At 72.5% G+C, this 56,746-nt stretch carries 49 protein-coding genes, 1 pseudogene and 1 riboswitch (1 of these 51 cut by a window edge); of the genes and pseudogenes, 15 read left to right on the top strand and 35 right to left on the bottom strand.

The window, feature by feature from the left end; genetic code table 11:
• The 8 genes from ADK86_RS16205 to ADK86_RS16170 all read right to left on the bottom strand — a co-directional run.
• Positions 1-1,415: the 5' portion of an ABC transporter permease gene (locus ADK86_RS16205; RefSeq protein WP_053697213.1), read on the bottom strand. 577 nt of this gene lie to the left of the window's left edge; only the first 1,415 of its 1,992 coding nucleotides appear in the window; it begins with the start codon at positions 1,413-1,415; its stop codon lies off the left edge, out of view.
• Positions 1,412-1,672 carry a hypothetical protein gene (locus ADK86_RS16200; protein ID WP_053697212.1) on the bottom strand — a complete coding sequence of 87 codons (261 nt, stop codon included), beginning with the start codon at positions 1,670-1,672 and terminating at the stop codon, positions 1,412-1,414. The genes ADK86_RS16205 and ADK86_RS16200 overlap by 4 nt, the downstream gene beginning before the upstream one ends.
• Entirely contained in the window at positions 1,672-2,793 is a 1,122-nt protein-coding gene (locus tag ADK86_RS16195; protein ID WP_053697211.1) for a quaternary amine ABC transporter ATP-binding protein, read from the bottom strand. The genes ADK86_RS16200 and ADK86_RS16195 overlap by 1 nt, the downstream gene beginning before the upstream one ends.
• Positions 2,790-4,334 (bottom strand): GMC family oxidoreductase, encoded by a 1,545-nt coding sequence (locus ADK86_RS16190; RefSeq protein WP_053697210.1) that lies wholly within the window; start codon positions 4,332-4,334, stop codon positions 2,790-2,792. Before ADK86_RS16190 ends, ADK86_RS16195 begins: the two co-directional genes overlap by 4 nt.
• 58 nt (positions 4,335-4,392) lie before the next feature.
• Positions 4,393-5,901, bottom strand: coding sequence for an aldehyde dehydrogenase family protein (locus ADK86_RS16185; protein ID WP_053697209.1), 1,509 nt, complete (start codon positions 5,899-5,901; stop codon positions 4,393-4,395).
• Between the two features lie 210 nt (positions 5,902-6,111).
• Entirely contained in the window at positions 6,112-6,951 is an 840-nt protein-coding gene (locus ADK86_RS16180; protein ID WP_078952075.1) for a CPBP family intramembrane glutamic endopeptidase, read from the bottom strand.
• A complete protein-coding gene (locus ADK86_RS16175; RefSeq protein WP_053697207.1) occupies positions 6,905-7,843 on the bottom strand; it encodes a helix-turn-helix domain-containing protein in 939 nt (312 codons plus the stop codon). The genes ADK86_RS16180 and ADK86_RS16175 overlap by 47 nt, the downstream gene beginning before the upstream one ends.
• A 10-nt stretch (positions 7,844-7,853) precedes the next feature.
• On the bottom strand, positions 7,854-8,822 hold the full coding sequence (locus ADK86_RS16170; protein WP_053697237.1) for an AraC family transcriptional regulator: 969 nt from the start codon (positions 8,820-8,822) through the stop codon (positions 7,854-7,856).
• A gap of 144 nt (positions 8,823-8,966) precedes the next feature.
• Between ADK86_RS16170 and ADK86_RS16165 the strand changes: the two genes are divergently transcribed.
• A complete protein-coding gene (locus ADK86_RS16165; protein ID WP_053697206.1) occupies positions 8,967-9,467 on the top strand; it encodes a DUF1772 domain-containing protein in 501 nt (166 codons plus the stop codon).
• On the opposite strand, the gene ADK86_RS16160 is transcribed toward ADK86_RS16165, so the two are convergent.
• Together ADK86_RS16160 and ADK86_RS16155 are read right to left on the bottom strand one after the other, a co-directional pair.
• Entirely contained in the window at positions 9,434-9,976 is a 543-nt protein-coding gene (locus ADK86_RS16160; RefSeq protein WP_063789012.1) for a hypothetical protein, read from the bottom strand. The two genes, ADK86_RS16165 and ADK86_RS16160, sit on opposite strands and share 34 nt — an antisense overlap.
• Positions 9,973-10,218 (bottom strand): helix-turn-helix transcriptional regulator, encoded by a 246-nt coding sequence (locus tag ADK86_RS16155; protein ID WP_003983188.1) that lies wholly within the window; start codon positions 10,216-10,218, stop codon positions 9,973-9,975. Before ADK86_RS16155 ends, ADK86_RS16160 begins: the two co-directional genes overlap by 4 nt.
• 111 nt (positions 10,219-10,329) lie before the next feature.
• Here ADK86_RS16155 and ADK86_RS16150 point away from each other — a divergent pair, with 111 nt between their 5' ends.
• Positions 10,330-10,839: a hypothetical protein gene (locus ADK86_RS16150; RefSeq protein WP_234345887.1), complete on the top strand. Its 510-nt coding sequence runs from the start codon at positions 10,330-10,332 to the stop codon at positions 10,837-10,839.
• A gap of 54 nt (positions 10,840-10,893) precedes the next feature.
• Here ADK86_RS16150 and ADK86_RS16145 read toward each other — a convergent pair whose 3' ends face one another.
• From ADK86_RS16145 to ADK86_RS16115, 7 genes are all read right to left on the bottom strand, one after another.
• Entirely contained in the window at positions 10,894-11,835 is a 942-nt protein-coding gene (locus tag ADK86_RS16145) for a hypothetical protein (protein ID WP_063789011.1), read from the bottom strand.
• A gap of 2 nt (positions 11,836-11,837) precedes the next feature.
• Positions 11,838-12,215, bottom strand: a complete 378-nt coding sequence (locus ADK86_RS16140) for a hypothetical protein (RefSeq protein ID WP_030586374.1) — start codon at positions 12,213-12,215, stop codon at positions 11,838-11,840.
• Between the two features lie 123 nt (positions 12,216-12,338).
• Positions 12,339-14,297 carry a hypothetical protein gene (locus ADK86_RS16135; protein WP_199834414.1) on the bottom strand — a complete coding sequence of 653 codons (1,959 nt, stop codon included), beginning with the start codon at positions 14,295-14,297 and terminating at the stop codon, positions 12,339-12,341.
• A gap of 263 nt (positions 14,298-14,560) precedes the next feature.
• Positions 14,561-15,550: a malate dehydrogenase gene (locus ADK86_RS16130; RefSeq protein ID WP_030586368.1), complete on the bottom strand. Its 990-nt coding sequence runs from the start codon at positions 15,548-15,550 to the stop codon at positions 14,561-14,563.
• 459 nt (positions 15,551-16,009) lie between these two features.
• Entirely contained in the window at positions 16,010-17,467 is a 1,458-nt protein-coding gene (locus tag ADK86_RS16125) for an XRE family transcriptional regulator (RefSeq protein ID WP_078952074.1), read from the bottom strand.
• A gap of 251 nt (positions 17,468-17,718) precedes the next feature.
• Positions 17,719-18,600 carry a helix-turn-helix domain-containing protein gene (locus ADK86_RS16120; protein ID WP_053697204.1) on the bottom strand — a complete coding sequence of 294 codons (882 nt, stop codon included), beginning with the start codon at positions 18,598-18,600 and terminating at the stop codon, positions 17,719-17,721.
• Positions 18,597-19,418: a peptidoglycan-binding protein gene (locus tag ADK86_RS16115; protein ID WP_063789008.1), complete on the bottom strand. Its 822-nt coding sequence runs from the start codon at positions 19,416-19,418 to the stop codon at positions 18,597-18,599. Before ADK86_RS16115 ends, ADK86_RS16120 begins: the two co-directional genes overlap by 4 nt.
• 311 nt (positions 19,419-19,729) lie before the next feature.
• Between ADK86_RS16115 and ADK86_RS42305 the strand changes: the two genes are divergently transcribed.
• Complete coding sequence (locus tag ADK86_RS42305; protein WP_053697202.1) at positions 19,730-20,140, top strand: peptidoglycan-binding domain-containing protein; 411 nt, start codon at positions 19,730-19,732, stop codon at positions 20,138-20,140.
• Between the two features lie 126 nt (positions 20,141-20,266).
• On the opposite strand, the gene ADK86_RS16105 is transcribed toward ADK86_RS42305, so the two are convergent.
• The 3 genes from ADK86_RS16105 to ADK86_RS16095 all read right to left on the bottom strand — a co-directional run bounded on the left by ADK86_RS16105 (position 20,267) and on the right by ADK86_RS16095 (position 23,092).
• A complete protein-coding gene (locus ADK86_RS16105; protein ID WP_053697201.1) occupies positions 20,267-21,487 on the bottom strand; it encodes an NADP-dependent isocitrate dehydrogenase in 1,221 nt (406 codons plus the stop codon).
• 254 nt (positions 21,488-21,741) lie between these two features.
• Positions 21,742-22,170 (bottom strand): DUF3017 domain-containing protein, encoded by a 429-nt coding sequence (locus ADK86_RS16100; protein ID WP_053697200.1) that lies wholly within the window; start codon positions 22,168-22,170, stop codon positions 21,742-21,744.
• 67 nt (positions 22,171-22,237) lie between these two features.
• Positions 22,238-23,092, bottom strand: coding sequence for a bifunctional methylenetetrahydrofolate dehydrogenase/methenyltetrahydrofolate cyclohydrolase (locus ADK86_RS16095; protein ID WP_053697199.1), 855 nt, complete (start codon positions 23,090-23,092; stop codon positions 22,238-22,240).
• A 292-nt stretch (positions 23,093-23,384) separates the two neighbouring features.
• Here ADK86_RS16095 and ADK86_RS16090 point away from each other — a divergent pair, with 292 nt between their 5' ends.
• Together ADK86_RS16090 and ADK86_RS16085 are read left to right on the top strand one after the other, a co-directional pair.
• On the top strand, positions 23,385-24,179 hold the full coding sequence (locus tag ADK86_RS16090; RefSeq protein WP_053697198.1) for an RDD family protein: 795 nt from the start codon (positions 23,385-23,387) through the stop codon (positions 24,177-24,179).
• A gap of 154 nt (positions 24,180-24,333) precedes the next feature.
• On the top strand, positions 24,334-24,903 hold the full coding sequence (locus tag ADK86_RS16085; RefSeq protein ID WP_053697197.1) for a hypothetical protein: 570 nt from the start codon (positions 24,334-24,336) through the stop codon (positions 24,901-24,903).
• A gap of 73 nt (positions 24,904-24,976) precedes the next feature.
• Here ADK86_RS16085 and purH read toward each other — a convergent pair whose 3' ends face one another.
• Complete coding sequence (gene purH / locus ADK86_RS16080) at positions 24,977-26,536, bottom strand: bifunctional phosphoribosylaminoimidazolecarboxamide formyltransferase/IMP cyclohydrolase (protein ID WP_053697196.1); 1,560 nt, start codon at positions 26,534-26,536, stop codon at positions 24,977-24,979.
• The gene (gene purN, locus ADK86_RS16075) at positions 26,533-27,186 is read right to left on the bottom strand and encodes a phosphoribosylglycinamide formyltransferase (protein ID WP_053697195.1); all 654 of its coding nucleotides are present in this window, start codon (positions 27,184-27,186) and stop codon (positions 26,533-26,535) included. Before purN ends, purH begins: the two co-directional genes overlap by 4 nt.
• Before the next feature lie 264 nt (positions 27,187-27,450).
• On the opposite strand from purN, the gene ADK86_RS16070 reads away from it, so the two are divergent.
• Complete coding sequence (locus tag ADK86_RS16070) at positions 27,451-28,512, top strand: hypothetical protein (protein ID WP_234345886.1); 1,062 nt, start codon at positions 27,451-27,453, stop codon at positions 28,510-28,512.
• Positions 28,513-28,557: 45 nt separating this feature from the next.
• Here the strand turns inward: ADK86_RS16070 and ADK86_RS16065 are convergent, their stop codons facing one another.
• Positions 28,558-30,411 (bottom strand): DUF6350 family protein, encoded by a 1,854-nt coding sequence (locus tag ADK86_RS16065; protein WP_159393865.1) that lies wholly within the window; start codon positions 30,409-30,411, stop codon positions 28,558-28,560.
• A gap of 143 nt (positions 30,412-30,554) precedes the next feature.
• Between ADK86_RS16065 and ADK86_RS45660 the strand changes: the two genes are divergently transcribed.
• Positions 30,555-31,541, top strand: coding sequence for a sigma factor-like helix-turn-helix DNA-binding protein (locus ADK86_RS45660; RefSeq protein WP_107088489.1), 987 nt, complete (start codon positions 30,555-30,557; stop codon positions 31,539-31,541).
• 101 nt (positions 31,542-31,642) lie between these two features.
• Here the strand turns inward: ADK86_RS45660 and sucD are convergent, their stop codons facing one another.
• The 7 genes from sucD to ADK86_RS16025 form a co-directional block, all read right to left on the bottom strand.
• Entirely contained in the window at positions 31,643-32,527 is an 885-nt protein-coding gene (gene sucD / locus ADK86_RS16055) for a succinate--CoA ligase subunit alpha (RefSeq protein WP_030586326.1), read from the bottom strand.
• Positions 32,528-32,550: 23 nt separating this feature from the next.
• The gene (sucC, locus tag ADK86_RS16050; RefSeq protein WP_053697191.1) at positions 32,551-33,732 is read right to left on the bottom strand and encodes an ADP-forming succinate--CoA ligase subunit beta; all 1,182 of its coding nucleotides are present in this window, start codon (positions 33,730-33,732) and stop codon (positions 32,551-32,553) included.
• Positions 33,733-34,119: 387 nt separating this feature from the next.
• The gene (locus ADK86_RS16045; RefSeq protein WP_053697190.1) at positions 34,120-34,887 is read right to left on the bottom strand and encodes a hypothetical protein; all 768 of its coding nucleotides are present in this window, start codon (positions 34,885-34,887) and stop codon (positions 34,120-34,122) included.
• 129 nt (positions 34,888-35,016) lie between these two features.
• The gene (locus tag ADK86_RS42300) at positions 35,017-35,937 is read right to left on the bottom strand and encodes a hypothetical protein (protein WP_159393864.1); all 921 of its coding nucleotides are present in this window, start codon (positions 35,935-35,937) and stop codon (positions 35,017-35,019) included.
• 190 nt (positions 35,938-36,127) lie between these two features.
• Positions 36,128-37,297 (bottom strand): VWA domain-containing protein, encoded by a 1,170-nt coding sequence (locus ADK86_RS16035; RefSeq protein WP_053697188.1) that lies wholly within the window; start codon positions 37,295-37,297, stop codon positions 36,128-36,130.
• The gene (locus ADK86_RS16030) at positions 37,294-39,852 is read right to left on the bottom strand and encodes a DUF5682 family protein (RefSeq protein ID WP_053697187.1); all 2,559 of its coding nucleotides are present in this window, start codon (positions 39,850-39,852) and stop codon (positions 37,294-37,296) included. The genes ADK86_RS16035 and ADK86_RS16030 overlap by 4 nt, the downstream gene beginning before the upstream one ends.
• Positions 39,849-40,982 (bottom strand): ATP-binding protein, encoded by a 1,134-nt coding sequence (locus ADK86_RS16025; RefSeq protein WP_030628982.1) that lies wholly within the window; start codon positions 40,980-40,982, stop codon positions 39,849-39,851. The genes ADK86_RS16030 and ADK86_RS16025 overlap by 4 nt, the downstream gene beginning before the upstream one ends.
• Positions 40,983-41,136: 154 nt before the next feature.
• Here ADK86_RS16025 and ADK86_RS16020 point away from each other — a divergent pair, with 154 nt between their 5' ends.
• Both ADK86_RS16020 and ADK86_RS16015 read left to right on the top strand, forming a co-directional pair.
• Complete coding sequence (locus tag ADK86_RS16020; RefSeq protein WP_053697186.1) at positions 41,137-42,519, top strand: SWIM zinc finger family protein; 1,383 nt, start codon at positions 41,137-41,139, stop codon at positions 42,517-42,519.
• 82 nt (positions 42,520-42,601) lie between these two features.
• On the top strand, positions 42,602-44,341 hold the full coding sequence (locus ADK86_RS16015) for a DUF5691 domain-containing protein (RefSeq protein WP_053697185.1): 1,740 nt from the start codon (positions 42,602-42,604) through the stop codon (positions 44,339-44,341).
• Between the two features lie 65 nt (positions 44,342-44,406).
• Here ADK86_RS16015 and ADK86_RS16010 read toward each other — a convergent pair whose 3' ends face one another.
• Entirely contained in the window at positions 44,407-44,817 is a 411-nt protein-coding gene (locus ADK86_RS16010) for a cobalamin B12-binding domain-containing protein (protein WP_030586303.1), read from the bottom strand.
• A gap of 449 nt (positions 44,818-45,266) precedes the next feature.
• Between ADK86_RS16010 and ADK86_RS16005 the strand changes: the two genes are divergently transcribed.
• Together ADK86_RS16005 and ADK86_RS16000 are read left to right on the top strand one after the other, a co-directional pair.
• Positions 45,267-46,169 carry an esterase/lipase family protein gene (locus ADK86_RS16005; RefSeq protein ID WP_053697184.1) on the top strand — a complete coding sequence of 301 codons (903 nt, stop codon included), beginning with the start codon at positions 45,267-45,269 and terminating at the stop codon, positions 46,167-46,169.
• A 275-nt stretch (positions 46,170-46,444) separates the two neighbouring features.
• A complete protein-coding gene (locus ADK86_RS16000; protein ID WP_063789013.1) occupies positions 46,445-48,154 on the top strand; it encodes a M23 family metallopeptidase in 1,710 nt (569 codons plus the stop codon).
• A gap of 81 nt (positions 48,155-48,235) precedes the next feature.
• Here ADK86_RS16000 and pcrA read toward each other — a convergent pair whose 3' ends face one another.
• Complete coding sequence (gene pcrA / locus ADK86_RS15995) at positions 48,236-50,713, bottom strand: DNA helicase PcrA (RefSeq protein WP_053697182.1); 2,478 nt, start codon at positions 50,711-50,713, stop codon at positions 48,236-48,238.
• 252 nt (positions 50,714-50,965) lie between these two features.
• Positions 50,966-51,158: riboswitch (cyclic di-AMP (ydaO/yuaA leader) on the top strand.
• A 7-nt stretch (positions 51,159-51,165) separates the two neighbouring features.
• On the opposite strand from pcrA, the gene ADK86_RS15990 reads away from it, so the two are divergent.
• Positions 51,166-52,347: an NlpC/P60 family protein gene (locus tag ADK86_RS15990; RefSeq protein ID WP_053697181.1), complete on the top strand. Its 1,182-nt coding sequence runs from the start codon at positions 51,166-51,168 to the stop codon at positions 52,345-52,347.
• 56 nt (positions 52,348-52,403) lie between these two features.
• On the opposite strand, the gene ADK86_RS15985 is transcribed toward ADK86_RS15990, so the two are convergent.
• Positions 52,404-52,757, bottom strand: coding sequence for a hypothetical protein (locus ADK86_RS15985; RefSeq protein ID WP_030373125.1), 354 nt, complete (start codon positions 52,755-52,757; stop codon positions 52,404-52,406).
• A gap of 491 nt (positions 52,758-53,248) precedes the next feature.
• Between ADK86_RS15985 and ADK86_RS15980 the strand changes: the two genes are divergently transcribed.
• The gene (locus tag ADK86_RS15980; protein WP_053697180.1) at positions 53,249-53,869 is read left to right on the top strand and encodes a GNAT family N-acetyltransferase; all 621 of its coding nucleotides are present in this window, start codon (positions 53,249-53,251) and stop codon (positions 53,867-53,869) included.
• Here the strand turns inward: ADK86_RS15980 and ADK86_RS15975 are convergent.
• Positions 53,866-54,714 (bottom strand): helix-turn-helix domain-containing protein, encoded by an 849-nt coding sequence (locus ADK86_RS15975; protein ID WP_078952069.1) that lies wholly within the window; start codon positions 54,712-54,714, stop codon positions 53,866-53,868. The two genes, ADK86_RS15980 and ADK86_RS15975, sit on opposite strands and share 4 nt — an antisense overlap.
• A 160-nt stretch (positions 54,715-54,874) precedes the next feature.
• On the opposite strand from ADK86_RS15975, the gene ADK86_RS15970 reads away from it, so the two are divergent.
• Complete coding sequence (locus ADK86_RS15970; RefSeq protein WP_053697179.1) at positions 54,875-55,633, top strand: SDR family NAD(P)-dependent oxidoreductase; 759 nt, start codon at positions 54,875-54,877, stop codon at positions 55,631-55,633.
• A 55-nt stretch (positions 55,634-55,688) separates the two neighbouring features.
• Positions 55,689-56,510, top strand: a complete 822-nt coding sequence (locus ADK86_RS15965) for an SDR family NAD(P)-dependent oxidoreductase (protein WP_053697178.1) — start codon at positions 55,689-55,691, stop codon at positions 56,508-56,510.
• Here ADK86_RS15965 and ADK86_RS15960 read toward each other — a convergent pair.
• A pseudogene (locus tag ADK86_RS15960) lies at positions 56,445-56,746 on the bottom strand (IS5/IS1182 family transposase); the annotation flags it as partial. The gene ADK86_RS15965 and the pseudogene ADK86_RS15960 sit on opposite strands and share 66 nt — an antisense overlap.

Below are 56,746 nucleotides of genomic sequence, written 5' to 3'. Positions count from 1 at the left end.
GACGGCTTCCACACGCCGAGCACGCCGATGGCGGCCAGCGCGAGCGTCGCGGTCAGCGCGGTGCGCCAGGTGCCGATCAGCCAGGCCAGCGCGGCGACGATCAGCAGCGCGCCCCACCAGGGCAGTGCCGTCAGGCCGTCGCGCAGCGGGTCCAGGACCCAGGAGGTGAAGTGCGCGGCCCAGTCGGCGGTGCCGCCGACGACGGGGACTCCGGAGTAGAGGTGGTCGACCATCCACTCCTTGAAGTCGTTGACCGGGCGGGCGATGGCCACCGTCCAGCCCGAGGGCCAGATGGTGGAGCCGGCCAGCCGGCCCGCGACGGTGGCGAGCACGGTGAGGACGGCGACGCCGGCCCACGCGTACCAGCCGCGCAGCAGCTTGGGGCCGCTGGGAGCCGCGTCGGCGCCCATCCGCTCACCGGCGGCGGCGGTCGTACGGTCCATGACGATGGCCAGCAGCACGATCGGTACGGCGGCGGCGAGCGCGGCGCCGACGTCCACCGAGGCGAGCGCCTGGTAGACGCGGTCACCGAGACCGGCGGCGCCGATCATGGAGGCGATGACGGCCATGGACAGCGCCATCATGATCGTCTGGTTGAGGCCGAGCAGCAGTTCCTTGCGGGCCAGCGGCAGGCGGGCGGTCAGCAGCCGCTGCCGGCCGGTCGCGCCGAGCGAGGTGACCGCCTCCAGGACGCCGGGGTCGGCGCCGCGCAGGCCGAGCGCGGTCAGCCGGGCCATCGGCGGAGCCGCGTACACGACGGTGGCCAGCAGCGCGGCGGGCACGCCGATGCCGAAGACCAGCACGACGGGCAGCAGGTACGCGAAGGCGGGCAGCACCTGCATGGTGTCCAGCACCGGCCGCAGGATCTTGAACAGCCGCTCGGAGAGACCGCCCGCAAGACCGAGCAGCGCGCCCACCACGACCGAGGCGACGACGGCCACGATCATCAGGGCGAGGGTCTGCATGGTCGGCAGCCACATGTCCAGGATGCCGCTGACGGCGAAGGAGACCAGCGCGGTCGCGGCGATGCGGACGCCCGCGACGCGCCAGGCGACGAGGGTGACGCCCGCGGTGACACCCGTCCAGCCGAGCAGCAGCAGGAGCTGGTAGACGGCGCGTACGGAGATGACGACGGCGTTGCTGAGGTGGCCGAGGAAGTACACGAACAGCGGGTGGCTGTCGCGGTTGTCGATGATCCAGTCGCTGGTGCGGCCGAGCGGGCCGTTCAGGTCGACGGTCAGCTCACTCGGCCAGGTGCCGCTGGACCACTTCGCGTGCGCGAGCGGTACGAGGACCGCGGCGGCGACGGCGAGGATGAGGATCTTGCGGAGGCCGCGGCTCCGGAGGGCGGATTGGAGAGCGCCCTGCCGATCGGGCGCGGCGGCGGTGTTCACGGTGGGGGTGGCGGCCGTCATGCGCGCCCCCGCTTCACCGTGCCGGCCGGTATCTGCGACGCCGCGGCGCGCTGGGCCTCGTGCCAGCGGTGCCGTACGGCGGCGCGGAACCGGACCGACAGGGAGCCGGCGCCGGGGACTTGCCGGGTACGGGGCGAAGCCGCGGTCGGCGGATCGAGCGTCCGTACCTGGGCGGGCGCGACCCGTACGGGCCGTCGCGTCGGGGGCCAGCCGGCCGCCGCCAGGGCGGCGTCGGCGGTACCGGTGTGCGCGGACATCAGGCAGCCACCTCGCCCCGGCCGGCGTCGATCTTGGCGACGACGTTGAGCAGGCAGGTGCTGTCCACGATGCCCAGGCAGCGCTTGCCGTCCATCACGCGGGCCGCGCCGCCGGAGCGGGCGACGGCCTCGATGGCGTCGGCGACCAGGGTGTCCGGCGTGAGCGCGGCCCCCGTCTCGGCCTCGCCGTCCTCGGCCGGGCGCATGGCGCGCCGTACGGTCAGCACCTGCTCGCGCGGCACGTCCTGGACGAAGTCGCGTACGTAGTCATCCGCCGGGGAGCCCACGATCTCCTCGGGGGTGCCCAGCTGAACGATCTTTCCGTCCCGCATCAGGGCGATGCGGTCGCCGATGCGCAGCGCCTCGGCGAGGTCGTGGGTGATGAAGACCATGGTGCGGCCCTCGTCCTCGTGCAGCCGCACGACTTCTTCCTGCATGTCCCGCCGGATCAGCGGGTCGAGCGCGCTGAACGGCTCGTCGAAGAGGAGGACTTCGGGGTCCACGGCGAGCGCGCGGGCGAGCCCGACGCGCTGCTGCTGGCCGCCGGACAGCTGCCCGGGGCGGCGGTTCTCCAGCCCCGCGAGGCCCACCTTCTCCACCATCTCGGCGGCGCGCTCGCGGCGTTCGGCACGCGGTACGCCCTGGATCTCCAGGCCGTACGCGACGTTGTCGAGCACCGAGCGGTGCGGCAGCAGGCCGAAGTGCTGGAAGACCATGGCGGCGCGGCGGCGGCGCAGTTCGCGCAGCGTGGACTTGTCCATGGCGCGCACGTCCTCGCCGTCCATGTCCAGGCCGCCGCTGGTCGGCTCGATGAGCCGGGTCAGACAGCGCACCAGGGTGGACTTGCCGGAGCCCGACAGGCCCATGACGACGAAGACCTCGCCCTTGTGGACGTCGAAGCTGACGTCGCGGACGGCGGCCGTGCAGCCGGTCCGCTCGCGCAGTTCGCGCGCGGACAGACCGGTCAGCTCGGTGTCCTCCGGGATGCGTTCGGCCTTGGGGCCGAAGACCTTCCACAGGTTGCGGACGGAGAACACGACGTCGCGGGGGTCTTCGGCCGGCGAGGTGCCGGCGGCCTTGCGGGGCCGGGGTATACCGGCTTCGGAGGCGGTGGCGGTCATCGGGCATCACCTCCCCGGGTCGGGGAGTCGACGAGCAGTTCGGCGGCCTTCTCCCCCACCATCAGCACGCCGATCATCGGGTTCACGGCGGGCATCGTCGGGAAGACCGACGCATCGGCGATCCGGATGCGGGACAGGCCGCGGATCTTCAGCTCGGGGTCGACGACCGCCGTCCTGTCGTCCTTGGCGCCCATCTTGCAGGTTCCCGCCGGGTGGTAGACGGTGTGCGCCGCCTTGCGGACCAGCTCGCTGATCTGCTCGTCGTCGGTCACGTCCGGGCCGGGGAAGACCTCGCGCTTGAGCCACTTCTTGAACGGCTCGGCCTCGGCGATCTTGCGGGCGAGCTTGATGCCGTCCACGAGGGTCTTGCCGTCGTAGTCGTCCTCGTCCATGAAGTACTTGAAGTCGAGCGCGGGCTTGACCTCGGGGTCCTTGGACGTGAGGTACAGCCGGCCGCGCGACCGCGACTTGGGGATGTTCGGCGTCATCGACACGCCGTGCTCGGGGCGTTCGTAGCCCAGCCGCTCCGGGTTGTCGGTGAACGGGATCTGGTAGAAGTGGAACATCAGGTCCGGGCCCTTGTGGTCCGGGTCCCGCTTCACGAACAGGCCCGCGTCGGAGTCCATCGCGGAGTTCCCCGGGATCGGCCCGTTCGTCTCCCATACGATCACCGACTCCGGGTGGTCGATCAGGTTCTCGCCGACGCCCGGCAGATCGACCTTGCACTCGATGCCCAGCGCTTCGAGGTCCTGCTTCGGCCCGATGCCCGAGTGCATCAGCAGGCGCGGGGTGTCCACCGCGCCGGCGCACACCAGCACCTCGCGCGCGGCCTCGACGTACACCTCCTCGCCGTCCTTGGTCCGGACGTGGACGCCCTTGGCGGTGGTGCCGTCCAGCTCCAGCTTCGTCGCCCAGGTCTCCAGCATCAGCGTGAGGTTGGGGCGGTCACCGGCCTCCATGTGGGGGTGGAGGTAGGCGACCGAGGCGGAGGAGCGCTTGTTGTTCTCCGGGTGGTACGACAGGTCGAAGAACCCGACGCCCTCCTCGAACGGCTGGTCGTTGAAGCCGACGACCTCGGGCACGCCCAGCGCGCTCTTGGTGGCCTCGATCCAGTCGGTGGCGATCTGGTTCTGGTCCTTCTTCGCCACCCGCACGATGTTGTTGCGCAGCTTGCCGAAGTAGGGGTCCATGTCCTTGGCGCCCCAGCCGGTGGCGCCCGCCGCCTCCCACTCGTCCCAGTCGGACGGCAGCGGCTTGAAGGAGATCAGGGTGTTGTGCGACGAGCAGCCGCCCAGCACCTTGGCGCGGCTGTGCAGGATGTGCGAGTTGCCGCGGGGCTGCTCGGTGGTGGTGTACTCGTAGTCCAGCTCGCCGCCGAGCAGGCCGAGCCACTTGCGCAGCGTCAGCACGTCCTCGCGGTCGATGTCGGACGGGCCGCCCTCGATGACGGCGACACTGACGTTCGGGTCCTCGGTGAGCCGGGAGGCGATCACCGATCCGGCGGTGCCACCGCCGACGATCACGTAGTCGTACACGGGCATGAGGTGGTGCTCCTTCTGCAAAGTTCGTGCGTGCGCGGTGCGGTGAACAGACGGGCCCTCAGCCCGCGAACCAGCGGACCGGTTCCGGCCGGAGGTTCTCGTAAACGTGCTTGCTCTCGCGGTACTCGTCCAGACCCGCGGGGCCCAGTTCCCGGCCGATACCGGACTTTCCGAAGCCGCCCCACTCGGCCTGCGGGAGGTACGGGTGGTAGTCGTTGATCCAGATCGTGCCGTGCCGCAGCCGCGCGGCGACCCGCCGGGCGCGGGCGGTGTCCGCCGACCAGACGGCGCCGGCCAGGCCGTACTCGGTGTCGTTGGCCAGCGCGACGGCCTCGTCCTCGGTCGTGAACGTCTCCACGGTCAGGATCGGCCCGAAGGTCTCCTCGCGGATCACCTTCATGTCGCGGTGGCAGCCGTCCAGGACGGTCGGGCTGTAGAAGTAGCCGGTGGCCGGGCGGACATCGCTGGGCTCGGGACGGCGTCCGCCACACCGCAGCTGCGCGCCCTCCTGGAGAGCGGACGCCACGTACGCCTCGACCTTCTCCAGCTGCTGCTGCGAGACGAGCGGGCCGCACTCGACGCCCTCGGCGGTGCCGCGACCCAGCTTGATCTTCTCGGCGCGGCGGGCCAGTTCGGCGACGAAACGGTCCCGCACCGACTCCTCGATGATCAGGCGGGCGCCGGCCGAGCAGACCTGGCCGCTGTGCGCGAAGGCGGCGTTCAGCGCCTGATCGACGGCGGTGTCGAAGCCCTCGTCGGTGGCGCAGGAGTCGGCGAAGACGACGTTCGGGTTCTTGCCGCCCAGCTCCAGCGCGATCTTCTTGGCGCCCGCGACCGCCGCCGCACCGGCCTTCGTACCGCTGACCAGGCCACCGGTGAAGGAGAACAGGTCCACGTCCGGGTGCTCGGCCAGCCGCTGGCCGACCGGGACGCCCGCGCCGGTGACGATGTTGGCGACGCCGGCCGGCAGCCCGGCCTCGACCAGCAGCTTGACGAGATGCACCGTCGAGAGCGGAGTGACCTCACTCGGCTTGATCACAAAGGTGTTGCCCGCGGCGAGCGCCGGGGCGACCTTCCAACTTGCCTGGAGCAGCGGGTAGTTCCACGGCGTGATCATCGCGCAGACGCCGACCGGCTCGTGCACGACGACGCTGTGCACGTCCGGGCTCCCGGCGTCCACGACACGCCCGCCGCTCTCGTTCATCACCAGATCGGCGAAGTACCGGAAGGCGTTGGTGACGTCGTCCACGTCGACCCGGCCCTCTTCGAGGGTCTTGCCGGTGTCCCGGCTCTCTATGAGGGCGATCTCCTCGCGGTCCCGCTGGAGCAGGTCGGCGACGCGGCGCAGCAGGGCGGCCCGCTCGGCGACCGGCGTACGGGGCCACCGCCCGGCCCCGCCGTCGAAGGCACGGCGCGCGGCCTCGACCGCCGCGTCGGCGTCCTCGGCGCCGCCCTCGGCGACGACTTCGAGCGTCTTCGCATCGGCGGGGTCCAGGATCTCCCGCGTGGCGCCTGTTGCGGCGGCGCGCCACACCCCGTCTACGTGAATCGTCTCGCTTGCCGACACGTCTGATCTGCCTTTCGACTTCCGGATTGTTGCCACTGGTTCACACCAGCAACGGGGACCCCTCCCCGGAACCCCTTTACCTATGCCGAAACTTCCGAGGAAAGTGACCCGACTCACTCTTACGGCCCCCGGATTGCATGTTTGCGGGGGCCGATGCGGGTCACAGGTCGGGGCTTATGGATGCTTTTTGTCGCCCGGGTGGCCCTGGGTTCAGCCCTCCATATGGCCGCGGGGCGCGCCGCGCGGGCGGGTGAGCGTTGCCGGGTCCCGGAGCGCCGCGACCAGCACGGCCAGGAGCACGACGAGCGGGGCCGCGGCCGAGGTGGGCACAGAGGGGATGAAGGAGCTGCTGAGGTTGGTCAGCGCGTGCGTGAAGGTGATGGCGAAAACGCTGCCGCCGGTGTTGTTGAAGATCCACACCCAGAGCGTCCGCAGACCGACCGTGAAGAACGCGCCCAGCACGATGAGCGTGACGTTCTGACCGCTCTGCACGATCGACGGAATGTGCACCAGCCACCAGAAGAGGCCCAGGACGAGGCTTCCGCGCAGCGCGCCCCAGCGGCGCTGGAGCGGTTCGGTGGCGTAACCGCACCAGCCCAGTTCCTCCCCCGCGGCGAGCAGCGCGTACAGGGGCACGAACAGCAGCATCGTCTGCCAGGTCTGGGCGGGCTGGGCAAGGAAGCGCACACCGGTGAGCTGCATCAGGCCGTACGTCGTCACATAGAGCAACGGGCTGAGCAGGATCACCGGGAACCACCAGGTACGGCCGATTCCGCGCGGGTCCCACGCCCGCTTCAGCAGGCGGCGGACGCCCTCGCGCCCCTGCGACCGGGCGGTGAGGAGTACGGCCGCCAGGGCCGGGGTGAAGCCCGCCACGTAGTCCGTCACGGGGGCGTTCTTGGGGAGGCCGGGTAAGTCGATCAGGGCGCCGGCGGTCCAGCAGGGGAGGAGGAGCAGGAGGACCAGGGCGAAGAAGGGCCAGGGGGCGGCCAGCTTGTACGGGTTAGAGGGGGTTGCAGTGACTTGGGGCGGATCGGTACGGATCGTCATGCACCGGAACGTAGGCGTCGACGAACGTCACCGGCTTGAACGAATGTGACCTCGCGGCGCTCGTTCCCGCCCGGTCCGGCGTGGCCAGGGCCGTGGCCAGGGCCCGCGGGGTGCACTGGGCGAAGGCGCGCACCTCGCGGCTGAGGTGGGCCTGATCGGCGTACCCGGCCTCGGCGGCGACTGCTGCCAGCGGTGGCGCGGGGGTCCGGCCGCGCAGGAGGGCGGTGGAGCGCAGCAGGTCGGTGGCGCGCTCGAAGCGGAACAGCCGGGCTACGGTCTTGGGCGACGGCCCGATCTGCTCACGGAAGCGGCGTACGAGATGCCGTCTGCTCCAGCCCAGGTGATCGGCCAGTGCCTCGATCCGTACCGCGCCCGCCGTGGCGGCGAGCCGGCGCCATGCCCATGCCACGACGGGGTCCGGCCGCGGTCCCCGTGCCACACGAGCCGCCAGCGCGTCCGCAAGGACGGCGAAGCGCCGCGACCAGTCCCCCGCCTCGGCCAACCGCTCCGTGAACCGGTCCGCCTCGGGCCCCAGCAGCGCGCCCAGCCCCACCACCTCGTTGCTGAGCAGGTGCATCGGCACGCCGAGCAGCGAGTACGCCGTCAGGGGCGGCAGGCGCAGCAGCAGGCCGTGCTGCAAACCGGCGATACGGGTTTCCGAGAGGCGGTCGTGCAGCCCGATGACCAGGGAGGCGCGGGGCCCGCCCCCGTGCCGCCCGCCCTGCGACGGCGGGACGATCACCGGGTCCCCGAACGCGATCACCAGCGTCACCCGGCTGGACGGCACCTCCCGGCGTCGCAGGGGCCCGGCCAGGCGTTCCCGGTATCCCGAGCAGTCCCGCAGGTACCCGGCCGACGCCGCCTCCGGCCGCCGGCACACGATCTCCTCCACCGTCCCGCCTTCAGCCCGGCGCCACGCCGCCCCGGCGGTGATCGCGGGGGCTCACGCCCCGTACCCGCTTGAAGGCGGCGCTCAGTGCGAACGGGCTGCCGTAGCCGACGCGGCGGGCCACCGCGCCGAGAGTGGCGTCCGGCTCGCGCAGGAGATCGGCGGCGAGTGTGAGGCGCAGGTTCGTCAGGTACGTCATGGGTGGCTCGCCGACCAGCGCGGTGAAGCGGCGGCCCAGCGCGGCACGCGAGACGCCGCTCGCGGCGGCGAGGCCGGCGACGGTCCAGGCCCGCGCCGGTTCGGCGTGCAGTTGCCGCAGCGCGCGGCCCACCACGGGGTCGCTCTGCGCGTCGTACCCGCCCGGTACCTCGGCCTCCGGCCGGGCGAACCACGCCCGCAGGGCGGTGGTCAGCAGCAGGTCCAGCAGCCGGTCGAGGACGACTTCCTGCCCCGGCGCGTCCCGGCCGATCTCCGATTCGAGGAGCGGCACCAGCGAGGAGTTCCAGGTGTCGGCGGGCAGCCGCGCCAGCGGCGGCAGCGCGCGCAGCAGCAGCCGGTTGACCTCGCCGCGCATCTGATACGTACCGCTGAGCAGGACCACCGGCCCGTCCGGACCGTCCCCCCACGTCCGTACGCCGAGGCCCATCACCTCGCACAGCTCCTCCCCCTGCGGGGTCGCCGAAACCTGCCCGGGGTGGATGACGACGCGCGGCGGGGTGGTCGGGTCGTCGGCGACGGTGTACGGGTCGGGGCCACGCAGAATCGCCACGTCACCGGGGTGCAGCGGGGTCGCGGCGGCCCGCCGGTCCCGGGGCTCCCCCACCGCGCCCGTCACCACCCAGCCCTCGCCCCGCGCCATCGTCACGACGGTGAGCGGCGCCTCGTCCTGGATGCGCAGCGACCAGGGCGGGGTGAGGACCGAGCGCATGAGGAAGGCGCCGCGGGCGCGCGGCCCGTCCAGCAGGCCGGTCAGGGCGTCCATGGCGTGAGCGTAGAACACGGCTGGACGCACGGACATGCGGGCGAGCCGCCCGGCCATGGCCCGTACCGGCCCGCCCGGCCTTCACTGTTCGGCAGGGCACGGGAGCCACCGGCCCGCCGGACACCGCCAGCAGAGGACCGCCCCATGTACGACACCGCCCGCGCCGCCACCCTGTTCGCCGCCACGCTGGCCACGGGCCTCATCGCGGGCCTCTTCTTCGCGTTCTCCATCGCCGTGATGCCGGGGCTGCGCCAGGCCGACGACGCGACGTTCGTCACCGCGATGCAGCGGATCAACTCCGCGATCCTGAACGGCTGGTTCGCCCTCGCCTTCGCAGGCGCGCCGATCCTCATCGCCGCCGCCACCGCCCTCCACCTGCGCACCGGCACCCGCGCCGCCCTCCCCTGGCTGACGGCCGCCCTCGTCCTTTACGTGGCGATGCTCGCCATCACGTTCACCGTCAACGTGCCTCTGAACAACACCCTCGACGCAGCGCACACACAACTCCCCGCGCTGCGCGCCCACTTCGAGGACAAGTGGGTCCGCTGGAACCTCGTCCGCACCCTCGCCACCACGGCCGCGCTGGCCTGCCTGATCCGCGGAGTGCTGGGCTACTCGTCCGTCTCGTCGGCCGGTTCGTCCTGAGCGGTCATTCCGGCCACCCACAGGGGCATGAGCCAGTGCACGACAAATGCCGAGATCAGCACGGGGAGGACCACCCCGCCGACCGTCAGCCCGCCGAGCTTGCCGATCACGATGCCGCCCGCCACGGCACACAGCAGTACGTACGTGGTCAGGCGGTGGGCCAGGGCGCGCACCCGGTCGCGCTCGGCCAGTTGGCGCTCGTCGAGGACATGGGTCCGCAGGTCGAGAAGGCCGCGAATGGCTGAGTTGATGACGCCGGTGACTATGCACCACGGGAGCAACAGCACCAGCGGAAGGAGGCTGAGCCAGACCGTGGCGGTCGCGAACGCAGTGAACAGTGCGGCCAGGCTTGCCACGGTCAGCAGCACATGCACGACGACGGCCGCGCGCCGCCGCCCCGACGTCGCGTACAACGCAGGGGCCTCGCGGCTGTTCATGAGGGCATACATACGCTCGTCGTACCGCGTACGCGGCCGGCGGGCCGTGGGGTTGGTACCGGTGGTCGTCACTGCTTCCTCCCGTAAACCTCGTCCGTGAGCGGGCGGAACGGCCGGAGGGAGAACAGCGCCTCCACCGGCAGCTCGAAGAACTCGGCCATGCGCAGGGCCAGATCGAGGCTCGGGTTGTACTGCCCGCGCTCGATGTAACCGATGGTCTGGTAGTGGGCGCCGACCGCGTCGGCCAGCGCCTGCCGGGACACCTTGCGCTCGGCACGCACCATCGCCAGCCTGTTGTGCACCTGCTCGCTCATGTATAAGAAGTACTACATTGATGAGTAGGAGCACAACCACGGCTCGCCCTGAAGTTGCGGTGCTCCGGGGGCAGTCGCACCGGCAACCGCCGCCTCTTCAGAATGAGGACCATGCAGCGCATCGAATTCTTCACCTACCCCGTGAGTGAGCAGCAGCCGGACCTTCTGTGGGGCATCCGGATCGATGGCACGGACTTACGGGTACATGCCGCCGATGCCACACGCGACCTCTGGCGCCAGGAACACGTGGAGCCGAGCCCGGCCGAAGAGGAACGTTTCCTGCTTCTCCAGCACGACGGCCTGCCGGACCGGGGGATCGCGGACGCCGGGCGCCACTTCCTCGGCGCCCCCACCCCGGAGTTCGCCGACTCCACCACCGGCTCCACGCCGGTGCTGAGATGCTCCTGCGGCGCATGGTCCTGCTGGCCCCTTCGGACGGTCATCACCGTCACCCCGGAAACCGTCGCCTGGTCCTCGTTCCGGCAGCCCTTCCGCAAGGAGTGGGGTGAGCTTCCCATGGGCCCGTACGTCTTCGACCGGCCCGCCTACGAGACCGCACTCGCCGAGCCGCTCCGCCTCACCGAAGACCCACTGGTCGTGCCCCCAAGAACGGCCCGGTGACAGCCGGCCCGGCCGACGCGGCTTCCTCCGCTTCCGGACGCAGGTGCCCCGACCTCAGGAACCGTTGGGGCTGAAGTGCCGCAACGCCGTCTGCTGAATGCGGGCCTGCGCCGGCCAGTCGGCGTCCGGGCCCAGGACCAGGACGGCGAACTGGCGGCCGTCGGGGACCGTGAAGGCGCGGTCGGTGACGCGGGCGCGGACGCCGAGTTTTTCGCTGTCGTAGGCGTAGACGAGTTCGGTGGCGCCGGTGCTGAGGCCGATGTCGGTGACCGGGCCCAGGCTCATCTGCACGTAGCCGGGTTTGCCGGCGAGGTCGCGGGAGGTGGCCTGGAGGGCTTCGCGCGGGGTGATGTCGGGTTCGGTGATCTCGAAGATCTGGAGGAGGTAGCGCTCGTCGGGGGCGGTGTAGAAGACGCCGTCCGTGCGCTGGGTGCGCTGCCAGCCTTCCGGTACGGCGAGGGAGAACCCCGCGCTGTCCCGCGCCAGCCGGTAGCCGGACGGGAGCGCGCCCGAGGGGGAGCCGGAGGCGGTGGTGCCGCTCGGTCCGCCGGATGGGGCGGTTGCTCCGTTGCGGTCCTGGGGCGGGGCGGTCGGCGAGGCCGACGTACGGGATTCGGGGCGGACCGTGGTGTCGTCGCCGCCCCACAGCAGCCAGCCGCCGCCGAAGCCCGCGGCGACCACGGCGACCGCCGCGCCGACGACGACGGGTGTCGACCAGGCGCGCATGCGGGCGGCGGACGGGTGGGTACCAAGGGGCCCCGCCGGGGCCTGGGATGAGGGGTAGGGCGGAGGGTAGGCCGGTGGGTTCATGGCGTCGGCGGTTTCTTCGGTGAAGAAGTCCGCGCCGGGCGGCGGTGCGCTTCCCGGGCCGGGGACGAAACCGGGCTTCGTCGGTGGCGGGCTGGTGTACGGCGCCGGGTCCGGGCTGCCGGTCTCCCAGCGCTGTTCCTCGTCGTTCCAGCGCGCCCCGCGCGCGCCGCCCCCTCGTACGCTCATGCTCACCCTCCCAGCAGCGCGGCCACGGCCTGTCCGACGGCCGCGCCGGACGCCAGCATTCCGGTCACCGCGCCCGCGTCCGCCAGCGCCGTGCGCAGCCGGTCGAGGCGGCCCGGCGCGGTCCGGCCGGTGGTCTCGATCTCTTCCTGCGCGTCGGTCAGTTCGGCGCTCAGCAGCGTGACCTGCGGCGTGTCGATGACCCTGGCCAGGTCTTCGCGCAACTGCCGTACCGCGGCGAGCAGTTCCTCGTGCGCGGCGTCGATGGCGGGGGCGCCGGGCGCGTGCTCGTGGTGGGTGACCGTGTTGTGGTCGCCGATGGCGAAGGCGCCGTGCACCTTGCCGATGTGGATGCCGCGGTCGCGTTCGTCAGCCGCTGCCATGTCCGCCTCCCCGTTGGTCCGCTGTGGTGCCGTGCGCGTGCCGGCCGTGTTCACGATTGTGCCCGGCCGCGCGCGGGCCGAGCCCGTACCTGCCGTGGATACGAGGTGTACGCCGGGCGCCGTTCACCGGCCGGTACCGGCGGGCTTGGCCGGGCGGTCGGCCTTGCCCGCCTGCGGGCCGGCGCCCGCGGCCCCGCCCGGGCCGGGCACTCCGCCGACGCCGCCCAGCCCGCCGCTGGTGATCGTGTTGTGGTCGCCGATGCCGATGGCGCCCTGCGCGGACTCGATGAAGACACCACCGTTGGTGACGTTGACGATCCGCTGCTCGAATTCGTCGGTCTGCCAGCCCGCTTCGTACAGCGCCGTCCGTACGCCGCCGGCCACCCGGTCCTGGATGCTCTTCAAGTAGCGGGTGACGTCCATCTCCTGGAAGAGCGAGGCGTCGGAGTCGGAGCCCAGTTCGCGGACGGAGGCGGCGGGCCCGTCGGGCAGCGCGCCGCCGTGCCCGCCGGTGAGCACGCTCCACGCGGAGACGGCGCCGCGCCAGAGGGACGCGACGGCGCGCCCGGCGGAGCGCGGGGTCTGGGCGAGCGCCCACACCGCCTTCCCGAAGGGGTTGTTGTGGCGGTAGCGGTGCGCGATCCGGTCGGCTTCCTGGTACAGGGCGCGGACCGGCCACAGGACGTGCGGCGCGACCTCCAGCATGAGCATGCCGCCCTGCGTGTGGACCCGTACGAAGACCGTGGTGACGATGCCCTCGCCCCAGCCGCCGACCCGGATGCGCAGGAAGTGCCGCCGGGTCTCGCCGCCCTCCTCGACGGCGCGGGCCCGGTGCGCGGCGAAGCCCTCGGGGCCGTACGGGGCGGCGTCCCGGGACGGCAGCCCGGCCACCGGCAGGAAGACGCACTCGTCGACCTCCAGCTCGCGCAGCCGGTCCCGCACCGCGGCGGCGGCCTGCGGCGAGCCGTGCGCCGAGGGCACGCGGAGCGCCGCGACCAGGGGGATGATCCGCTGGAGGACGGCGTCGTTGTCGAGGGGGGTGGGGCCGCCGTCGGCGGCATCCGCCCCGGTGGCGGGGGCCTCGGCGACGTCCGGTGTCGTGTTCTTGGTCAGGTCCGGTGCCGCGCCCTTGGTGAGCTGCGCCGCGTCCTTGCGCGGCCGCAGTTCCACCGACAGCGACCAGGTCTCGTACGGGGTGCCCGCGCCGCAGAACGGGTCGGCCGCGCGGTACATGACCAGCGGGCCGTGCTGTTCGGTACGGATGCGGTGGCGCAGCCGCTGGAAGCGCCCGCCCTCGGCCCGCTCCGCGGGGTCGGCGGCGGCGTCCGGGAAGCGGGCCCGGGACAGCTCGGTGGTCAGCACCCTGGCGATCTGGCCGTGCTGCGCGCCGACGGCCCAGGCCAGTACGAAGGGCAGCGCGAGGGCGCCCCAGGCGTGGATCGGCTGCGCCGCGCTCGTGCTCTGCCCGAACAGCCCCTCCGACAGGAAGGCCGGCAGGAAGGCCGGTGCGACGGTGTCGGACAGTCCGGACGAGCTGCCCGAGAAGGCGTACGGCGATCCCCCGTACCCGCCGGAGTCGTCGCCGCCGAACGCCGTCACCAGCAGCAGCACGCCGACGAGCACCACGCTCAGACGCCCGTACCAGCGCAGCAGCCAGCCCGCGAACCGCCGGTACCAGGGCGGACGCGCGGCACGGCCCCGCGCGTAGGGGGCCAGTGAGAGCAGCACGACCGGCAGCAGATAGAGCAGGGTCAGCCCGGAGGAGAGCGGGACGGACACGATCCACAGGAGCAGGACGGCGCCCGCCCACGCCAGTTCGATACGGCGGGCGCGCAGCGCGTGGGCCAGCACACGGGCCGCGTCGAAGCCGAGCGAGGGGGCCGCCAAACGCTCTTCGTGGACGTACAGCTCGTCGATCACCGCGTCGCGGTACGCGGGGTCGAGGTACGTGCCGGCGCACAGCAGCCGGGTGGCTTCGCTGGCGCTGGGATGCCGGGGCGCCACCGCGCCGGGGCCGCCCTCCGGGCCGGACCGCGGGACGTTCCCAGGGCCGGGCTGTTGCGGCACGTGCGTACGAGTCACCTGATTCCCCCAAGGCGCCGGACGGCGCGAAACGACCGCTGTGGCAGGCGGGTTGCGAGTCGTGAACGCCGCAGCATAGAGGAGCCTCAAGCGCCGTGTCAGGCGCGCGCCCGGAAGATCACACAAAGGTGTGACACAGCGACGGAGCCCGTACGGGAACGCGAGGTTCCGTACGGGCTCCGGTCGAGGCTCCCGGTGCCGGGCTCCCCCTGCATCGGATGCGTCAGGGGTGTGTCAGGCGTATCAGGGATGTGTCAGGTGTGTCAGATGAGGCCGAGGGCGCGGACGGCCTCGCGCTCCTCCGCCAGCTCCTTGACGGACGCGTCGATGCGCTCGCGCGAGAAGTCGTTGATCTCCAGGCCCTGGACGATCTCGTACTTGCCGTCCTTGGCGGTGACCGGGAAGGAGGAGATCAGGCCCTCCGGGACGCCGTAGGAGCCGTCCGAGGGGATGCCCATGGAGGTCCAGTCGCCGGCCGCGGTGCCGTTGACCCAGGTGTGGACGTGGTCGATGGCGGCGTTGGCGGCGGAGGCGGCCGAGGAGGCGCCCCGGGCCTCGATGATCGCGGCGCCGCGCTTGGCGACGGTCGGGATGAAGGTGTCGGCCAGCCACGCCTGGTCGTTCACGACCTCGGCGGCGTTCTTGCCGGCGACCTCGGCGTGGAAGATGTCCGGGTACTGGGTCGCGGAGTGGTTGCCCCAGATCGTCAGCTTCTTGATGTCCGAGACCTGCGCGCCGGTCTTCTGCGCGAGCTGCGACAGGGCGCGGTTGTGGTCCAGGCGGGTCATCGCGGTGAAGCGCTCGGCCGGCACGTCCGGGGCGGCGGCCTGGGCGATCAGGGCGTTGGTGTTGGCCGGGTTGCCGACGACCAGGACCTTGATGTCGTCCGCCGCGTGGTCGTTGATGGCCTTGCCCTGCGGCTTGAAGATGCCGCCGTTGGCCTCCAGCAGGTCGCCGCGCTCCATGCCCTTCGTACGGGGGCGGGCGCCGACCAGCAGGGCCACGTTCGCGCCCTCGAAGGCCACGTTCGGGTCGTCGGAGATGTCGATGCCGCGCAGCAGCGGGAAGGCGCAGTCGTCGAGCTCCATGGCGGTGCCCTCGGCGGCCTTCAGGCCCTGCGGGATCTCCAGCAGGCGCAGCTTGACCGGTACGTCCGCGCCGAGCAGCTGGCCGGAAGCGATGCGGAAGAGGAGTGCGTAACCGATCTGGCCGGCCGCGCCGGTGACGGTGACATTGACGGGAGTGCGGGTCATGGCGATCTCCTGCGCGCTGAATTCCGGGGGCACAGCCCCCGTACCGCTTGGTGGCGGCGGGAAACCCTGCCCATTTACCGAGATCTCTTGGTATCGAGAGACCCGGCCGTCAGGCTATCGGACCGCCGCACCGCGACGCCGCCGGGCCGGTGTGGAACGCCTCACCGGACCGCCGGTGGACCCCGGCGGACCCCCGCGGGCGCGTGACGGGCGGCCGCCCGCTCAAGGAGGGGGAGCGCGGACGGCCGCCGAATGGTGCCGCACCCGTGGGGGGTTGTTCATGCCCCTGCCCGGGATTCGCCCGGGCAATCCCCTGCGGGGGAGGGTTCTTGAGAGGGCGCCTGGGTGGGGGTTTGGGGTGGAATGTCGGGGGGTGGGGGCGTAGGGGTACGGGGGCGTCGGCCGGGGAGCGAGGCGCGCGCCGGCCGGTGGGTGGGGCCACCAGCCGACGGGGCCGGGTCATCGTCCGGTGGACTCGCCCGTACCCGTACGTGTCCCCGATTGCGTCCCCGAACCTGTGCCCGAGCCTGTGCCCGAACCAGCCCCCGACCCCGCCGGAACCGGCTTCGTGCAGCCCTTCAGGCCCGCCGCCGTCGTCCCGCATGCGGTGACCTTCTTCGGGTCGCCGGACACCGGCACCATCGCGGTGTACGCGTCGCCGTCCTGCCCGGCCCTGGCCTTCTCCGTACGGCCCGACGAGCTGATCGCCGCCTCGTCGCCCGGGGCGGCTCCGGTGATACGCGCCCAGGCGGTGCCGCACACCTTGCTGTACCGCACCTCTATCAGCGAGCCGCCCGCGAACCCCCGGGACGGGCTGTCGGCGTTCTGGCCGCCGCACCCCATCGTCTCGGGGTCCTTGCCCGCGCAGTCGGCCCCGGCGCACTTCACCCCGGCGGGCAGCGTGGCCTTCTTGCTCGGGCTCGCGGACGGCGTGGGCGCCGCCTTCTTCTGCTCCTTGCCGCCGATGTCCAGCAGCAGCACGGCGGCGGCGATCACGAGCAGCGCGCCGACGACACCGGCCAGGAACATCGTGGCGCGACGGCGGCGGAGCTGCCGGTCGGCGCCGTCCGGGGGCCCGGCGGGGGCGGGCTGACCGGAGAGGTGCCCGGTGGCGGGCCCGGCCGGAGAACCGACGGTACCGGGACGGTACGGGTCAGGGTGGGACGTATCCGGACGAGACCCGTCAGCACGTGCCTCATCGGGCCGGGACGCCTCTCGCGGCGGACCGCCGTACGTAGGTGCCTCGTACCGGGACGGCGGGGCGGCGGGCTCGGCGTCCACGTAGGCGGTCACCCGGGGCCAGGTCACCTTGCCCGGCCGGTCGGCGTCGTCCGCCGTCCCGGAGGCGGGCGCCGCGGACGGCCCGGCCATGCCGGGGAAGTCCGCGCTGGACGGCAGGTGGTCGTCACGCCGCGGCGGCGCGGCGGAGGCCGACGCGGGCTGATCCTCTCCTCGCCCCCGGTCCTGCGCCTTGTCCCGGCCCGGCGCGCTCGCGTCGGCCTCCCCCGGCTCCTTCCCCTTGGCCTTCTCCCTGACCTTGTCCTTGAGCCTGGACTTCGCCTTGCCCGGCGCCGGGCCGAACTCCCCCAGCGCCGCCCGCGCCTGCGCCACCCGGATCGCCTCCATGGTGACGTCGTGCCGCATCTCCGAACGGCTCCAGGCGCGTTCGGCCAGCTCCCACATCGTGGTGAGGTGGCCGGCGTGTGCGCCGGTCGCCTCGGCGAGCGCCACCACGGCGCGCTGCGGCGGCAGCAGCCGCCCGTTGAGGTAGCGCTCCCACGAGGTCTTGCTGTAGCCGGTGCGGTCCGCGACGGCGGCGAGACTCAGCCCGCTGCGCTCCACGAGCCGCCGCAACTGGCTCGCGAACTCCTTCACCTGCGGATCGAGTTCTTCCGGTAGCGCCCTCCAGCGAGGCATTGCCTCCCCCTAACCCCCCATATGCGCCTGCTTGCGCCTGTCAGTGCTGTGCGTCCGGTGCTCTTGCCGTCATGTCCTCCGCCGGGGCGCGGCCCCCGCAGCCCGCCCCAGTGGTTACCCAAAGGGATGCTCAGAGTCAGGATGCCAGTTCCCATCTCCGGGGCGCACGGGAGCATTCGGGCATGGGACACGTAGCCGTACACCCCCGTACACTTCTGCCCGCCGTGGCCGGACCGGCCCGAATCCCGTACTCAACTCGTACGGAAGCACTCGGCCGGGCCGCCGCCGGCCGGGCGCAGGCACACCCGCAGCTTCTCCGGGCCGGACGCGGCGGCCATCGGGGTGAAGACGTATCCGTCGGCGTCGAACCGGTCGGTGACCCGCGTGCTCTGCGAACCGCCGCCGGGCGTGCGGAGTTCGAGACGGTCGCCGATCCGGCCGCCGCGGAGGCGGCCCCACGCAGCGCCGCACGCCTTGCTGTACCGGACCTGGAGGTGGCGCCCGCCCGTGGTGGTGCGCCTGAGTACCGTGGTCACCAGGCCCTCCCCGCCGCACAGCATGAACAGCGGGTCCTGCCCGTCGCACGCCGCCCCGTGACAGCCGGTGCGCGCGGAGGGCGCGGAGGAGACGGCGGTGTTCGCCTGCCGTCCGGCCCCGCCGGTACCGGTACGCCACTCCAGTACGACAACCAATACGGCGGCCGCAACCAGCGCCAACGCCACACCCACCACAAGCGTCGCACGGCGCACACCGAACGGCGGCGCCGATCGCGGGACATCTTCGGGACGTTGCGCCGCGTCGCCACCCTCATACGGCGGAGGGGCCGCGCCCTCGCGTACGTCTTCTTCCGACGCGCGCTCCGCCGAACGCCCCCGCCCGCTCCACGCCGCGTCGGCCAGCTCCCACAGCGCCGCCACCCGGCCGCCGCGCTCCCCTGCCAGACGGCACAGCGCCTCGACCGCCTCCCTCGGCGGCAGCGACTTGCCGTTGAGGTAGCGCTCCCACGAGGACTTGCTGTACGCGGTCCGGGTGGCCAGGGCCGCCAGCGACAGCCCCGTCCGGCCGCGCAACTCCCGCAACGCCGCGGCCAGTCGTGCCCCCTCGACCGGGCCGGACGCCCCCGTGCCGCTCATCGGCGCAGCGCTTCCCAGGTGTCGGGGCCCACGATGCCGTCGGCCGGCAGGCCGGACTTGGTCTGGAAGCGCTTCACGGCGCGGATGGTGTTCTCGCCGACGATGCCGTCGACGCCTCCCGGGTCGTACCCCCGGTGCCGCAGCAGGCACTGCGCCTCCACGACGCTCCACCCGGAGGTGCCGTTGGCCAGGATCGCCTGGGTGGTGTCGCTGCGGTCCGCGGTGAGTACGCCGTGCGCGCGGTGCACACGGCAGTCGAACACCGTGCCCGGCTCGTGGACGAACGCCCCCGGCGACGCGGACGGCCGGGTGACGGGCGCGTCGTCCTGCCACGGCCGGGCGATGAGCAGGCCCACGGCCAGGGCGGCGATCAGGGCGGCGGCGGTGGCGAGCACGGCCGTACGGGGACGTGGGGTCCGTACGCGTCGTACGTCGGCGGACCGCGCGTCCTCAGCCCGTACGCCATCGTGTCGCGCGCCCTCAATCCGTACGCCATCGGGCCGCGCGCCCTCACCCCGTACGCCACCAGGCCCCGCGTCCTCGCCCCGCACAACAGCGCCCGCCTCCGCCGCCACCTCCCGAAGCGCCAGCAGCCGCGTCGGGTCGGTGCCGCAGACGTGGGCCAGGGCTTCGAGCGCGCCTTTCGGCGGGAGCTTCTTGCCGTTGAGGTAGCGCTCCCAGGACGACTTGCTGTACGCGGTCTTCGCGGCCAGGGCGGCCAGGCTGAGGCCGCTGTGATCTTTCAGGCGGCGCATTTGCACGACCAGTTGGACGGCCCGCTGGTCCAACGACGCGGGCAGTTCCCGCCAACGCGACATGTTCCACCCCACACGCGTTCGGTCTTCCCCCGAGGCGCTGTGCGCCCCCTGAGTCGCCGATGATGGCGGACAGGCCACCGCCGGTTCCCGTTCTTACCGTTTCCGCACCAGGTCCAGACATGCGCCGTGTCCCGCCGCGCCGTCCGCCGCACCGACGTCCCCGCAGGTCAGCGCATGGGGCGTCCCGCCGTGGACCAACTCCAGAGGTTCTTCTGGCCGGTGCGGCGGCGGGGGCCGCATCGTCGGTGGTGCACACCGGGCGGCGCGGTCCACCCCGCGCCGCCTCCACCGCCCAAGGGGAGGAACACCTCATGAACCTGCGCAAGCGCATCGCCCTCGCCGCCGCGACGACGGCCCTCGGCACCGGCCTCGCCCTCGTTCCCGCGGCGGGCGCCACCGCGTCCGCCGCCCCGGCCGCGAAGCCCGCCGCCGTCACGGCCGCCACCGACGCCCGGTTGGCGGGCCCGTACGGCTGCAACTACACCAACAGCGAGCCGACGCTCTCGCTCGGCTCCCGCGGCAAGGCCGTCAAGGAGGCCCAGTGCCTGCTCAAGCACTGGAACGTCAACATCGGCCGGCACGGGGTCGACGGGAAGTTCGGCACGGACACCCGCAAGGCGGTGCGTGAGTTCCAGCGCCGTATCCACCGCACCTGCCACATGCCGGTGGACGGCATCGTGGGCAAGAAGACGTGGCACGCGCTGAAGCACTCCGGCTGCTGAGGTGACGGCCGGCCCGGACCGCCGGGCCGGCCGGGCACCAGGTGGCCCGCCCGCTTTCGGGGGAGCGGACGGGCCGCCCACCGGCGCGTCCGGGGAACGTAGAGCCCCTGTCGCGACCGCGCCTCCTCACGCGTCCGCCATTTTCTTCTGCACCCCCACGTCCAGCGCGTCCAGGAACTGCTCCGTCGTCAGGTACGGCTGATTTTTGGAGATCAGCAGGGCCAGGTCCTTGGTCATCTGGCCGCCCTCGACGGTCTCGACGCAGACCCGCTCCAGCATCCGGGCGAACCGGGTGACCTCGGGGGTGCCGTCCAGCTCTCCGCGGTGGGCCAGACCGCGGGTCCAGGCGAAGACCGAGGCGATGGGGTTGGTCGAGGTGGGGACGCCCTGCTGGTGGCGGCGGTAGTGCCGGGTCACCGTGCCGTGCGCGGCCTCGGCCTCCACGGTGCGGCCGTCGGCCGTCATCAGGACCGAGGTCATCAGGCCGAGCGAGCCGAAGCCCTGCGCCACCACGTCGGACTGCACGTCCCCGTCGTAGTTCTTGCAGGCCCAGACGTAGCCGCCGTCCCATTTGAGCGCGGCGGCCACCATGTCGTCGATCAGCCGGTGCTCGTACGTCAGGCCGCGCTCGTCGAAGGCGGCCTTGAACTCGGCGTCGAAGACCTCCTGGAAGAGCTCCTTGAACCGGCCGTCGTACTTCTTGAGGATCGTGTTCTTGGTGGACAGGTACACCGGGTACGAGCGGTCCAGGCCGTAGCGGAACGCGGCGCGCGCGAAGTCGCGTACGGACGCGTCGTGGTTGTACATGGCGAGCGCGACGCCGGGGCCGGGGAAGTCGTGGACCTCCAGCTCGACCGGCTCGCCGCCGTCCCGGGGCGTGTAGGTCAGGGTGAGGGTGCCGGGGCCCGGGACCTTCAGGTCGGTGGCGCGGTACTGGTCGCCGAAGGCGTGCCGGCCGACCACGATGGGCCTGGTCCAGCCCGGTACGGGGCGGGGCACGTTCGCCATGATGATCGGCTCGCGGAAGATGACGCCGCCGAGGATGTTGCGGATGGTGCCGTTCGGCGAGCGGTACATCGCCTTGAGGCCGAACTCCTCGACCCGTGCCTCGTCCGGGGTGATGGTGGCGCACTTGACGCCGGCCCCGTGCTTCCTGATCGCGTGGGCGGCGTCGGCGGTGATCTGGTCGCCGGTGGCGTCGCGGTTCTCGATGCCCAGGTCGAAGTAGTCCAGCTCGATGTCGAGGTAGGGCAGGATCAGCTTGTTCTTGATGGCGGACCACATGATGCGGGCCATCTCGTCGCCGTCGACCTCGACGACGGGCTGGGCAACCTTGATCTTGGCCATGCGGTGGGGCGTCCCTCTCGCGCGACGACTGGGGCGGCGACCGGCGGTGTCCCGGACACGTCGATGTGCCTCGTTCGTCAAGTTACTCGGCGCGGGGGCGCGGCGGCCGTCCCTGCGGGGCCGCGCGGGTGTGCGTCACGCGAATGGCGCGGGGAGGGGTCGTACGGGGCGGTGCGCCCGTACGGAGAGAGCGTGCGACGGGGGAAGGCCGGAGCGCGCGGCCCTCCCCCGTGCGGGCGTACGTACGGCCCGCCTCACCACACCGTGAAGTGCACCAGATCGTCCAGGAACGGGATCTTCAGCCACGGCTTGGGCTGCGCCATCAGCGCCAGCAGGACGATGGCCACGCCCAGCCCGCCGTACGTCGCCATGTCGGTGAACCGGGACCGTACGGCCAGCATGCCCACCTTCGGCAGCACCCGGCGCAGCACCGCCCCGCCCAGCAGGGACAGCCCGATCAGGAGCGTCCCGATACGGAAGCCGCCCAGCGCGACGATGAACAGCCCGAGGGCCACCCCGCCCATGACGGCCAGCAGCGGCCACTGCCGGGCGGGCGGCGAGGCGCTGCCGGGGGCGGTCCTGGCGCCGCCCTCCGGCCGCGCGGTGTCGGTGGTGATCCGCGGGAAGCGGCGGGAGGGCCGCTGCGGCTCGGAGGCGCCTTCCGCGTGCGCTTCGGCACTCATGGGTGGCGGTCCCTTTCCGTGTCCGTTCCGGTGCTGCGTACGTTCCGGTACTGCGGGAGGCGCAGGGTCAGCCCGCGGCGCGCTCGGCGGCCTCGACGACGTTGACCAGCAGCTGGGCGCGGGTCATCGGGCCGACGCCGCCCGGGTTCGGGGAGAGCCAGCCGGCCACCTCGGCGACACCGGGGTGCACATCGCCGACGATCTTGCCGTTCTCGTCCCGGCTGACGCCGACGTCCAGCACCGCGGCGCCCGGCTTGACGTCCTCCGGCTTGATGATGTGCGGCACACCCGCGGCGGCCACGATGATGTCCGCCTGCTTCAGCTGCGCGGACAGGTCGCGGGTGCCGGTGTGGCACTGCGTGACGGTGGCGTTCTCCGACTTGCGGGTCAGCAGCAGCGGGATCGAGCGCCCGACGGTGATGCCGCGGCCGACCACGACCACATGCGCGCCGTTGATCTCCACGCCGTGGTGACGCAGCAGCTGGATGATGCCGTACGGGGTGCACGGCAGCGGCCCCTCGACGCCCAGCACCAGCCGGCCCAGGCTCATCGGGTGGAGGCCGTCGGCGTCCTTGGCCGGGTCCATCAGCTCCAGGACGCGGTTGGTGTCGATGCCCTTCGGGAGCGGGAGTTGGACGATGTAGCCGGTGCAGTCCGGGTTGTCGTTCAGCTCCCGTACGACGGCCTCGATCTCCTCCTGCGTCGCGGTGTCCGGCAGCTCCCTCTGGATGGACGCGATGCCGACCTGGGCGCAGTCGCGGTGCTTGCCGTTGACGTACCAGCGGCTTCCCGGGTCGTCGCCGACCAGGAGCGTGCCGAGACCGGGGGTGACGCCCCGGGCCTTCAGTGCCTCCACGCGGGCGGTGAGTTCGGACTTGATCGCGGCGGCGGTGGCCTTGCCATCGAGAATCTGGGCGCTCATACCCCCATCCTCCCGGATGAGGCCACTTCCGTTCCAATCAGGGCCGTTCCGATGGGGGCTCGCTATGGCCGCCGACAAGAGCTGTGACCGGAGATGACCGAAATGCAATTACGGAATCGATCATTGCACTTGCACAACACATGAGCCTCTTGACTGGACAACGATATTGCGCAACTAGAAGGATTGCGACTCAGTGCCGCAGGCATCATCGGGGGGCGGACCACTGATCCCAGGGTTTCCTCCGAGCACGCCCTGCCGTCCCCCACTGAACAACAACGGAGGAAACCAGCCAATGAGCTTTGGCGACCCGAACAATCCCTACGGCCAGCCGCAGGGGCAGCCCGGACCGTACGGCCAGCCCCCGCAGGCCCCGTACGGCCAGCAGCCGCCGGCGCCCCCGCAGGGCCAGCCGGGGTACGGCTACCCGCAGCAGGCACAGCCCCAGCCGGGCTACGGCTACCCCCAGCAGGCCCCGCCGCAGCAGGCCCCCTACGGCCAGCCCCCGCAGGTGCCCCAGCAGCAGGCATACGGCTACCCGCAGCAGGCGGCCTACGGCCAGGGCGGAATGCCGGGTATGGGCATGCCGCAGGGGTATGCGAGCTGGGGGGCGCGGGTGGGTGCCTACCTGCTCGACGGGCTGATCATGGGCGTGGTCCCGACCATCCTGTACATCATCGCCATCATCGTGGCCGCCAGCTCCGGCCCCTCGGTGCCGGACACGTCCTACTGCGCGCCCGGTGACTACCGGTGTGTCACGGACGCCTACAACAACATGGACACCGGGATGCCCGTCTTCGCGATCATCCTGATCGCGCTGGCCGTGCTGACCGGGATCGCCGGCATGCTGTTCCTGATCGCCAAGGAAGGCTCCACCGGCCAGACCCCGGGCAAGAAGGCCCTGAAGATCCGCGTCGTCCGTGAGGCGACCGGGCAGCCGCTCGGCTTCGGCATGGCCTTCGTGCGCAAGCTCTGCCACGCGGTGGACGGCCCGCTGTGCGGCCTCGGCTACTGGTGGCCGCTGTGGGACGAGAAGTCGCAGACCTTCGCCGACAAGATCGTCGGTTCGGTGGTCGTCCGCAGCCAGTAAGCGGTACGCACGTCCCGAGGCCCCCTCACGCAAAATCGCGCGAGGGGGCCTTCGCCGCCCCGTAGGCTCTTACCGATCTCTTACATCACCCGGGACCGCCGGAACCGTGCAGCACCGGCTGACACCAGGTCACACCGCTCGAAGGACACCGCTCGTGAGCTACCCGAACCAGAACCCCTACGGCCCGCCGCAGGGCCAGCCCCAGGGCCCTCCCCAGCCCCAGTACGGCTACCCGCAGCAGCAGCCGGTGCAGCAGCCGTACGCGCCGTTCCCCGGCGGCCCCGCCGGGATGCCGGGCATACCGGTGCCCACCGTGATGCCGGGCGGTGTGAAGGCCGCCCGGGTGATGCTCTACGTGATGGCGGGGCTGACGGTCATCGGTCTGGGCCTGGTCGTGTTCCTGCTGAGCACGATCAACAAGGCCAGCAAGTCCGAGTACGTCTCCTCCAGCAGCTTCGAGAGCCTTCAGGTCGGCAAGGGCGTGCTGATCGCGATGATCATCGGCATGGTGCTCTGGGGCGCCGGGGCGATCGTGGCCGCCTCGCAGTTCTCCAAGGGCGGCAACGGCGCCCGCGTCACGGCGATCGTCGTGTGCGTGGTCGGCATCCTGTTCAGCTTCGTGTTCATGCCGTTCGGCCTGGTCTATGACGTCATGTGCGTCATCAGCATCGTGATGGTCTCCAAGACGGACGGCACGGCCTGGTTCACGCGCCCGCGTTACTGAGCCGCTCCCCGCACGCGCCGAGAGCCGCACCCCGGATCGGGTGCGGCTCTCGGCGCGTTCACGGGCGTACGGTTCAGTGGAAGAAGTGCCGCGTCCCCGTCAGATACATCGTCACGCCCGCGGCCTTCGCCGCCTCGATGACCTGCTCGTCGCGGACCGAACCGCCGGGCTGTGCGACGGCCTTGACGCCGGCTTCCAGCAGTACCTCCAGGCCGTCCGGGAACGGGAAGAACGCGTCGGAGGCGGCGTAGGAGCCGCGGGCCCGCTCCTCGCCCGCCCGCTGCACGGCCAGCTTCGCCGAGTCGACGCGGTTGACCTGGCCCATGCCGACGCCGACCGTGGCGCCGCCCTTGGCGAGCAGGATCGCGTTGGACTTCACGGCGCGCGACGCGCGCCAGGCGAAGGCCAGTTCCGCCAGTTCGGCGTCGCTCAGCGGCTCGCCCGCCGCCAGCGTCCAGTTGGCCGGGTCGTCGCCCTCGGCCTGGAGCACGTCCTTGACCTGGGCCAGGCCGCCGCCGTCGATCGGCTTGAACTCGGCCGGCGGCTGCGGGCCCTCGGGGCAGCGCAGCACGCGGATGTTCTTCTTGCGGGACAGCACCTCGACGGCGCCCTCTTCGTAGTCCGGGGCCACGATGACCTCGGTGAAGATCTCCGCGACCTGCTCGGCCATCGCCACGGACACCGGGCGGTTGACGGCGATGACGCCGCCGAAGGCGGACAGCGGGTCGCAGGCGTGCGCCTTGCGGTGCGCCTCGGCGACGTCCTCCCCGATCGCGATGCCGCACGGGTTGGCGTGCTTGATGATGGCGACACAGGGCTCGGCGTGGTCGTACGCGGCCCGGCGCGCGGCGTCGGTGTCCGTGTAGTTGTTGTACGACATCTCCTTGCCGTGCAGCTGCTCGGCCTCGGCCAGGCCGCCGCAGCCGCCGGTGTAGAGCGCGGCCGCCTGGTGCGGGTTCTCGCCGTACCGCAGGACGTTCTTGCGCTCGTACGTGACGCCGAGGAAGCCGGGGAACTCGCCGCCGTCGCCCGCGTAGTCACCCGCGAACCAGGAGGCGACCGCCACGTCGTACTCGGCGGTGTGCCGGAACGCTTCGGCGGCCAGCCGCCTGCGCTCCTGGAGGTCGAAGCCGCCGTCCGCGACCGCCTTCAGCACGTCCGTGTAGCGGTCCGGGTTGACGACCACGGCGACGGAGGGGTGGTTCTTGGCGGCGGCGCGCACCATCGAGGGGCCGCCGATGTCGATCTGCTCGACGCACTCGTCCGGCTCCGCGCCGGAGGCCACGGTCCGCGTGAACGGGTAGAGGTTGACGACGACCAGGTCGAACGGCTCGACGCCCAGCTCGTCGAGCTGCCGCCGGTGGTCCTCCAGCCGCAGGTCGGCGAGGATGCCCGCGTGCACCTTCGGGTGCAGCGTCTTGACCCGGCCGTCCAGGCACTCGGGGAAGCCGGTCAGCTCCTCGACCTTGGTCACCGGAACGCCGGCCGCCGCGATCTTCGCGGCCGTCGAGCCCGTCGAGACGAGCCGGACGCCCGCCGCGTGCAGGCCCTGGGCCAGTTCTTCCAGGCCCGTCTTGTCGTAGACGCTGACCAGCGCCCGGCGAACGGGCCGCTTCCTTGCTTCGGCGGTCACGGGATCAGTACCTTTCGTCCCTCAATGCGGTAGCCGTGCCGGGCCAGACGCCCCACGACCTCGACGAGCAGCTTGCGCTCGACTTCCTTGATGCGCTCGTGCAGCGCGGATTCGTCGTCCTCGTCCCGGATCTCGACCGCCCCCTGGGCGATCACCGGGCCGGTGTCGACGCCGTCGTCGACGAAGTGGACGGTGCACCCGGTGACCTTGGCGCCGTACGCGAGCGCGTCGCGCACGCCGTGGGCCCCGGGAAAACTCGGCAGCAGGGCCGGATGCGTATTGACGATCCGGTCGCCGTAGCGGGCGAGGAATGCGGCGCCCAGGATCTTCATGAAGCCCGCCGAGACGATGAGGTCGGGCTCGTGGGCGGCGGTGGCCTCGGTGAGCGCGCGGTCCCAGGCGGCCCGGTCGGCGTGGTCCTTGACCCGGCACACGAAGGTGGGCAGGCCGGCCCGCTCGGCGCGCTCCAGGCCGGCGATGCCGTCGCGGTCGGCGCCGACGGCCACCACCTTGGCCCCGTACGCCGAAACGCCCTCGGCGGCGATGGCGTCGAGCAGCGCCTGAAGGTTCGTACCGGAACCGGAGACGAGCACGACGATACGGGCCGGGGATGCGGCGGGAACGGCGTAGGACGGGGAAGCGGAGGCCACGGCGGGGCTCTTTCTCGCGCGGTGCTGCTGTACGGCGGTGTGCGGTGTTGTGCGGTCGTACAAAACCATGGGTCGCCGGAAACCGGGGAACCCTACGAAGGCGCCGACCGTCAGCAACGATACCGGCACACCGCGCGGCCCCCACGGGACGGGGGCGCACGCGAGAGGTAGCGTCGGGCGTGAGAACGCACGCTGTTCGTGGTATCCGCCCGCCCGGCCCACCCGTCGGACGTACGGACGAGACAAGGGGAAGACACACTCCAGATGCCGGACCGACGCCGCCGCGCGGCCCTCCTCCTCCCTCCCACGGCCACCGCCGGGGGGTGCCTCCAGCCCGCAGCCGCTCCCGGGGCGGTGCTGCTGCGCGAGCGCAAGCCGTCCTCCGATTCCGCCGGCGCTCCGGGGACATCGGGCACGTCCGGCTCCGGGACGGATCCGGCTCCGTCGGACGCGTCCGCGTCGGGTACGTCCGGCTCGTCCGACGGGTCGGGTACGTCCGGTTCGCCGGACGGGTCGGGGGCGCCGGACGCCGGGGGTACGAGCGGCCGGGCCAGGGAGCGCGCCCGGACCCGGGCCTCGGAGGACCGCGACGGCGACCGTGACAACCCGTTCGCGCCGCCGCCCGCCGACGCGCCCGACCAGCCGTGGCAGCCCCGCCACCACGGCCAGGACCAGGGCCGGGGCCACCACGGCGACGATCAGGGCCGCGACGGGGACCAGCAGCCGCCCGCCTGGGGCAGCCAGTGGAGCAGCCGCCAGCCCGGACGCCAGAGCGGCGGTTTCGGTACGCGGCCGGGCAACCGCAACGGCCAGCAGGGCCCCGGCGGCCAGGGCGGACCCGGCGGCGGCCTGCGCTGGGACCCGACCGACCCGGCCCAGCGCCGCGCGCGCTACGCGCTGCTCGCCGGCATGTGGGGCTTCTTCTTCGTCCTGTTCAACCTGCCGGAGATCGCCCTGCTGCTGGCGGCGCTCGCCCTGTACTGGGGCATCAGCTCCCTGCGCGCCAAGCCCGCCCGCCCGTCCGGCGGCGCGCGGGCCACGGCCGCCGATGTCGCGGGCCAGACCCCGCCCCGCACGGACCCGGGCGCCTCCGCCACGGGCCACCCGGCCGCCGCCTCCACCCGCCCGCAGACGACCGCGGCCGTGGCCGGGCTGGTCACCGCCTCGCTGGCGCTGGTCATGGTGGCCGCCACCTTCACGCTCCAGCTCGTCTACCGCGACTACTTCACGTGTGTGAACGACGCCCTGACCCGGTCCGCCGCGCACTCCTGCGAGAAGAAGCTCCCCGAGCAGCTGCGTCCGCTGCTCAGCATTCAGCAGGAATAGTCCGGCCGGTCCGGGAACTGCCGTCAGGCCCCGGAACCGTTCGTCTCAGCCGCCGCCCTCCGGGGTGGCGGCTGAGGCGTTTCCGGGGACCGTGCTGCGCGGGACCTCCTCGTGCGGGGGCGGGGCGGGTTCGAAGTCGGTCATCAGGCCGCCGGAGGAGGCGCGCAGTTCCGACCAGCGGGCGCTGCGGGTGCTGGGGTCGTGCCAGGGGCGGGCGCCGGTCGAGCCGAGTCCGCCTCCGGGTACGTCACTGGACGGGTGGCCGGGTCCTTGGTCGCGGTCGTACCCGTAGTCGTACGGTTTCCGGCTCGCCGGAGTACGGCGGCGAGCGTGCCGGGCGTGGCGGCCCGGGCGGGGGCGGGGCCGCAGCGAGCGGGAAACCGTACGCGTCAGCAGCGTCCAGCCGAAGCGGCAGGCGGCCCACGACCAGCGTCCGACGGCGCGGGTGAGGCGTTTCACAGCGCGTCCGGCCCGTACGCGGAGTTTTACGCGCGGCCGTGGGGCGGGCTTCGGCGGGCGGGGTACGCCGCGCAGCCACCACAGGCGGGCGACGAGCGCGCCCGGGACGCCGATGACCAGGGTCCAGGCCAGCGCCGCCAGCCCCGTCTGCCACCAGCTGGGCCCGAAGCGGGACAGCGCCGCGCTGCCCAGCGCGCCGCCCGCGAGCCCGGCGAGCACCGCCGACACCACGCCGCAGCCGAGCGCCGCAAGCCCGGCGGCGGCGGCCGTCTCGCGCCAGCCGGTCCACTGGGCGTCGGCCGGGCGCGCGGCGGCCGAGCGTGTGGCGGTCGCGTACGACTTCGCGGGGAGCGCCGCGTACCGGGCCAGTGCCAGGCCGGCGGCGAGCGGTACCGCGGCGGTCAGCCAGTAGAGCGGGCCGGTGGCGTCCGGCTCCGGGAACATGCCGAACAGCGGGAAGTGCGGCAGGTCCGGGTACCCGCTGGTGCCGAGCGGGCCGACCGTGCTCCCCGCGCCGAGCGTGAAGCCGGGGCCGAGCCCGTACGCCAGCCCCCAGACGCTGGTGTTCGGCAGCAGGACGAGGCTGAGCAGCACGACGGTGCAGCGGCCCGCCCAGTCGTGGGTGAGGCCGAGGAATCCTTCCCGTACCGCCGGTGCGTGCCAGCCCAGCGCGAGGAGCGCCAGCAGCGCGCCGGAGAGCAGCAGCACCACGGTGCCCGCGGTGGCGGCGCGCACCGCGGTGATGCCGCGCCGCCCTTCCAGCGCGGCGCACAGGGCGGGCGGCAGCCGGTCGTAGAGGCGCTGCACCCGGTCGGGCAGCGGCACGAAGGCGGCACGTCCGACGCTGTGCCAGGCCGCCACGGCGCCGGTCAGGGCGGCGACCACCGGTACGTAGAGCAGGGCGCTGAGCGGTTCGACGTACAGCGGGCCTTCGGAGGCGTACAGCAGGGCGGCGCCCGTGACGGACAGGTAGCCCGCCAGGAACCAGCCGAGGAGGAGGCGGGGGGTGGGCTCCGGGTCGAAGTCGTCGGGGTGGAGGAGGCTGGGAAGCGGGGCGACCGGGGGTTTCGACAGGGCCGGCGGGACCGTTTCGAGGATGTGGCGGCCCGTGCGGTACAGCAGCCATACGGGCAGGGCCATCAGGAGCAGCGGCGTCACGGCGACGGGCGACTCGGCGCCGGACGCGGTCGCGGACCGTACGAGATCGCTGCCGTGGGCGAGGAACCACAGGTCGGCGGCGAGGTGCAGGGCCCGGGACGGGTTGGTGTCCGGGTACGGGGACGCCACCCACAGCAGCAGCACCACGACGGCGAACGCCCCGAGCCCGAGCCCGGCGGCCAGTCCGCCGCCGACGAAGGCGGTGCCGAGCGCGGAGGACCGCTGGGTGGCGGCGCGGCCGCGCGACGACAACGTGGGGCCGCGGTCGGTCAATTGGCTCACCCCGCCATGCTGCCAACAACACACGTTTCCGCCATGGAGCAGGCAATTGCCGGTCGTGTCGCTCAATATATGTTTATGTACCTTTTCATGCCGTTGAGCCATCCGTGCGCCACCGGCACGCGCGCCCGCACGGAGAGGCCGACATGACGCAGACGGAACGGACGAAGACGACTGACGCCGCACCCGCCGCCGCTCCTGAGGAGGCATCAGACGCGGTACGCACGCCACCTACTGACGGACCATCAGCTCAATGCGCCCCCACTCCCTCGGCCGCCTTCGACGCCCTCTACACGCGGCACGCCCCCGACCTGACCCGCCAGGCCATCGTGCTCACCGGTCACCCCCGGCTCTCCCAGGAGGCCGTCGAACGGTCGTTCCAGATGGCTTGGCAGCGCTGGCCCGACATGGCCGTGGACCCGGACCCGGCGGGCCGGGTGCGGGCCATGGTGCACGAGTACGCGCTGTCGCCCTGGCACCGGATGCGCCCCGGTCTGCGGACCGCCCAGCGGCCGAGCCCCCAGGCACCCGCGCCACCGCCCGCCGCTCCCGCTGAGCGCGCGCTGCGGGAGGCGGTGCTGGCGCTGCCCGCCCCGTACCGGCGGGTGCTGCTCCTGCACGACGGCCTCGGCCTGGAACTGAGCGAGACGGCCGCCGAGGTGGAGGCCAGTACGCCCGCGACGGCCGGACGCCTGCTGCGCGCGCGCCAGGCCCTCGCCGAACGGGTTCCGTGGCTCGGCCTGGCGGGCGAGTCACCCGTACGCCAGAGAGAGATCCTGCGGGAGCGACTGTCCGGGCTGGCCCGCGCGCTGCCGGTGGCGCCGCCCGCCGCCGGGGTCGTACGGAGCGGGAGCGAGCGTACGGTCAGCCGGATGACGCAGGGCGCGTTCGGGCTCACCGCCCTCATCGCGGTGGCGACCGCCTTCACGCTCGTCCAGGAGGCGGGCACTCTCCCCACCCGTCCGGAGGCCGGTCCCCCGGCCGCGTCCTCCGCCGCCTCGTCCGCGGCGGCGGAGGCCAAGGCCCCCCGTAAGCAGCACGGCGGACAAGCCCGCACGCAGCAGGCCAAGGCGGACGGACCGGCGAAGAGAAAGGTCGTATGGGCCGGGCACCTCGCCCCGGAAGCGCGCTAGGTCCCGTTGTCGCCTTCCCGCCGCGCGCGCTCTTGCACACGAACGGGCGCGGGCCCGTACCCCCAACAGGAGTACGGGCCCGCGCCCTGCGCGTTACGCGATCAGCCGACGAGGATCTCGCGCGCCAGGCGCGCGGTCTCCGACGGGGTCTTGCCGACCTTGACGCCGGCGGCCTCCAGGGCCTCCTTCTTCGCCTGGGCGGTGCCGGAGGAGCCGGAGACGATGGCGCCGGCGTGGCCCATGGTCTTGCCCTCGGGCGCGGTGAAGCCCGCGACGTAGCCGACGACCGGCTTGGTGACGTTGGCCTTGATGAAGTCGGCCGCACGCTCCTCGGCGTCGCCGCCGATCTCGCCGATCATGACGATCAGCTCGGTCTCCGGGTCGGCCTCGAACGCCTCCAGGGCGTCGATGTGGGTGGTGCCGATGATCGGGTCGCCACCGATGCCGACGGCCGAGGTGAAGCCGATGTCGCGCAGCTCGTACATCATCTGGTAGGTCAGCGTGCCAGACTTCGACACCAGACCGATCTTGCCGGGCTTGGTGATGTCGCCCGGGATGATGCCGGCGTTGGACTGGCCGGGGGTGATCAGGCCGGGGCAGTTCGGGCCGATGATGCGGGTCTTGTTGCCCTTGCTCGACGCGTACGCCCAGAAGGCGGCGGAGTCGTGCACCGCGATGCCCTCGGTGATCACGACGGCCAGGCCGATCTCGGCGTCGATCGCCTCGACGACGGCGGCCTTGGCGAACTTCGGCGGCACGAAGATGACGGACACGTCGGCGCCGGTCTTCTCCATCGCCTCGGCGACCGAGCCGAAGACGGGCACCTCGGTGCCGTCGAAGTCGACGTTCGTGCCGGCCTTGCGCGGGTTCACACCGCCGACGATGTTGGTGCCGTCGCCCAGCATGAGCTTGGTGTGCTTCATGCCCGTGGCACCGGTCATGCCCTGGACGATGACCTTGCTGTCCTTGGTGAGGAAGATAGCCATGGTGGTCTGAGTCCCTCTATCCCTTACTTCGCAGCCGCGGCGAGCTCGGCGGCCTTGTCGGCCGCGCCATCCATGGTGTCCACGCGCTGGACCAGCGGGTGGTTGGCGTCGCTCAGGATCTTGCGACCGAGCTCCGCGTTGTTGCCGTCCAGACGGACGACCAGCGGCTTGGTGACGTCCTCGCCCTTGGACTTCAGCAGCTCCAGGGCCTGCACGATGCCGTTGGCGACCTCGTCGCAGGCGGTGATGCCGCCGAAGACGTTGACGAACACGGACTTGACGTCCGGGTCGCCGAGGATGATCTCCAGGCCGTTCGCCATGACCTCGGCGGAGGCGCCGCCGCCGATGTCGAGGAAGTTGGCGGGCTTGACGTTGTCGTGCTTCTCACCGGCGTACGCGACGACGTCGAGGGTGCTCATGACGAGACCCGCGCCGTTGCCGATGATGCCGACCTGGCCGTCGAGCTTGACGTAGTTCAGGCCCTTGGCCTTGGCGGCGGCCTCCAGCGGGTTGGCCGCGGCCTTGTCCTCCAGGGCCTCGTGCTCGGGCTGGCGGAAGTCGGCGTTCTCGTCGAGCGAGACCTTGCCGTCCAGGGCCAGGATGTCGCCGGAGGCGACCTTGGCCAGCGGGTTGACCTCGACCAGGAGCGCGTCCTCGGCGATGAAGGTCTTCCACAGGGTGACCAGCACGTCCGCGACCTTGTCGGCGACCTCGGCCGGGAACTTCGCGGCCTCGACGATCTCGCGCGCCTTCTGCGGGGTCACACCCTCGTTGGCGTCGATCGGGGTCTTGGCGACGGCCTCGGGGCGGGTGGCCGCGACCTCCTCGATCTCCACGCCGCCCTCGACGGACGCGATGGAGAGGAAGGTGCGGTTGGTGCGGTCCAGGAGGAAGGAGACGTAGTACTCCTCCACGATCTCCGGAGCCGTCTCGGCGATCATCACCTTGTGGACCGTGTGGCCCTTGATGTCCATGCCGAGGATGTTGGTCGCGTGCTCGACGGCCTCGTCCTCGGAGGCCGCCAGCTTCACGCCGCCGGCCTTGCCGCGGCCGCCGACCTTCACCTGCGCCTTGACGACGGACTTGCCGCCGAGGCGCTCGGTCGCCGCGCGTGCCGCCTCAGGCGTGTCGATGACTTCACCGGCCAGCACCGGTACACCGTGCTTGGCGAAGAGGTCCCTCGCCTGGTACTCGAACAGGTCCACGCGCGTCCGTCCCTTGTCTACTCAGAATCGCCGTAGTGATCGCGGTTCGTTGTCTGCATGGGCGTGCCGCGAAGGGCAACGTGACTGCGCTGTCACTGAGGGAGGCGTACACGGTGGCCGGTACGCGGCATGTCCGTCTCGCAGGTTATCCCCGCGGGACCGGCCTCCCTAAATCGCAGATCACACTGCGGCGGTGATAACAGTCACAGAGAGAACGGTCACAGTTCACGGGCAGGTACCGCCGGGTGAACGCCGGCTTGCCGGAGCCCGCGCGCACCGACCGCACAGCACGGAGCCGGGCGGCCCCTTCCCCACGAGGAGCCGCCCGGCGATCCGCTCGTCATCCGCCGATGAGGAGCGGTGGCATGCGGGATGTCACATGCGGTGTCAGAGGCCCTGGGCCGGCAACGCCGGGAGGGCCGGGATGTTGGCGGGGCTGGTCAGGTCGACGGGGGTGGTGGGCAGGGCAGGCGTGGTGGGCAGGGTCCGGCCCGGGAGTACGTCCCGCAGGCCCGAGGCCGCGCTGCCCGCGATGCCGGTGGCGTCCGTACGCACCGTGCCGGTCACGCCCTGCGCGAAGGGGGTGGCGTCCGTGGCCACGCCCTGGACGAAGATCTGCGCGCCACCGGCAACACGCTGCACGAACGGGGTCGCCTGGCCGGCGACGTCGCCGCCGAGCTGACCGGCACCGCCGACCGCGCCCTGGGCGACGGGCACTACCTTGCTCACCGCGCGCTGGGCGTCCGGCACGGCCTTGCTCACGGCCCGCTGGGCGACGGGCGCAGCCTTGCCGACCGCGTGCTGGGTGGTGCGGGTGAGGTCGGTGGCCTTGGCCACCTTGGTGACCTTGCCCAGCTCGGCGGCCTCGTCCAGCTCGGCCACCTTGGTGACCTTGGTGACCTTGGTGACCTTGGTGACCTTGCCGAGGCCGTCGGCGGCGGGGAGCTTCGGGGTGGCGGGCAGGTCCTGGGTGTGGACGTCGCCACCGGTGACCTTGGTGACCTGGCCGGTCACGCCGTCCACGGTCTTCGTCGCGGCGGCGGGCAGGTCGGCGGTGCCGGGCAGGTCGGCCGCGCTGGCGGCGACGGAGCCCAGGGCCCACAGGCCGGAAGCGGCGGCGGCTACGACGATGGAACGACGGATGTGCGTACGCATGATGAGCAGACTTCCTTCGAATTCAGGGGGTTCGGCGGGCAGACCTGTTCCGCCCCCGCGCGGCAGGTCCTGCGCAGACGCGATGTCTGCGGACGGGGAACTCGGACGCCGGAGGTCCGAAGGTCTGCCCTAGCCCGGGAATTCGAGAATGTCCGCGGCACGCTGCCGCGTCGGCGGCTCGGCGGCCGCGCGGACGCCTCCGGGCACCAGCCCGAAGTGCGCGGGATGCGCCGGTACGGCGGCGAAGTGGTCACCGCCGCGCGGGCCGTGGCCGTCACCGGCGGTGTGCGAGGCCGCCGAGGCGGGCCCCTGCGGAAGCCGGCCGGGGAAGCCGCTGCGGCCCTGGCCCGGCTGCTGTCCGGAGGCCGAGGCGGCGCGCTGCGCGGTACGCGGCGATGCGTCGCCGAGGACGTGCGGGATTGCCGAAGTGGGCTCGCACTCCGCGGGCTTGGCGCTTGCGGCAGCTTGCGCGCTGCCGGTGGTGGCGTCGTGCGGGCCGGGGGTGTGCTGCGGCCCTGAGCCCTGGCCCGGCTGCTCACCGTGGCCGTCGCCGGGCCCGTGGTCGGGACCGTGATCACCGTTGCCGTCAACGCCGGGAAGCAGGCCGGGCAGCCGTACGGGCAGGTGTACGGGGAGCGAGGCCGCGTCCCCGGCGCGGTGCACCTCGCGCACCGCGTCCCGTACCGGTTCGGTGACCGGCCTGGTGGCCGTTTCGGTGACCGGACGCGTTACTGGTTCGGCCTGCTCAGCGCCGCTTTCGACGACCGTTCCGGTCCGCTCGGCGACGGGCCGCACGGCCTTTCCGACGGGCGTTCCGGACGCCTTCTTCACGGCTGCCGCCTTCTTCGCGGCTGCCGTCGGCGCGGCTTCCATCGTCGGGCCGAACCGCGGGTCGGGTCCCGCCGTACGGTCCGCGGCCTGCGCACCGCCACCGAACGCGAACCCGAACGCCACGAACCCCGCCAGGAAGAGCCCCGCCAGCAGCGCACGCCGCACCAGCACGCTGCGCGGCAGGCGCGCGGCGGCGGGAGGAGCGGTCACGGCAGACACGAGGAGATCCTTTACGGCGGAACGTGACGACGGGAAAGGCGACTTGGGCGTGGGTGCGGCACACGCGCGGTGCCGGGAGCCGTGCGGCTCCGGGGAACCGGCGGCACGTGCATCGCGGTGATCGCGCGGTGCCCTGATCCTTGCACGACGGACCAGGGGCCCCGCAAGCCCCGCGGGGCTCTCATCACCGTTACCCCGCCATGTCCGGTATCGGCAGCGGGCGCTTTTCGATCGCGGCCGCCATCACCTCGGGGAAGAGGTCCGGCGTGCAGGCGAACGCCGGTGCGCCGAGGGCCGCGAGGGCCGCCGCGTGCTCCCGGTCGTAGGCGGGCGCTCCCTCGTCCGACAGCGCGAGGAGCGCCACGAACTGCACCCCGGACGCCTTCATCGCCGCGACCCGTTTGAGCATCTCGTCGCGTATGCCGCCCTCGTAGAGGTCGCTGATCAGCACGACGACGGTGTCGGCGGGCCGGGTGATCTGCGACTGGCAGTAGGCGAGCGCGCGGTTGATGTCCGTACCGCCGCCGAGCTGCGTACCGAAGAGCACATCGACCGGGTCGTCCAGCTCGTCGGTCAGGTCGACCACCGCGGTGTCGAAGACGACCAGCCGGGTCGCGATGGCACGCATGGACGCCAGCACCGCCCCGAACACGGAGGCGTAGACCACGGAGGCCGCCATCGACCCGGACTGGTCGATGCAGAGCACCACATCCTTCTTCACGGACTGCGCGGCCCGTCCGTAACCGATCAGCCGCTCGGGGACGACCGTGCGGTACTCGGGCAGGTAGTTCTTGAGGTTCGCGCGGATGGTGCGGTCCCAGTCGATGTCCCGGTGCCGGGGGCGGCTGACGCGCGCCGACCGGTCCAGGGCGCCGGTGAGCGTGGCACGGGTGCGGGACGAGAGCCGTTTCTCCAGCTGCTCGACGACCTTGCGCACCACGGCCCGCGCGGTCTCCTTCGTCGTCTCGGGCATGACCTTGTTGAGCGACAGCAGCGTCCCCACCAGGTGCACGTCGGCCTCGACGGCCTCCAGCATCTCCGGTTCCAGCAGCAGCGCGGACAGCCCGAGCCGTTCGATCGCGTCGCGCTGCATGACCTGGACGACGGAGGTGGGGAAGTACGTACGGATGTCGCCCAGCCAGCGGGCCACGTTCGGCGCCGAGGCGCCCAGCCCCGCCGTGCGCGCTCCGCCGTCGCCCGCGCCGCCCGGCCGGCGGCCTCCGTAGAGCGCGCTGAGCGCCCCGTCCATGGCGGCGTCCTGTCCGCGCAGCTCACAGCCGGTACCGTCGGCGCCGTCCCCGCCCAGTACCAGCCGCCACCGCCGCAGCCGCTCCTGCGTCCTGTCCTGCGTCCCGCTCATCCGGCCACCCCCGTACGGTTCGTGTCCTGCGTGCTGTCCATGCCTTCCGGGAGGCCCAGCAGGACGCGCAGGGTGGGCAGCACGGCTGCCGCCCGGTCGCGGTCCAGGCCGGGGCCGAAGCCCGGTATCGCGGCCTCCTGATCGCCCCGCGCGGTGGCGGTTCCGGTGGCGCCGGCCGGGTCGCGGCGCACCAACTCGCCGAGTGTGCGCCGCACTCCGGCGTCGTACTCCGCGAACGTCCGTCGCAGCAGCGGCAGTACGTCCGTGAACGCGTCCGCCGGTACGTCCGCCAGCCAGCCGTCCACCAGGGCGAGCAGCCGCTCGTCGTGCACCAGCAGCAGTCCGCCCGCGTCGCCGCCCGCGAACCCCTCGATCCAGCCCGCCGCTTCGGCCGGCGGGGTCCCCGCCGACAGGGCCAGCCCCATCAGGCGTTCCGCGTCCTCGGGGGCCAGCCGCCCGTCGTCGAGCAGCAGCCGGACCGCCCGCCCCCGCAGGAGGCCGGGCACCGGCTCCCGCTCGGCCAGCTTCCGCAGCACCCCTGCCCAGCGCTCCCGCAGCCCGCCGGGCCGGTCCGCCCGGACCTCGTCCAGGAGGCCCACCGCGTGGTGCGTCGCGTCCAGGTGGTTGCGCATGTCAGCGGCGCCGTCCGCGTCCAGGCCCGTACAGGCCGGGGGCAGGCCGACGAAGACCCGCTCGGCCAGCCCGGTCGCCACCTCGCCGAGCGCGGCGGCGTCCGTGCCGCGCACATCGCCGTAGCGCACCGAGCGCACCAGCGCGGGCAGTGCCTGGGCGAGGTGCCCGACATCCGCGTCCAGTGCGGCGCGGTCCGTCAGCACCCGCATGACCACGGGGAGCGCGTCCGGGAGCGCGGCGAGCAGACAGCGCTCGGCCAGCGCCGTCACGTCCGCGAGGGTCGAGGTCCCCACGGCGTCGGACCGCGCCTTGGCCGTCGCGGCGACCTCCACCGTCGTGCCCCATATGCCGGCTTCCGCGGCCCGTACGGAAAGCTCCGGCTCCCACCGCAGCCGCCAGCTCTCCCGGAACGTGCCGGTGCCGGCCCGGGTCCGGGCGGGCTCGCCCCACGGCACGCCGAGCAGCCGCAGCCGGTGCAGCAGCCTGCTCCGCCCGGCGTCCGTCTCCTTGCGCAGGTCGAGGTCCAGCTCCCGCTCCGCCGCCTCCGGTTTGAGGCGCAGCGACCGCTGGCTGCGGGCGATGTCGCGCTGGAGCGGCACCGCGGGTGCGCTTTCCGGCACCTCTCCCAGTACGTCGCCCACGACCAGACGTTCGTGGATCAGGGCGGACGGCGCGTCGGACCCGTCGCCGAGCACCGCGCGCACCGCGTCGCCCGCCTCGGCCAGCCCGGCCAGCGGGCGGCCGCGCATCACGGCCAACGCGTCGGCGAGCCGTACGGCCTCGATCACGTGCGCCGAGGAGACGGCGTAGTCCTCCTCGCGCAGCAGGCCGGCGACCTTCGTCATCCAGCGCTCGATGGGGCGGTCCGGCGCGCTGAAGAGGTGGCCGTACCAGCCGGGCGAGGAGATGCCCGCGCCGTAGCCGCTGCGGCGCGACAGCCTGCGGTGGGTCCACGGCACCCACGTCACCTCGGGCTTCACCTTCGGCAGGCCCTTCAGGAGCTGCCGGTCGGCGGTCACCGTCGTCCGCCGGGCCAGCGCCGGGACGTGCCACGCGCCGCACACCACCGCGACGCCCTCCCCGAACTCCCGGCGCGCGTCGCGCAGCCGCAGCCGCATATGGGCCTCGCGCACCAGATCGCGGTCGTGTCCGCCGACGCCGTACGCCTCCCGCAGCGCCGTCATCGCCTCGGCCAGCGCCTCGAACGGCGCGAGCGGGTCCTCCCCCGTCAGCCCGCTCGCACTTCCGCTCCCCGGCCGGTGTCCGTGGGCACGATGCTCGATCACGTCCTCCCACCAGCGCTCCGGGTCGTCGTACCCGGCGGCCTCGGCGAGCACCGCGACGGGATCGATCCGGGCCTCCGCCGCGCGGTCGGGGGGTGGCGTGGGGGCGGGGGCCGGTGTGGGGGCTGCATCTGCCTCAGCCGGTCGGTCGGGGCCTGCCGTACGTCCAGGGCCTGGCGTACGGTCCTCGGCGTCGGCCGCCCGGATGGAGCCCGCCGTACGGACATCGGCCTCGCCCCGCCCAGCACTCACCGCTCCCCGGCTGCCCCCGTCCTCGGCTTCGTCCCCGCCATCCCCCTCGCCCTCCCCCATCGCCAGGGAATGGGCCGCCGGCAGGTCGATGAAGCGCACCGGTACGTCATGGGCCAGGGCCCACCGGATCGCCACCCACTCCGGGGAGAACTCGGCCAGCGGCCAGAACGCCGCCCGTCCCGGGTCGGTGGGCACATGGGCGAGCAGCGCGACCGGCGGGCGCATCGCCTCGTCGGCGGCCAGGGCCACCAGCGCGTCCGCCTCCGGCGGGCCCTCGATCAGCACCGCGGGGGGCTCGTACCGCTCCAGCACGGCCCGCACCGCACGCGCCGAGCCCGGGCCGTGATGGCGTACTCCCAGCAGCAGCGGCTGGTCCCGGCCGGTCATGCGCCGGCCTCGCGGCAGGCGCGGTAGAAGTCCTTCCAGCCGTCGCGCTCGCGCACCACGGTCTCCAGATACTCCTGCCAGACGACCCGGTCCGCCGCCGGGTCGCGTATCACCGCGCCCAGGATGCCCGCGGCCACGTCCCCGGACCGCAGCACGCCGTCACCGAAGTGGGTGGCCAGCGCCAGGCCGTTGGTGACCACGGAGATCGCCTCGGCCGTGGAGAGCGTGCCCGAAGGGGACTTGAGCTTGGTGCGGCCGTCGGCGGTGACGCCGTCGCGCAGCTCACGGAAGACCGTGACGACCCGGCGGATCTCGTCCGTCCCGGCGGGCGCGGGCGGCAGGTCCAGGGAGCGGCCGATCTGCTCGACGCGCCGGGAGACGATGTCCACCTCCTCCTCGGGCGTCGCGGGCAGCGGCAGGACGACCGTGTTGAAGCGGCGGCGCAGCGCGCTGGAGAGTTCGTTCACCCCGCGGTCGCGGTCGTTGGCCGTGGCGATCAGGTTGAAGCCGCGCACCGCCTGGACCTCCTGGCCCAGCTCCGGAATGGGGAGGGTCTTCTCCGACAGGACCGTGATGAGCGTGTCCTGTACGTCGGCGGGGATGCGGGTCAGCTCCTCCACGCGCGCGGTCATGCCCTGCGCCATCGCCCGCATGACCGGGCTGGGCACCAGCGCGTCCCGGCTGGGGCCGTGGGCGAGCAGCTGTGCGTAGTTCCAGCCGTAGCGGATGGCCTCTTCCGGGGTGCCGGCCGTGCCCTGCACGAGCAGGGTCGAGTCGCCGCTGACCGCGGCCGCCAGGTGCTCGGACACCCAGGTCTTGGCCGTGCCGGGCACGCCGAGCAGCAGCAGCGCGCGGTCGGTCGCGAGGGTCGTCACCGCCACCTCGACGATCCGGCGCGGGCCCACGTACTTGGGTGTGATGAGCGTGCCGTCCGGCAGGGTGCCGCCCAGCAGATAGGTCGCCACCGCCCACGGCGACAGCCGCCAGCGCTCCGGGCGCGGCCGGTCGTCGGCCGCCGCGAGCGCCTTCAGCTCCTGCGCGAACGCGTCCTCCGCGTGCGGGCGCAGGACCTGCGCGGAGTCGTCGGCTCCGGCTCCGCCGACGACGTCTCCGGTGTGGTTCTCGGTCATGATTCCCCCTCGTCGCAACGTCCGCGGCCGGCACCCCGCCACTCGCCGGCCGCTTGCGTGAACCACCCTGCACCACGCCACTGACAATCACCCCGCACGGCGGTGTTTCCGCTGGTCAGAGCGATTGTCAGTGGGTGCTCGTAGCGTTTGGGACATGAATCCGCAGGGGGAACGCTGGACGTCGGATCACGTGCTCGCGCTCGCGCCCGACGCACCGTCACGCAAGGCGGGGAGCAGGCTCGCGACACCGGGCTCCTGGCCGGAGACCGGCACACGGGGCAGCGCGGTGTGGGGCCTGTGCAAGGGCAGCGGCAGCAAGCCGTACCAAACCGTCGTGGACACCGCAGGGCCGGCCTTCAAATGCAGTTGTCCGAGCCGCAAGTTCCCGTGCAAGCACGCACTGGGACTGCTGCTGATGTGGGCGGGGGAAGAAGGGGCCGTCGGCGAGGGCGAGCCTCCCGCGTGGGTGGCGGAATGGCTCACCGCCCGCCGGCAGCGCGCGGAGAAGAAGACGGCAGCGGCGAGCAATGGGGCTTCTGGCGAAGCCAGTTCGGGTTCCGCGTCGTCCGCTGCCAATCAGGACGCCGCCCGGCGACGGGCCGCGCTGCGCGTGCAGCGGATCGCCGCCGGGGCCACCGAGCTGGAACAGCGACTGGAGGACCTGCTCCGCTCCGGACTGGCCACCGCCGACCGCGCGGGATACGGCACCTGGGACGAGACGGCGGCCCGCATGGTGGACGCCCAGGCACCCGGACTCGCCGCGCGCGTGCGGGAGTTGGGGTCGGCGGCGACCTCCGGGCCGGACTGGCCGTCCCGGCTCCTCGCGGAATGCTCCCTGATCCACCTCCTCGACCAGGCGTTCCTGGGCGTGGAGCGCCTGCCGCCCGCCCTGGCCGCGACGGTCCGCACCCGCGTCGGGCTCACCACCGACGCGGCGGACGTGCTCGCCGGAGCGGACACCACGTCCGTGCGCGACCGCTGGCTGGTGCTCGCCCAACAGGACGCCGAGGAAGGGATGCTGACCAGCAGGCGCATATGGCTGCGCGGCGAGCGCACGGGGCGCATGGCGCTGCATCTCTCCTTCGGCGGGCGGGACCGGCCGCTGGACCTCTCACTGCCGAGAGGTCTCGTCCTGGACGCCGATCTCGCCTACTACCCGGGCGCCCGCCCGCTGCGCGTCGTCCTGGGCACGCGGCACGCCGATCCGGCCCCGGCCGGTGGCCCGCCGCCGGGCGGCGGCACCGACGCCGCCCTCGCCGCGTACGGACACGCGCTGCGCGACGACCCCTGGCTCGACGCCTGGCCGGTGGTCCTGACCGATGTCGTACCGATACCGGGGCGCGACGGCGATCCCTGGCAACTGGCCGACGCCGACGGGGAGTCGGCCCTTCCCGTGGACCCGCGCTGTACGGAGCGGGCGGGCCTGTGGCGCCTGGCCGCGATATCCGGCGGCGAGCCGGTCACGGTCTTCGGCGAATGCGGCCACCGCGGTTTCACACCCCTGACCACCTGGGACCCGGAACCGGTCGCCTTGTGACCCGACGGCCGCGATCGGCCCTCGACCACCGGCCCACCGGCCATCACCACCCATCCGTCCGATCACTGCCCGGGGGACAACCATGATCGACGAAACCATCACCTCCGCCACCTGGGACGACCTGGTGAGCGCGGCGCTGCTCGGTACGGAGCGCCGTACGCCGCCGGTCACCGGCCGTGCGGGCCGCAGCGCCGCGGGGGCGCTGCTGGACGCGGCCGCCGTCAGCACGGTCCGGCGCCGGGCCGCGCTGCGCCCCGCGCCCGCCCGGGAGCGTCCCGTACCGGCTCCGTCCGACCCGCGACCGCCGCTGCCGCCGGCCGCGCGGCGCAGACTCGGCCTGCTGCTCGCCGACCGTAACGGCACCGGCGGCGGCCACCGCCGCGGCACGGCCCCCGACCTGACCGAGCTGCTGCCGCAGTGGCTCACCGCCGCAGCCGAGTACGGCTACCGCGCCCCCGAGGCGCTGCTGCCCGCGCTGCTCGACGCGGCCCGCGCGCGTACGGACCTGCGCGCCGCGGCCCTCGCCTTCGCCGGGCCGCGGGCCCTGTGGCTGGCGCGGCTGAACGACGAGTGGAAGTTCGCGCTGCGCGGCGCCGGGAGCACGGCCGCGCTGCCCGGCCCCGACGATCCGGAGGCCGTGCGCGCCCTGTGGGAGGAGGGCCTGTTCGCGGAGCGGGTCTCCCTGCTCGCATCGCTGCGCCGCCGCGATCCGGCGGCCGGCCGCGCCCTGCTGGCCCGCACCTGGAGTACGGAACGGGCCGAGGACCGGCTGATGTTCCTCGACTCGCTGCGCGAGGGCCTGACGGTGGCCGATGAGCCGTTCCTTGAGCAGGCGCTGTCCGACCGCAGCCGTAACGTCCGCGGCACCGCCGCCGAGTTGCTGTCGGCCCTGCCCGGCACCGCGCTCGCCGGGCGGATGGCCGACCGCGCCCGGGCCTGCGTCAAACTGGCGCGCATCGAGGACGGCGCGGACAGCTTCGCCGGGCACTCCTCCGATACGGGCGATACGGGCGCCTGGTCCCTCGTCGTCGAAGCGCCGCGGGAGTGCGACGCGGCGATGCAGCGGGACGGGGTGGTTCTCCGGCCGCCGACCGGGCGCGGTCAGCGTGCCTGGTGGCTGGGCCAGCTGCTGGAGGCCGCGCCGCTGGACTGCTGGAGCCGGTGGCTGGGCGGCCGGGAACCGGCGGCGATCGTGGCCCTGCCGGTGGCCGACGGCTGGCGTACGGAACTGCACGACGCCTGGTGCCGCGCCGCCGTCCGCCAGCGGGACGTGGCCTGGACCCGGGCCCTTCTCGGTCCTCCGGGCGCCGCCCAGCCGGGCACGGGGCCGGGGGCGGGTACGGGGACGTACGGAACCGGTCCGGCAGCCAACGGCTCCGCGCCCGCCACCACGACCGGCGCCGCCCCCGACATCCCGGCCGGTTCGTCGCGCGACCTCGCGCGGCTGCTGACGGTGCTGCCCGAGGACGAACGTGCGCGATGGGCCGCGGAATTCATAGCGGCCCACGGCCTGTCCGACGCGTTCCGGATGCTCGGGGTGTGCGCGGTGCCGTGGTCCGAGCCGCTGGGGCGGGCGGTGGTCGACGCACTGGACATCGCCCGGGACGCGGGCAGTTATCCGTGGAGTTTCAGCGGCGTGATGGGCCTGGCCGAACGCTGCCTGGACCCGGCCGCGGCGGACCGGCTCGACATGCTCATCGCGACCCCGGACGAACCCGCCGACGGCTCGCCGGGAGCGGTCGGCTACTGGTCCGAGGCGTTCCAGCGGCTGGTGGGCACGCTACGGCTGCGTGCCACGATGCGGGCGGAGCTGGCCCCGTGAGCCGCCCTGCCGCCGCGCCGCCGGCCGGCCGCCCGGCCCCGGGCGGCCGGCGCGTCACCGTGCCGTCAGGCCGCCAGCTGCCGCACATTGGCCCGGACCCACTCCACGATCGCCGTGGTGGTGGCCCCGGGCGTGAAGATCTCGGCGACGCCCAGCTCCTTGAGGGGCGGGATGTCCGCTTCCGGGATGATGCCGCCGCCGAAGACCTTGATGTCCGCCGCGTCGCGCTCCTTGAGCAGCTCTATGACCTTCGCGAAGAGGGTGTTGTGCGCCCCGGAGAGGATGGACAGCCCGATCGCGTCGGCGTCCTCCTGGATCGCGGTGTCCACGACCTGCTCCGGCGTCTGGTGCAGCCCCGTGTAGATGACCTCCATGCCGGCGTCGCGCAGCGCCCGCGCGATGACCTTGGCCCCCCGGTCGTGGCCGTCGAGCCCCGGCTTGGCCACCACCACGCGGATCGGACCCTGCACACCCATCACTGCCTCCCAGCCCTGCACGGCACGACGCGGCACCTGTACGGAACAGGGCCGCCGACCGACATCCGATGTGCGGCCGCGTCGGCCGCCCCAAGCGTGAACGAACGTTATCGCCAGCATCCCGTACCCGGCCGTTTCGTAACACTGAGGGAGGGGGAAATCACACATTGGGACACGTTCGCTACGCGTTGCGTTCCGCGATCCTTCACGCGGCGGGACGCACGCACGGGGAGCCGCAGTGAGGTCGCCGTTCCTCCGCGCCGTCAGCCGCGCGGCACGGGGGTCCGGCCCCTGAACGCTTCCGTCTTCGTATCCGTACGGCCGGACAACAGCTCGCTCACACTCTTGGCAGCAGCTCGTTCACGTACTTGTACGTTGCCGGAAACGGCTGCCCATGAGGGCATACGGGGGACAGAGTCGTCTCCCGCGTGCCATTCGGGAGGTCGGCCATGAAGGCCCTGCCCTTTCTCTGCTGTCTGGCCCGCCCCTCCGCGCTGCTGCGCGCGACGGTAGTGGAGCTGGCGATTCTCGTCGGGCACCTTCTGCTGTACCCGACCGGCATCCAGCAGGAACAGCCCAGAGCTCTCCCCGGCACGCCCGCCGGCCCGGACCCGGAACACGGCACCGGCGGCGCCGACGAGACCGATACCGGCACCCGCACCACCGCCGGTACGGTCCCGGCCGCCCGGACGGCGCTGCTGCCCACCGAAGGCCGCGGCCATCCCCCGGTGCTCCTGCTGCACGGCTTCATCGACAACCGCTCCGTCTTCGTGCTGCTGCGCCGCTCGCTGCTCCGGCACGGCTGGCGCCACGTGGAAGCGCTCAACTACTCGCCGCTCACCTGTGACCTGCGCAAGGCCGCCGAGCTGCTCGGCCGCCACGTCGAGCAGATCTGCGAGCGCACCGGCCACAGCCGTGTCGACCTGGTGGGCCACAGCCTCGGCGGCCTGATCGCCCGCTACTACGCGCAGCGGCTGGGCGGCGACCTCCGCGTACGCACCCTGGTCACCCTCGGCACCCCGCACGGCGGTACCCGGGTCGCGCCTTTGATGTCGGCCCATCCGCTGGTCCGGCAGATGCGGCCGCATTCCGACGTGATCGTGGAGTTGGCGCGGCCCGCCCCGAATTGCCGTACGCATTTCGTCAGCTTCTGGAGCGACTTGGACCAGCTGATGGTCCCGGTGGAGACCGCGCGAATCGATCACCGGGATTTGATCACCCGTAGCGTGCGGGTATCCGGCGTAGGGCATCTCGCCCTCCCGGTCAACGGTGCGGTGGCAGCCGGAATACGGGAAGCGCTCGGCGCCGAAGAGGAGGCGGAAGGCAGCGTGAGCACCACATCCGTGGCCTGACCTCCGCCGCCCCGGGCCGGCTGCCACACGGCTGCCGCCTGGGCACTTTCCAAGGTCGCGCGCGCCCTTTCGATCTCCGCGCGCGCACCGGCGCACCCCGCGCCGCTTCGAACGCCCCTCGAACGCGGCGCCAAGAACGCGCATACTGTCCGCCGAAAGGCGGCCAAATGCCCGTTGTCGGGAAGCCCGAAACCTGCCGAAGATTGTCGCCGTCACGTACCGCCGGGTACAGTCGCCGCTAATTCTCCTGCTGCCGAGGCGAAAGAGAAGTGGTGGTGAACGACCGTCACTCGCCGGAGTCCCCCGCTCCGGCTGTCCCGTCTCCCGATGCCTCGTATGCGCATTACCCCGCCTACGAGTCCTACGGGCACCAGGACACCCAGGCCGGCCAGGCGGCATACGGCGGCGGCGCACCGTACTTCGGTGCGCTCCCCGGCCACCAGGCCACCGGCGCGCACGACGCTTCGCCGTACGACACCACCGCGTACGGCACCGACGCGTACGCCACCGCCGCGTACGCGACCGGTGCCTACGGCGGCGGCTACGACGCGGGTACCCACCCCGCGGGCGTCTACGGCACCGGAGCGGCCAACTCCGGCTCCCCCGCCACCGGCACGCAGCCGGAGGCCGCCTACGACCCGTACTCCCACACGGCGTACGACGGCGGCTACGGACCGGGCGGCGCGACCGGCCCCGACGCCTACGAGGCCACCGCGGTCTGGGGGGCCGTGGAGTCGGACGTGATCGCCGGTATTCCGGCGCAGGCGGGACCGCCGCAGACCGGGTACCCGTACGGCGACGCCGCCAGCTCCCAGTGGGAGACCATGACTTGGGCCGGGCCCGGCCTGGGCCTGTACGGCGGCGAACCGCACGAAAGCGGGCAGCCGTACGGTTCCGGACCGTACGCGAACACAAACGATCAGTACGGGTCCGCCTACGGAACGTATGAGGCGGCTTCGGGTACGGACGCGGCGGAGGACCGATTCGCCGACGAGCACGGCCTCGGCGCCACCGCCATCGCCGAAGCGCTCACCCAGACCACCCCGGCGATCACGCCCGACCTCGACGGCCCGGACGGTTTCGACGGCCTCGGCTCCCAGGCCCCTGGAGGCCCCGGGGCCCCTGAGGCCGCCGAGGACCCGTACGCCACCGACATCACTCCCGAGGGCAGCCCCGCCTCCAGCGGCGTGCCCGTCGCGCGCGGCTCCCGCTCGCGCCGTGCCGCGCAGGGCAGCGGGTCGTCCGGCCGCGGTCGCCGCCGTACCGCCAAGCGCTCCGCGCTGCTGACCGTCGCGGTGCCCTCGGTCGCCGCCATGGGTGTGTGCGCCGTCGCCGCCGCCTCCGTCACCAGCGGCGCCGAGAGCGGCGCCAAGGACGGCACGACGACCCAGGCCGCAGGGGACCCCGCGGCCGTGCAGCCGGCCGTCGCCAACAACAAGCTCGACACTCAGCTCGCCAGCCTGAGCGCGGGCGCCGACGACTTCGCCGACCGCGCCAGCCGTACGCAGGAGCGCATCGACCTCAAGGCCCGGCAGCTCGCCGAGAAGAAGCGCAAGGCCGACGAGGCGGCGCGCAAGGAGGCGATGCGCCCCAAGTTCGTGCTGCCCGTCGCGCAGCACGGTCTGAGCGCGCTGTACGGGCAGGCGGGCGTGAACTGGATGTCCGTGCACACCGGCATCGACTTCCCGGTCGGCTTCGGCACGCCCGTCATGGCCGCCACCGACGGCACCGTACGCACCCAGTGGAACTCCGCCTACGGCAACATGGCGATCGTGACCGCCCCCGACGGCACCGAGACCTGGTACTGCCATCTGAGCAGCACCAAGATCCGGTCGGGCAAGGTCAAGGCGGGCGACCAGATCGCGTACTCGGGCAGTTCCGGCAACTCCACGGGACCGCACCTGCACTTCGAGGTGCGCCCGGGCGGCGGCTCGGCCATAGACCCGCTGCCGTGGCTGCGCAGCCACGGGCTCAACCCGAACTGACCGGCCGGCACGGCTGACGCCCCGTCCGGCGCACCCCTTGAGGGAGCGCCGGACAGCTGCGTCAGAGCTTCCCGGCCGGCGTCAGAGCTTCTCCACCGGCGCGTACCGCAGCAGCAGCCGCTTCGGCTTCTCGCCGCCGAAGTCGATCGTCGCCTCCGCGTTGTCGCCGCTGCCCTTGACCGCGACGACCGAGCCCAGACCGAAGCTGTCGTGCGTGACGCGGTCGCCGACCGCCAGCGAGACCACCTCGCGGTCCTTGGCGCGCCGGGTCGCGAAGCCGCTCGGGCCCGCCTTCGTACGCGACGAGGACAGGCCGGAGCCGAAGCCCCCGCCGCCCGTGCCGGAGAGGCTGCCCATCGAGGCGGAGGGCGTCGCGGGGCCCGTGCGCCGCCAGTCCACGTACTTGTCCGGGATCTCCTCCAGGAAGCGGGAGGGCGGGTTGTACGACGGCTGGCCCCAGGCGCTGCGCATCGTGGAGCGGGTCACGTAGAGCCGTTCGCGGGCGCGGGTGATGCCGACGTACGCCAGGCGGCGCTCCTCCTCCAGCTCCTTGGTCTGGCCGAGCGCGCGCATGTGCGGGAAGACGCCGTCCTCCATGCCGGTCAGGAAGACGGTGGGGAACTCCAGGCCCTTGGCGGTGTGCAGCGTCATGAGGGTGATGACGCCGGTGCCCTCCTCGTCCTCGTCCGGAATCTGGTCGGAGTCGGCGACCAGCGCGACCTGCTCCAGGAAGTCGGCGAGGGTGCCGGGGTTCTCCTCGCCGCGGTCCTGCTCGAATTCGAGGGCGACGGCGGCCAGTTCCTGGAGGTTCTCGATGCGGGTCTCGTCCTGCGGGTCGGTCGAGGACTGGAGCTCGGCCAGATAGCCCGTACGCTCCAGGACCGCCTCCAGGACAGTGGCGGGGCCCGCGCCGGACTCGACGATGGTCCGCAGCTCCTCCATGAGCGTGTTGAAGCGCTTGACGGCGTTGGCGGAGCGCGCGGCCATGCCGTACGCCTCGTCGACGCGGCGCAGCGCCTGCGGGAAGGTGATCTTCTCGCGGGCGGACAGCGCGTCGATCATCGCCTCGGCGCGCTCGCCGATGCCGCGCTTGGGCACGTTCAGGATGCGGCGCAGCGGGACGGTGTCCTCGGGGTTGGCGAGGACGCGCAGGTACGCGAGGACGTCGCGGACCTCCTTGCGCTCGTAGAAGCGCACACCGCCGACGACCTTGTAGGGCAGGCCGACCCGGATGAAGATCTCTTCGAAGACGCGGGACTGGGCGTTGGTGCGGTAGAAGACCGCGACATCGCCCGCCTTGGCGTCGCCCGCGTCGGTCAGCCGGTCGATCTCGTCGGCGACGAACTGGGCCTCGTCGTGCTCGGTGTCGGCGACGTAGCCGATGATGCGGGGGCCCTCGCCGGCGTCCGTCCACAGGTTCTTGGGGCGGCGGTTCTCGTTGCGCTCGATGACGGCGTTGGCGGCGCTGAGGATCGTCTGGGAGGAGCGGTAGTTCTGCTCCAGCATGATCGTCGTGGCGTCCGGATAGTCCTCCTCGAACTGGAGGATGTTACGGATCGTGGCGCCGCGGAACGCGTAGATCGACTGGTCGGCGTCACCGACCACGCACAGCTCACCGGCCGACTCGGCAGGCCCCACCAGCTCCCGTACGAGGGTGTACTGGGCGTGGTTGGTGTCCTGGTACTCGTCGACGAGGACGTGCCGGAAGCGGCGGCGGTAGTGATCGGCGACATCGGGGAACGCCTGGAGGAGGTTGACCGTGGTCATGATGATGTCGTCGAAGTCCAGGGCGTTGGCCTCCCGCAGCCGGGCCTGGTACATCGTGTACGCCTCGGCCACCGACTTCTCGAACCCGTCGGCAGCCTGCTGCGCGAAGGTCTCCTCGTCGATGAGCTCGTTCTTGAGGTTGGAGACCTTGGCGCTGAAGGACTTGGGCGGGAACCGCTTGGGGTCGAGGTCCAGATCCCGGCAGACCAGGGCCATCAGGCGCTTGGAGTCGGCCGCGTCGTAGATCGAGAAGGACGACGTGAAGCCCAGCTTCTTGGACTCGCGGCGCAGGATGCGCACGCACGCGCTGTGGAAGGTGGAGACCCACATGGCGTTCGCACGGGGGCCCACCAGGTCCTCGACGCGCTCCTTCATCTCGCCCGCGGCCTTGTTGGTGAAGGTGATCGCGAGGATCTGGCCGGGGTGCACACCGCGGGCGCCGAGCAGGTGCGCGATGCGGTGCGTCAGGACGCGGGTCTTGCCGGAGCCGGCGCCCGCGACGATGAGCAGCGGCCCGCCGCTGTGCACCACGGCGGCCTTCTGCTGGTCGTTCAGCCCCTCCAGGAGGGCGGCGGGGTCCACCGCGGGGCGGGGGGCGCCGTCGCGGTAGTACGGGTCGCGGCCCGGGCCCACGGCGTGCGGGATGCCGCCGGGCACGTCGAAGCGCCCGCCGAACAGGTCGGCCGGGATCTCCTCCTGTGCCGGACCGCTCTCGTCCTCGGGAGGCGGCGGGGGCCCCTCATCCGTGGGTTCGAGGTCCGCCAGGAAACTGTCGTCAAAGAGGCTGCTCATCGCCCATCGAGTGTAGGCCGCCGCACTGACAGCCCGGCCCGAACCGCGAAAACCGGCCGTGTGACCTGGCCCGCCTCCCCCGGCGGGTGGCGGGCGTCACAGGACACGCACCGGTCGCGGAAAGATCACGAAAAGGTTTCGGGCATATCGCACATCAGCCTTCCCAGGAGCCACACGGGTTGGCTACCGTGCTCGCTCGGGCAGCCCGCCGTCCCCGCGGTCGAACAGCGTCCGCACGGGCCGCCCCCGCCGAGTCCGGCCCTGCCGCCAGGCATCCGGAGCCGGGGACCCACACGTACCACCGGGGTGAATCGGCCGGTACGGCGCGAGGTGCCGGGGCACGCGCCCCCAGGACCTCTCCCGCAGCCGTACAGGCCGTAGGGCAAGCCTTCCGCAGTGGCCCGAACCCGACAGCTAACCCGGTAGGCGGTCCACGGAAGGAGGCGCCGACCTTGGCGTCGCACCGCAAGCCGCGCACCCGCATACTCACCTCCCCCGGTAGCCGACGTACGGCCGCCGGGCTCACCACCGCAGCCCTCGCCTCGGTCACCCTGCTCTCGCAGACGGCCGAAGCCGCGCCGAGCCAGCCGAAGCAGTCCATCGAAGAGGTCAAGCAGAAGGTCGACGACCTCTACCGGCAGGCCGAAGTGGCGACCCAGAAGTACAACGCCGTCAAGGAGCAGGCCGACGAGCAGCGCGGCACCGTCGACCGCCTCCTGGACGACACCGCACGGCGCACCCAGAAGATGAACGACGCCCGGCGCCAGTTGGGCACGTACGCCGCGGCCCAGTACCGCAGCGGCGGCATCAGCCCGACCGCGCAGCTGCTCCTGGCCCGTAACCCGCAGCAGTTCGCGGACCGCAGCCACCTGATGGACCAGCTGACCGGCGCGCAGAAGAAGGCCGTCAGCGACTATCAGGAGCAGCAGGCCAAGGCCGTACGCCAGCGGGCCGAGGCGTCCCGGAGCCTGGAGCGGCTCACCGAGACGCAGGCATCCCTGAAGGAGTCCAAGAAGGACGTCCAGGCCAAGCTGGCCGAGGCCCGGCAGCTGCTGTCCCGGCTGACCGCCCAGGAGAAGGCGCGGCTGGCGGAGCTGGAGCGCAAGAAGGAGGCCGAGGCCAAGCGCAAGGCCGAGGAGCTGGCCCGTAAGCAGGCCGAGAAGGAGCGCAAGGAGCGGGAGGACCGCAAACAGCACGACAATCCGGACCCGGGCACCGGAACGCCGGATGGCGGTTCCGGCGGGTCCGGTGGCTCCGGCAGCGGTACGTCCGACGGTTCGTACGCGACCAAGGCCGCCAAGGCGCTCGCGTTCGCCCGCGCGCAGATGGGCAAGCCGTACGTCTGGGGCGCGACGGGCCCGAACTCCTACGACTGCTCCGGCCTGACGCAGGCGGCCTGGAAGGCGGCGGGCGTCTCGCTGCCCCGTACGACCTGGGACCAGGTGAAGGCCGGCGACCGGGTGGCGACCAAGGACCTCAAGCCCGGTGACCTGGTGTTCTTCTACAACGACATCAGCCACGTCGGCATGTACATCGGCGACGGCAAGATGATCCACGCCCCCAAGCCGGGGGCCAGTGTGCGGGTCGAGTCGATCTACTACATGCCGATCTACGGGAGCGTGCGGCCGGCATGAGAAGAGGGCCGTGGGGTGCGCCCCACGGCCCTCGGCAGGTCCTCAGCGGTTGCTGCTCACGTCCACAGCAGCGCGATGAAGATGTTGACCACCGTCAGCAGCCCCACCGCCAGGAAGAAGGGCTTCTCCACCTTCTCCTCGTCGCGCTTCACGTAGACCAGGCCCAGGATCACGACCAGTACGGCGAGCTTCACGCCCAACTTGATGTTGTTGAGCGAGTGGTCCTGGGCCTGGTTGAGGCCGACCAGGATGACGCCGGTCACCAGCATCGTCAGCGCGCCGTGCAGCATGGCCGGCACGAAGCGGGCGGTGCCCGCGCTCATCGGCTTCAGCTGGGTCAGGAAGCCGCCGAGCAGCGACGCGATGCCGATGATGTGCAGACCCACGAAGACCTTGGTCACTACGTCCATAGTGGTGGATCGTAGCCCTCGCCTACCACGGCTTCGTACTCAGGTCCGCCTCTCTTCCACTCCGGTCGGAGTCCGCTTCCGTCATGCCTTCGAGACGTGCGGCAACGGGCAGGCGTACACACCGACAGGGCGAGAACGAGCAATACCCGTCAACCCGTCCCCCTTTTGTGGTGCCGAGGTTTAGCGTCCTCAATCAGGCGGCCGACTCCCCACCGCCGCCGGATTCCGCCCCGGCGGTCGTCGGCCGTCCCCGCCGAGAGGAACGGCGGCGGCCCGCTCCCCCTGTTACGGGTCGCCGCCGGACCCAGGAAGGCGGGCGCCGGAACGACGAAGCCTCTGTCCGTACGATGACCCGCCTTAAGATCGGCCGTATGAACCTCCCTATAGATACGGCCGGTTCGCACTTTCCCTCCCCCTCCTCCCCTCCCCCCGCCGTGCACCCGGACCTCGTCCGGACCTGGGTGCACGGCTTGGCGCGGTGCCGTGGCGCCGTGCCCCCCGTCGCAGTCCACGGCGGCTTCTACGTCGAGGTCCGTGTCCCCGTCTGGTCGCACCGCTACGTCTTCCCCGCCGCCGACCCGGGCGTCCTCCGCGACCTCACCGCATCGATCACCACCCCCAACCTGTGGATCAACGTCTGCGCCCCGCGCTCGGAAGTCGCCCCCGTCCTGCCTGCCACCTGGGAGATCACCGAGCCGCAGTTCCTGATGTCGGCCGCTCTGCCCCCGGTGCCCGCCCCTGTGGCGGCGCCGGCCGGCTACACCGTCGAGACGGCGGACGAGGACGGCACCGGCGTCTACCAATGCCGCGTTCTGGACGCTGCCACCGGCCATCTCGCCGCCCGGGGACGGGCCGGTCTCACCGACGCCTCCGCGCCCCCGTCGGCGGTCTTCGACATGATCAGCACCTGTGCGGCGCACCGCCGTCGTGGCCTGGGCCGCCTCGTCATGAACGCGCTGACGGCCCACATGGTCCGGCTGGGCGCCGCCCGCGGCATCCTCGTGGCCAGCCCCGCCGGGCGGGCCCTCTACCGGTCCCTGGGGTGGCGGCTGCACGCCCCGGTCACGGCCGTACGCCTGCCGCCTGCGGCGGAGGACAGCGCCACCGGCTAGCGCCGACGGTCGGGGCCGGCCTGACGGCGGGTCGCGTGGAGCGAGCCGAGCAGGTCGAGGGCCTGGGCGCTGGGGCTGCCCGGTTCGGCGTGGTAGATGACGAGTTGCTGGCCGGGGGCGTCGCGTACGTCGAACGCCTGGTAGGTGAGCGTGAGCGGGCCGACGTCCGGGTGCAGGAGGCGCTTGGCGTCCCGGGTCTTGCCGCGCACGCTGTGGGCGTTCCAGAGGCGGGCGAAGTCCGCGCTCTGTCCGGTGAGGGTACGGACGATTTCGCGCAGCCGTGGGTGGTCCGGGTCGTAGCCCGCCGCCTGGCGCAGGTTGGCGACGGTGGCCTGGGCCGCCCGGTCCCAGTCCGTGTAGAAGTCCCGGCCCGCGGGGTCGGCGAAGGTCATAAGGGCCAGGTTGCCCGCGGGCTTGAACGGGGCGTAGAGGGCGTCGGCCAGAGCGTTGGTGGCCAGGATGTCCAGGGCAACGCCTAGGACGAGCGCCGGGGTGTTCGGGTAGCCGTCCATCAGCTGGCGCAGCGCAGGACTGACCTGCTCTGCGGCCCGGGTGGCGGCCTGGTGGTCCGGGGCGACCCCGGCCAGCCGGTACAGGTGTGCGCGGGCGTCCGCGTCGAGGTGCAGCGCGCGGCTGAGGGCGTCGAGTACCTGCGCCGAGGGATTGCGTTCGCGCCCCTGTTCCAGGCGCGTGTAGTAGTCGGCGCTCACTCCGGTCAGGACGGCGACCTCTTCGCGGCGCAGTCCGGCGACCCTGCGGGCCCCGTAACTCGCCATGCCCACGTCCTCCGGTCGCAGCCCGGCGCGGCGTCCGCGCAGGAAGTCCCCCAGGTGGTTGTCGTCCATGCGGCCAGGCTAGGCGGCGGTCCGGCGGGGTGCCTGGGTGTGCTGCACCCAGGCAGTCCACGTCCTGGTTGCTCGCTGCTGACCTGCGGAGACTCGGCGGAGCGGGTCGGAACCGGCCCGGCAATCAGTAGTCAGCAGTACGAGCAGCAAGGACCGTTCCATGGCAAGGCTTCGGCTCGACGGCAAGGTCGCATTGATCACCGGTGCCACCGGCGGCATCGGCAGGGAGACCGCCGAACTCTTCGCCCGGGAGGGCGCCCGGCTGGTGATCACCGATGTCGCCGAGGGCCCGCTGCGCGACCTGGCGGACCGGATCGAGGCGTACGGCGCGGAAGTCGCCGCCGTACGCCTCGATGTCTCCGCGGCACGGGAGTGGGACGACGTGATCACCGTCGTACGCGACCGGTTCGGTGCCCTGGACGTCCTCGTGAACCTCGCCGGCATCGTGGACTGGCCGGGCATCGAGGACACCCGGGAGGAGGCCTGGGATCGCGTCATCGACGTGAACCAGAAGGGCACGTGGCTCGGCATGAGGGCGGCGATGCCGCTCCTGCGGGCGAGCGGCAACGCGTCGGTGATCAACACCTCGTCGGTGCTCGGGCTCGTGGGAAGCGGCTCGGCGGCGGCCTACCAGGCGTCCAAGGGAGCGGTACGGCTGCTCAGCAAGACCGCCGCGGTCGAGTACGCGCGGCAGGGCGTACGGGTCAACTCCGTGCACCCCGGGGTGATCGCCACGCCCATGATCCAGGAAATCCTGGACGAGCAGGGCGACCAGCAGCCGGACATCCGGCGCACCCCGATGCGACGGGCCGGCCGGGCCGATGAGATCGCGTCCGCGATTCTCTTCCTGGCCTGCGACGAGTCCTCGTTCGTCACCGGCTCGGAGCTGGTGGTGGACGGCGGGCTGACGGCGCACTGAGTGCCGTATCCGAGTGACGCCCGAATTCCCCTGCATTTCTTCCTAAGGACCCTCCATGAATTCCGCATCCGCATCCACACCCACATCCACACCCACCGAAGCCCCCGAGTTCGCCGGAAAGGTCGCCCTCGTCACCGGGGCCGCGCGTGGCGTCGGCAAGGAGACGGTGGGGCTGCTCGTCGCCCGTGGCGCGCGCGTCGTCGCCGTGGACGTACGCCCTGAGGTCCGTACCCTGCCGGACGAGTTTCCCCTGGCCGAATCCGGCACCGACACCGCCCCCGAACCGCGCGTCCTGCCCCTGGCCGGTGACATCACCCAGGAGGAGACCGCCGTCCAGGCGGTACGGTCCGCCGTCGACACCTTCGGCGGGCTGGACATCCTGGTGAACAACGCCGGTCGCATGCTGAGCAAGCCCGTCACCGAGACCACCGCCGAGGACTGGGACACGGTCATGGCGGTCAACGCCCGCGGGTCGTTCTTCTTCGCCCGCGAGGCGTTCCGGGCCATGCAGGACCGCGGCGGCGGGGCCATCGTCAGCACCGGCTCGTACACCTGCACCGTCGCCCTGCCCGAAGGCGCCGCCTACAGCGCGTCGAAGGGGGCGCTGGCCCAGCTGACCAAGGTGCTCGCCGTCGAGGGCGGGCCGCTGGGCATCCGCGCCAACATCGTTGCCGCGGGCGTCATCGAGACCGATTTCCTCGACACGTTCCGCGGCGACAGCCGCGCGTACCTGGCATCCTTCGCCGGTGCGCAGCCGCTGGGCCGCGTGGCGCAGCCCATGGAGATCGCCGAGGTGCTGTGCTTCCTCGTCTCACCGCGGTCCGGCTACGTCACGGGGGCCGTGGTCGCCGCTGACGGGGGCTTCACCGCGATCTAGGCCGTTTCTTTCGGATCGCCTCGCTGACCAGATGAAGATGGCGGCGAGGTGGAGTCCGGTGAGGTAGATGGTGGCGGTCTTGTCGTAGCGGGTGGCCAGGCCGCGCCATTGCTTGAGCTTGTTGATGCAGTGTTCGGCGGTGTTCCGCTGCTTGTAGGCCTCGCGGTCGAAGGCCGGTGGCCTGCCGCCTCGGCTGCCGAGCCGTTTGCGGTTCGCGGCCTGGTCGGCAGGCTGCG

The sequence above is a fragment of the Streptomyces sp. NRRL F-5755 genome (genome assembly GCF_001279365.1).
GTDB lineage: Bacteria > Actinomycetota > Actinomycetes > Streptomycetales > Streptomycetaceae > Streptomyces > Streptomyces rimosus.
The sequence above is the reverse complement of the archived record's forward strand: the minus strand, read 5'-3'. Positions and strand labels throughout refer to the sequence as shown.

Excerpts from the sequence above, each read along its gene's own strand:
- ADK86_RS16200 (WP_053697212.1), bottom strand. The coding sequence starts at position 1,672 with ATGTCCGCGCACACCGGTACCGCCGACGCCGCCCTGGCGGCGGCCGGC.
- ADK86_RS16195 (WP_053697211.1), bottom strand. The coding sequence starts at position 2,793 with ATGACCGCCACCGCCTCCGAAGCCGGTATACCCCGGCCCCGCAAGGCC.
- ADK86_RS16190 (WP_053697210.1), bottom strand. The coding sequence starts at position 4,334 with ATGCCCGTGTACGACTACGTGATCGTCGGCGGTGGCACCGCCGGATCG.
- ADK86_RS16180 (WP_078952075.1), bottom strand. The coding sequence starts at position 6,951 with ATGACGATCCGTACCGATCCGCCCCAAGTCACTGCAACCCCCTCTAAC.
- ADK86_RS16170 (WP_053697237.1), bottom strand. The coding sequence starts at position 8,822 with ATGGACGCCCTGACCGGCCTGCTGGACGGGCCGCGCGCCCGCGGCGCC.
- ADK86_RS16165 (WP_053697206.1), top strand. The coding sequence starts at position 8,967 with ATGTACGACACCGCCCGCGCCGCCACCCTGTTCGCCGCCACGCTGGCC.
- ADK86_RS16155 (WP_003983188.1), bottom strand. The coding sequence starts at position 10,218 with ATGAGCGAGCAGGTGCACAACAGGCTGGCGATGGTGCGTGCCGAGCGC.
- ADK86_RS16150 (WP_234345887.1), top strand. The coding sequence starts at position 10,330 with ATGCAGCGCATCGAATTCTTCACCTACCCCGTGAGTGAGCAGCAGCCG.
- ADK86_RS16145 (WP_063789011.1), bottom strand. The coding sequence starts at position 11,835 with ATGAGCGTACGAGGGGGCGGCGCGCGCGGGGCGCGCTGGAACGACGAG.
- ADK86_RS16140 (WP_030586374.1), bottom strand. The coding sequence starts at position 12,215 with ATGGCAGCGGCTGACGAACGCGACCGCGGCATCCACATCGGCAAGGTG.
- ADK86_RS16130 (WP_030586368.1), bottom strand. The coding sequence starts at position 15,550 with ATGACCCGCACTCCCGTCAATGTCACCGTCACCGGCGCGGCCGGCCAG.
- ADK86_RS16125 (WP_078952074.1), bottom strand. The coding sequence starts at position 17,467 with ATGCCTCGCTGGAGGGCGCTACCGGAAGAACTCGATCCGCAGGTGAAG.
- ADK86_RS16120 (WP_053697204.1), bottom strand. The coding sequence starts at position 18,600 with ATGAGCGGCACGGGGGCGTCCGGCCCGGTCGAGGGGGCACGACTGGCC.
- ADK86_RS16115 (WP_063789008.1), bottom strand. The coding sequence starts at position 19,418 with ATGTCGCGTTGGCGGGAACTGCCCGCGTCGTTGGACCAGCGGGCCGTC.
- ADK86_RS42305 (WP_053697202.1), top strand. The coding sequence starts at position 19,730 with ATGAACCTGCGCAAGCGCATCGCCCTCGCCGCCGCGACGACGGCCCTC.
- ADK86_RS16105 (WP_053697201.1), bottom strand. The coding sequence starts at position 21,487 with ATGGCCAAGATCAAGGTTGCCCAGCCCGTCGTCGAGGTCGACGGCGAC.
- ADK86_RS16100 (WP_053697200.1), bottom strand. The coding sequence starts at position 22,170 with ATGAGTGCCGAAGCGCACGCGGAAGGCGCCTCCGAGCCGCAGCGGCCC.
- ADK86_RS16095 (WP_053697199.1), bottom strand. The coding sequence starts at position 23,092 with ATGAGCGCCCAGATTCTCGATGGCAAGGCCACCGCCGCCGCGATCAAG.
- ADK86_RS16090 (WP_053697198.1), top strand. The coding sequence starts at position 23,385 with ATGAGCTTTGGCGACCCGAACAATCCCTACGGCCAGCCGCAGGGGCAG.
- ADK86_RS16070 (WP_234345886.1), top strand. The coding sequence starts at position 27,451 with ATGCCGGACCGACGCCGCCGCGCGGCCCTCCTCCTCCCTCCCACGGCC.
- ADK86_RS45660 (WP_107088489.1), top strand. The coding sequence starts at position 30,555 with ATGACGCAGACGGAACGGACGAAGACGACTGACGCCGCACCCGCCGCC.
- sucD (WP_030586326.1), bottom strand. The coding sequence starts at position 32,527 with ATGGCTATCTTCCTCACCAAGGACAGCAAGGTCATCGTCCAGGGCATG.
- ADK86_RS16045 (WP_053697190.1), bottom strand. The coding sequence starts at position 34,887 with ATGCGTACGCACATCCGTCGTTCCATCGTCGTAGCCGCCGCCGCTTCC.
- ADK86_RS16035 (WP_053697188.1), bottom strand. The coding sequence starts at position 37,297 with ATGAGCGGGACGCAGGACAGGACGCAGGAGCGGCTGCGGCGGTGGCGG.
- ADK86_RS16030 (WP_053697187.1), bottom strand. The coding sequence starts at position 39,852 with ATGACCGGCCGGGACCAGCCGCTGCTGCTGGGAGTACGCCATCACGGC.
- ADK86_RS16025 (WP_030628982.1), bottom strand. The coding sequence starts at position 40,982 with ATGACCGAGAACCACACCGGAGACGTCGTCGGCGGAGCCGGAGCCGAC.
- ADK86_RS16020 (WP_053697186.1), top strand. The coding sequence starts at position 41,137 with ATGAATCCGCAGGGGGAACGCTGGACGTCGGATCACGTGCTCGCGCTC.
- ADK86_RS16015 (WP_053697185.1), top strand. The coding sequence starts at position 42,602 with ATGATCGACGAAACCATCACCTCCGCCACCTGGGACGACCTGGTGAGC.
- ADK86_RS16010 (WP_030586303.1), bottom strand. The coding sequence starts at position 44,817 with ATGGGTGTGCAGGGTCCGATCCGCGTGGTGGTGGCCAAGCCGGGGCTC.
- ADK86_RS16005 (WP_053697184.1), top strand. The coding sequence starts at position 45,267 with ATGAAGGCCCTGCCCTTTCTCTGCTGTCTGGCCCGCCCCTCCGCGCTG.
- pcrA (WP_053697182.1), bottom strand. The coding sequence starts at position 50,713 with ATGAGCAGCCTCTTTGACGACAGTTTCCTGGCGGACCTCGAACCCACG.
- ADK86_RS15985 (WP_030373125.1), bottom strand. The coding sequence starts at position 52,757 with ATGGACGTAGTGACCAAGGTCTTCGTGGGTCTGCACATCATCGGCATC.
- ADK86_RS15975 (WP_078952069.1), bottom strand. The coding sequence starts at position 54,714 with ATGGACGACAACCACCTGGGGGACTTCCTGCGCGGACGCCGCGCCGGG.
- ADK86_RS15970 (WP_053697179.1), top strand. The coding sequence starts at position 54,875 with ATGGCAAGGCTTCGGCTCGACGGCAAGGTCGCATTGATCACCGGTGCC.
- ADK86_RS15965 (WP_053697178.1), top strand. The coding sequence starts at position 55,689 with ATGAATTCCGCATCCGCATCCACACCCACATCCACACCCACCGAAGCC.